The sequence below is a fragment of the Pseudomonas sp. L7 genome, from assembly GCF_046605565.1.
Taxonomy (GTDB): domain Bacteria; phylum Pseudomonadota; class Gammaproteobacteria; order Pseudomonadales; family Pseudomonadaceae; genus Aquipseudomonas; species Aquipseudomonas wayambapalatensis.
This window is the reverse complement of the sequence record NZ_CP176784.1, coordinates 2,318,661-2,376,331: the sequence shown is the minus strand read 5'-3', so window position 1 is coordinate 2,376,331 and position 57,671 is coordinate 2,318,661. Positions and strand designations below refer to the sequence as shown.

The 57,671-nt window shown below is 64.1% G+C and carries 47 protein-coding genes, 2 pseudogenes and 1 riboswitch (2 of these 50 cut by a window edge); of the genes and pseudogenes, 28 read left to right on the top strand and 21 right to left on the bottom strand.

From position 1 onward, the window contains the following. The 3 genes from ACK3BK_RS10735 to ACK3BK_RS10725 all read right to left on the bottom strand — a co-directional run. A protein-coding gene (locus ACK3BK_RS10735; RefSeq protein WP_411384271.1) for a hypothetical protein crosses the window boundary here: on the bottom strand, nt 1-970 show its 5' portion. It extends 338 nt beyond the left edge of the window; 970 of the gene's 1,308 nt are visible here — the first part of the coding sequence; the start codon lies at nt 968-970; its stop codon lies beyond the left edge, outside the window. Nucleotides 971-1,125: 155 nt separating this feature from the next. Next, nucleotides 1,126-2,019 carry an Ig-like domain-containing protein gene (locus ACK3BK_RS10730; RefSeq protein ID WP_411384270.1) on the bottom strand — a complete coding sequence of 298 codons (894 nt, stop codon included), beginning with the start codon at nt 2,017-2,019 and terminating at the stop codon, nt 1,126-1,128. Continuing rightward, complete coding sequence (locus tag ACK3BK_RS10725; protein ID WP_411384269.1) at nt 2,016-6,101, bottom strand: RCC1 domain-containing protein; 4,086 nt, start codon at nt 6,099-6,101, stop codon at nt 2,016-2,018. The genes ACK3BK_RS10730 and ACK3BK_RS10725 overlap by 4 nt, the downstream gene beginning before the upstream one ends. Nucleotides 6,102-6,397: 296 nt before the next feature. Here ACK3BK_RS10725 and ACK3BK_RS10720 point away from each other — a divergent pair, with 296 nt between their 5' ends. The 5 genes from ACK3BK_RS10720 to ACK3BK_RS10700 all read left to right on the top strand — a co-directional run bounded on the left by ACK3BK_RS10720 (nt 6,398) and on the right by ACK3BK_RS10700 (nt 15,111). Then, on the top strand, nt 6,398-10,282 hold the full coding sequence (locus ACK3BK_RS10720; RefSeq protein ID WP_411384268.1) for a dermonecrotic toxin domain-containing protein: 3,885 nt from the start codon (nt 6,398-6,400) through the stop codon (nt 10,280-10,282). Between the two features lie 152 nt (nt 10,283-10,434). Continuing rightward, nucleotides 10,435-12,054: an NADP-dependent glyceraldehyde-3-phosphate dehydrogenase gene (locus tag ACK3BK_RS10715; protein ID WP_411384267.1), complete on the top strand. Its 1,620-nt coding sequence runs from the start codon at nt 10,435-10,437 to the stop codon at nt 12,052-12,054. Nucleotides 12,055-12,154: 100 nt separating this feature from the next. After that, nucleotides 12,155-12,622: a VOC family protein gene (locus ACK3BK_RS10710; RefSeq protein WP_186665343.1), complete on the top strand. Its 468-nt coding sequence runs from the start codon at nt 12,155-12,157 to the stop codon at nt 12,620-12,622. A gap of 91 nt (nt 12,623-12,713) precedes the next feature. After that, the gene (locus ACK3BK_RS10705; protein WP_411384266.1) at nt 12,714-13,901 is read left to right on the top strand and encodes a hypothetical protein; all 1,188 of its coding nucleotides are present in this window, start codon (nt 12,714-12,716) and stop codon (nt 13,899-13,901) included. Between the two features lie 283 nt (nt 13,902-14,184). Next, nucleotides 14,185-15,111, top strand: a complete 927-nt coding sequence (locus tag ACK3BK_RS10700) for a hypothetical protein (protein WP_411384265.1) — start codon at nt 14,185-14,187, stop codon at nt 15,109-15,111. Nucleotides 15,112-15,171: 60 nt separating this feature from the next. Here ACK3BK_RS10700 and yiaY read toward each other — a convergent pair whose 3' ends face one another. The 3 genes from yiaY to ACK3BK_RS10685 all read right to left on the bottom strand — a co-directional run bounded on the left by yiaY (nt 15,172) and on the right by ACK3BK_RS10685 (nt 18,649). Next, nucleotides 15,172-16,320 (bottom strand): L-threonine dehydrogenase, encoded by a 1,149-nt coding sequence (gene yiaY, locus ACK3BK_RS10695; RefSeq protein WP_186711831.1) that lies wholly within the window; start codon nt 16,318-16,320, stop codon nt 15,172-15,174. Nucleotides 16,321-16,455: 135 nt separating this feature from the next. Continuing rightward, nucleotides 16,456-18,018, bottom strand: coding sequence for a threonine ammonia-lyase, biosynthetic (gene ilvA / locus ACK3BK_RS10690; RefSeq protein WP_411384264.1), 1,563 nt, complete (start codon nt 18,016-18,018; stop codon nt 16,456-16,458). A gap of 196 nt (nt 18,019-18,214) precedes the next feature. Then, nucleotides 18,215-18,649, bottom strand: a complete 435-nt coding sequence (locus ACK3BK_RS10685; RefSeq protein WP_288376889.1) for a PACE efflux transporter — start codon at nt 18,647-18,649, stop codon at nt 18,215-18,217. Nucleotides 18,650-18,798: 149 nt separating this feature from the next. On the opposite strand from ACK3BK_RS10685, the gene ACK3BK_RS10680 reads away from it, so the two are divergent. Next, the gene (locus ACK3BK_RS10680; protein WP_411384263.1) at nt 18,799-19,989 is read left to right on the top strand and encodes an MFS transporter; all 1,191 of its coding nucleotides are present in this window, start codon (nt 18,799-18,801) and stop codon (nt 19,987-19,989) included. Here the strand turns inward: ACK3BK_RS10680 and ACK3BK_RS10675 are convergent. Then, a complete protein-coding gene (locus ACK3BK_RS10675; protein WP_411384262.1) occupies nt 19,939-20,994 on the bottom strand; it encodes an alpha/beta hydrolase family protein in 1,056 nt (351 codons plus the stop codon). The two genes, ACK3BK_RS10680 and ACK3BK_RS10675, sit on opposite strands and share 51 nt — an antisense overlap. Before the next feature lie 130 nt (nt 20,995-21,124). Next, on the bottom strand, nt 21,125-21,736 hold the full coding sequence (locus tag ACK3BK_RS10670; RefSeq protein WP_186665352.1) for an FMN-dependent NADH-azoreductase: 612 nt from the start codon (nt 21,734-21,736) through the stop codon (nt 21,125-21,127). Nucleotides 21,737-21,869: 133 nt separating this feature from the next. Between ACK3BK_RS10670 and ACK3BK_RS10665 the strand changes: the two genes are divergently transcribed. Together ACK3BK_RS10665 and ACK3BK_RS10660 are read left to right on the top strand one after the other, a co-directional pair. Then, complete coding sequence (locus ACK3BK_RS10665) at nt 21,870-22,772, top strand: LysR substrate-binding domain-containing protein (RefSeq protein WP_411384261.1); 903 nt, start codon at nt 21,870-21,872, stop codon at nt 22,770-22,772. Next, on the top strand, nt 22,765-23,127 hold the full coding sequence (locus ACK3BK_RS10660; protein ID WP_411384260.1) for an MmcQ/YjbR family DNA-binding protein: 363 nt from the start codon (nt 22,765-22,767) through the stop codon (nt 23,125-23,127). The genes ACK3BK_RS10665 and ACK3BK_RS10660 overlap by 8 nt, the downstream gene beginning before the upstream one ends. An 18-nt stretch (nt 23,128-23,145) precedes the next feature. Here the strand turns inward: ACK3BK_RS10660 and ACK3BK_RS10655 are convergent, their stop codons facing one another. Together ACK3BK_RS10655 and ACK3BK_RS10650 are read right to left on the bottom strand one after the other, a co-directional pair. Beyond that, a complete protein-coding gene (locus ACK3BK_RS10655; RefSeq protein ID WP_186665356.1) occupies nt 23,146-23,580 on the bottom strand; it encodes a DUF1294 domain-containing protein in 435 nt (144 codons plus the stop codon). Next, a complete protein-coding gene (locus tag ACK3BK_RS10650) occupies nt 23,580-24,410 on the bottom strand; it encodes an undecaprenyl-diphosphate phosphatase (protein ID WP_186665357.1) in 831 nt (276 codons plus the stop codon). The genes ACK3BK_RS10655 and ACK3BK_RS10650 overlap by 1 nt, the downstream gene beginning before the upstream one ends. A gap of 201 nt (nt 24,411-24,611) precedes the next feature. Here ACK3BK_RS10650 and ACK3BK_RS10645 point away from each other — a divergent pair. The 11 genes and pseudogenes from ACK3BK_RS10645 to ACK3BK_RS10595 form a co-directional block, all read left to right on the top strand. Continuing rightward, nucleotides 24,612-25,433: pseudogene (locus ACK3BK_RS10645) on the top strand (cache domain-containing protein); the annotation flags it as partial. Between the two features lie 186 nt (nt 25,434-25,619). Then, entirely contained in the window at nt 25,620-26,354 is a 735-nt protein-coding gene (locus ACK3BK_RS10640; RefSeq protein ID WP_411384465.1) for a methyl-accepting chemotaxis protein, read from the top strand. Between the two features lie 97 nt (nt 26,355-26,451). Then, complete coding sequence (gene pnuC, locus ACK3BK_RS10635) at nt 26,452-27,018, top strand: nicotinamide riboside transporter PnuC (protein ID WP_186665359.1); 567 nt, start codon at nt 26,452-26,454, stop codon at nt 27,016-27,018. Next, nucleotides 27,015-27,536, top strand: a complete 522-nt coding sequence (locus ACK3BK_RS10630) for an AAA family ATPase (protein WP_186665360.1) — start codon at nt 27,015-27,017, stop codon at nt 27,534-27,536. The genes pnuC and ACK3BK_RS10630 overlap by 4 nt, the downstream gene beginning before the upstream one ends. Nucleotides 27,537-27,866: 330 nt before the next feature. Next, on the top strand, nt 27,867-28,319 hold the full coding sequence (locus tag ACK3BK_RS10625; protein WP_411384259.1) for a hypothetical protein: 453 nt from the start codon (nt 27,867-27,869) through the stop codon (nt 28,317-28,319). A 2-nt stretch (nt 28,320-28,321) separates the two neighbouring features. Continuing rightward, entirely contained in the window at nt 28,322-28,903 is a 582-nt protein-coding gene (locus ACK3BK_RS10620; RefSeq protein WP_186710431.1) for an adhesin, read from the top strand. A 51-nt stretch (nt 28,904-28,954) separates the two neighbouring features. Beyond that, nucleotides 28,955-29,920, top strand: coding sequence for a heme utilization protein (locus ACK3BK_RS10615; protein WP_186665364.1), 966 nt, complete (start codon nt 28,955-28,957; stop codon nt 29,918-29,920). A 60-nt stretch (nt 29,921-29,980) separates the two neighbouring features. Beyond that, a complete protein-coding gene (locus ACK3BK_RS10610) occupies nt 29,981-30,661 on the top strand; it encodes a C39 family peptidase (RefSeq protein ID WP_411384258.1) in 681 nt (226 codons plus the stop codon). Between the two features lie 35 nt (nt 30,662-30,696). Further along, a complete protein-coding gene (locus ACK3BK_RS10605; protein WP_186665366.1) occupies nt 30,697-31,443 on the top strand; it encodes a hypothetical protein in 747 nt (248 codons plus the stop codon). A gap of 46 nt (nt 31,444-31,489) precedes the next feature. After that, nucleotides 31,490-32,767, top strand: coding sequence for an autotransporter domain-containing protein (locus ACK3BK_RS10600; RefSeq protein ID WP_186665368.1), 1,278 nt, complete (start codon nt 31,490-31,492; stop codon nt 32,765-32,767). Between the two features lie 145 nt (nt 32,768-32,912). Beyond that, a complete protein-coding gene (locus ACK3BK_RS10595; protein WP_189665189.1) occupies nt 32,913-35,108 on the top strand; it encodes an LTA synthase family protein in 2,196 nt (731 codons plus the stop codon). An 86-nt stretch (nt 35,109-35,194) separates the two neighbouring features. Here ACK3BK_RS10595 and ACK3BK_RS10590 read toward each other — a convergent pair whose 3' ends face one another. Continuing rightward, complete coding sequence (locus ACK3BK_RS10590) at nt 35,195-36,520, bottom strand: sigma-54 dependent transcriptional regulator (protein ID WP_186665370.1); 1,326 nt, start codon at nt 36,518-36,520, stop codon at nt 35,195-35,197. A gap of 333 nt (nt 36,521-36,853) precedes the next feature. On the opposite strand from ACK3BK_RS10590, the gene ACK3BK_RS10585 reads away from it, so the two are divergent. Continuing rightward, a complete protein-coding gene (locus ACK3BK_RS10585; protein ID WP_054893924.1) occupies nt 36,854-37,123 on the top strand; it encodes a hypothetical protein in 270 nt (89 codons plus the stop codon). Nucleotides 37,124-37,482: 359 nt separating this feature from the next. Here ACK3BK_RS10585 and ACK3BK_RS10580 read toward each other — a convergent pair whose 3' ends face one another. Further along, entirely contained in the window at nt 37,483-38,481 is a 999-nt protein-coding gene (locus ACK3BK_RS10580) for an alpha/beta hydrolase (protein WP_186665372.1), read from the bottom strand. A 367-nt stretch (nt 38,482-38,848) separates the two neighbouring features. Here ACK3BK_RS10580 and ACK3BK_RS10575 point away from each other — a divergent pair. Then, nucleotides 38,849-39,192, top strand: a pseudogene (locus ACK3BK_RS10575) (transposase); the annotation flags it as partial. Between the two features lie 27 nt (nt 39,193-39,219). Here ACK3BK_RS10575 and ACK3BK_RS10570 read toward each other — a convergent pair. The 5 genes from ACK3BK_RS10570 to ACK3BK_RS10550 all read right to left on the bottom strand — a co-directional run bounded on the left by ACK3BK_RS10570 (nt 39,220) and on the right by ACK3BK_RS10550 (nt 47,007). Next, the gene (locus tag ACK3BK_RS10570) at nt 39,220-39,909 is read right to left on the bottom strand and encodes a vWA domain-containing protein (RefSeq protein WP_238348371.1); all 690 of its coding nucleotides are present in this window, start codon (nt 39,907-39,909) and stop codon (nt 39,220-39,222) included. A gap of 53 nt (nt 39,910-39,962) precedes the next feature. Beyond that, nucleotides 39,963-40,961: an ATP-binding protein gene (locus ACK3BK_RS10565; protein ID WP_288376906.1), complete on the bottom strand. Its 999-nt coding sequence runs from the start codon at nt 40,959-40,961 to the stop codon at nt 39,963-39,965. Nucleotide 40,962: 1 nt separating this feature from the next. Beyond that, on the bottom strand, nt 40,963-44,712 hold the full coding sequence (gene cobN / locus ACK3BK_RS10560) for a cobaltochelatase subunit CobN (protein WP_411384257.1): 3,750 nt from the start codon (nt 44,710-44,712) through the stop codon (nt 40,963-40,965). A gap of 3 nt (nt 44,713-44,715) precedes the next feature. Beyond that, nucleotides 44,716-45,783: a cobalamin biosynthesis protein CobW gene (cobW, locus tag ACK3BK_RS10555; protein WP_054893920.1), complete on the bottom strand. Its 1,068-nt coding sequence runs from the start codon at nt 45,781-45,783 to the stop codon at nt 44,716-44,718. A 98-nt stretch (nt 45,784-45,881) separates the two neighbouring features. Beyond that, nucleotides 45,882-46,080: riboswitch (cobalamin riboswitch) on the bottom strand. 45 nt (nt 46,081-46,125) lie between these two features. Continuing rightward, a complete protein-coding gene (locus ACK3BK_RS10550; RefSeq protein ID WP_186710419.1) occupies nt 46,126-47,007 on the bottom strand; it encodes a LysR substrate-binding domain-containing protein in 882 nt (293 codons plus the stop codon). 163 nt (nt 47,008-47,170) lie between these two features. On the opposite strand from ACK3BK_RS10550, the gene ACK3BK_RS10545 reads away from it, so the two are divergent. Further along, on the top strand, nt 47,171-47,818 hold the full coding sequence (locus ACK3BK_RS10545) for an ankyrin repeat domain-containing protein (protein ID WP_186665380.1): 648 nt from the start codon (nt 47,171-47,173) through the stop codon (nt 47,816-47,818). A gap of 208 nt (nt 47,819-48,026) precedes the next feature. Here the strand turns inward: ACK3BK_RS10545 and pobA are convergent, their stop codons facing one another. Beyond that, nucleotides 48,027-49,211: a 4-hydroxybenzoate 3-monooxygenase gene (pobA, locus tag ACK3BK_RS10540; protein WP_411384256.1), complete on the bottom strand. Its 1,185-nt coding sequence runs from the start codon at nt 49,209-49,211 to the stop codon at nt 48,027-48,029. Nucleotides 49,212-49,376: 165 nt separating this feature from the next. Between pobA and ACK3BK_RS10535 the strand changes: the two genes are divergently transcribed. From ACK3BK_RS10535 to ACK3BK_RS10515, 5 genes are all read left to right on the top strand, one after another. Beyond that, nucleotides 49,377-50,261 (top strand): helix-turn-helix domain-containing protein, encoded by an 885-nt coding sequence (locus ACK3BK_RS10535; RefSeq protein WP_411384255.1) that lies wholly within the window; start codon nt 49,377-49,379, stop codon nt 50,259-50,261. A 53-nt stretch (nt 50,262-50,314) separates the two neighbouring features. Beyond that, nucleotides 50,315-50,707: a MerR family transcriptional regulator gene (locus ACK3BK_RS10530; RefSeq protein ID WP_054893249.1), complete on the top strand. Its 393-nt coding sequence runs from the start codon at nt 50,315-50,317 to the stop codon at nt 50,705-50,707. Between the two features lie 20 nt (nt 50,708-50,727). Then, nucleotides 50,728-51,627, top strand: coding sequence for a hydroxymethylglutaryl-CoA lyase (locus ACK3BK_RS10525; protein ID WP_411384254.1), 900 nt, complete (start codon nt 50,728-50,730; stop codon nt 51,625-51,627). Between the two features lie 121 nt (nt 51,628-51,748). Further along, on the top strand, nt 51,749-52,648 hold the full coding sequence (locus ACK3BK_RS10520) for a LysR family transcriptional regulator (protein ID WP_186665387.1): 900 nt from the start codon (nt 51,749-51,751) through the stop codon (nt 52,646-52,648). 145 nt (nt 52,649-52,793) lie between these two features. Then, nucleotides 52,794-53,588: a class II aldolase/adducin family protein gene (locus ACK3BK_RS10515; RefSeq protein WP_411384253.1), complete on the top strand. Its 795-nt coding sequence runs from the start codon at nt 52,794-52,796 to the stop codon at nt 53,586-53,588. Nucleotides 53,589-53,631: 43 nt separating this feature from the next. Here ACK3BK_RS10515 and ACK3BK_RS10510 read toward each other — a convergent pair whose 3' ends face one another. Continuing rightward, nucleotides 53,632-55,089 carry an aspartate/glutamate racemase family protein gene (locus ACK3BK_RS10510; protein ID WP_411384252.1) on the bottom strand — a complete coding sequence of 486 codons (1,458 nt, stop codon included), beginning with the start codon at nt 55,087-55,089 and terminating at the stop codon, nt 53,632-53,634. 13 nt (nt 55,090-55,102) lie between these two features. Continuing rightward, nucleotides 55,103-56,386 (bottom strand): dicarboxylate/amino acid:cation symporter, encoded by a 1,284-nt coding sequence (locus tag ACK3BK_RS10505; protein WP_411384251.1) that lies wholly within the window; start codon nt 56,384-56,386, stop codon nt 55,103-55,105. A 312-nt stretch (nt 56,387-56,698) separates the two neighbouring features. On the opposite strand from ACK3BK_RS10505, the gene ACK3BK_RS10500 reads away from it, so the two are divergent. Then, nucleotides 56,699-57,601 (top strand): LysR substrate-binding domain-containing protein, encoded by a 903-nt coding sequence (locus ACK3BK_RS10500; protein ID WP_411384250.1) that lies wholly within the window; start codon nt 56,699-56,701, stop codon nt 57,599-57,601. 50 nt (nt 57,602-57,651) lie between these two features. Here the strand turns inward: ACK3BK_RS10500 and ACK3BK_RS10495 are convergent, their stop codons facing one another. Beyond that, nucleotides 57,652-57,671, bottom strand: the end of a protein-coding gene (locus ACK3BK_RS10495) for an autotransporter domain-containing protein (protein ID WP_411384249.1). 2,959 nt of this gene lie beyond the right edge of the window; 20 of the gene's 2,979 nt are visible here — the last part of the coding sequence; its start codon lies off the right edge, out of view; the stop codon is at nt 57,652-57,654.

Sequence of the window (57,671 nt, the reverse complement as noted above, 5' to 3'; positions counted from 1 at the left end):
CCGCGACCGTGGTAATACCTTGCGACAGGCAACTGGCTCGACAGCTGTTCGGGATGCCGCTGGTGCCGGCATTGGCCGGGTAGGCGCAGCGCAACCTGACCGGATGCGTGACAGGTTGATCCAGACGATCGAAGATCAAACCCGGCTCATTGCTGGCCAAGCGCTGGACACCGGTATCGGCGCGTAGATAGGTGAACGAAACACCATCTCGTGAAATGGAGTTCTGCGTGGGGTTCCAGGAACGAAAGCCGGCGGAGGCACCGGTAGCGCGGATCAGCACACCATTGCAGTTGTAACTGGGGCTCGCATCGTAGCAACTGGCGGCGGTGTCGGCGTAGCGCAAGTTCAGCCGGTCGGCGACCTGGTAACCGCGGTACAGTTGCTCGCGCGAGTCGAAACCGAACACCGCGCTCTGTGGCAGGGCGGGGTCGAGTCGCAGTACCGGCAACCACACGCCAACGGCCTCGTGGTAGGCGCGCTGGTCCCGCTGGGCCGCCAGTAGGCCGTTGATGTCGCCACGGTTGTAGTACACCGCCACTACGGCCAGGCGCTCGGGCAACGACGTGTCCCAGTTGACCACCCGCAGTTCGCCAGGCCGGGTGCCGCCGTCATCGCCTTGCACGCTGTAGTCCTTGCCCTGCGCCATGGCCTCGAAACGGTTACTGATGATGTAGCCACTGGGCTCGCTGACACTCATTCCCCCCACGTCATGTCGCAACCAACTGAAGCGCTCGGCACCCTGACCGATGGCTTCGGGGCCATGGGTCCAGAACGGCAGCGGCGCATTGGCAGGCTGCTGTCGCACCAGCACACCGCTGCAAAAATACGCTGGCCGATTACCTGCACAGCGCAGCGCACCGCTCTGGTAAGACTGGTTGAGAGCGACCGCCAGCTCTGGGCCGGTCAGCGCCCAGGCAACGGGGGCCAGCAGGCAGCCCAACAGCACACAACAACGTGACAGCCACGGCATTCTCACAAGAAAACCTCAGACATGCTCAGCGAGTGATCAACTGACCACTTGCTCTTCCAGGCGATAGGTCACCACCCCAGGGATCGCATGATGGAACGCCTGACAGAAGTGGGGAGTGGGGTTCGCCGCCCCTCAGCGGAGCAGCACACCGCAGGTCAACCGACCCCGGCGACCTGACGCAGGGTGTTGGCGTCAGTGCTCTCGGAGGTCAGGACCTGGGTGTAGGGGTGGTAGGTCCAGGCCGTGCCGCCATCCAGTGCCGCCCCCCAGATGGGGTAGTTCGGCAGCCCCAGGTCGGCCATCTGCACGCCGTATGCACCCTGGACCTTGGTGAAGTCCGCCTGGGTCGGCAGCTGCATGCCCGCGCTCTTGCACAGGGTGTCCGCGCTTTGCCAGGTAGAGCCTTGACGCGCGAGGAACTCCAGGCCACGAATGCCCGTGACCGTCAGCACATAGCTCTGCGGTCCGCCAGGTGATTGCGCGGTGATGGTGGTCTGGCCGTTGCGCAATGCCGTGACCTGCCCTTGGTTATCCACCGTGGCCACACTCTCGTCGCTGCTGGCGTAGCTGGTCGCCCCCGGAGCGATCCGGGTGAAACGCAAAAATACCGGCAACTGGCCAGGCAGCTTGAGTTCACCGTCGAGGTACACCGGCGTGAACCGCTGTGCCGTCAGGTCCAACTCATGAGCGCCCGCGAACCCCTGGTCGATCTGGAACGTCAGCACGGGGCTATCCCCTACCGTACTGACCCGGTAGAACACCTTCACCTGAGCAGCTAGGTTATTGGTGAAGTGCTCCTTGGGAATACGCAGCGTGATGGAGCGCCCCGTAGAGCCGATGGGCAGGTTCTGGGTGAAAAGCTCAGTCCCCTGGGCCAATGCCAGCACCAGCGTGAGGGTCTTGCCGGCATGCTCCGCCCCCACTGCCATGACCACCGGGGCACCGTTACTCGGCACCTGGGCTGGATCGAGCTTGCCATTGATCACATTCGCCATGGTGGGTACGGCAAGACTATTCTGCGCTGCTTGTGCTTCTGTCATATCGTTCATCGTGTGCTCTCCGACAAACTGGCGCTGTCGAGCGCCAAGCGGCTCATCCCGTTCCGCTCGTTGACTGCGGCGTTGACCGCACTCGGGTCAGGGCGGCCCGCCAGCAGTCGCCCAGCAATGACCGGTTGCGCTGCCGAGCTGTCACCACCACCTGGGCCATTGCCCCAGGTGACCACACGCCCGTCAGTGGTCAGTGCGGTGAAACCGTGAGTGTTGGCATACACCGCCTGCACATGGGTCAACTGCGCAACCACGGCACTTGTATCGCCACCAGAGCCTGCACTGCCCCAGGCCACCACCGTGCCGTTGCGGCGCAAGGCGGCGAAACTCCAGGCGCTGCCCGTCACTTGAACGATATCTGACAGTTGCGCGATGGGCGCAGGCACCGTACCGCCATAGGCGGTATTGCCCCACGCCACCACATGGCCGTTGCGACGCCGTGCGCAGAACGCATGAAGGGTGCTGGTGACCTCGACGATATCGCTGAGCGCGGCGATTTCTGCAGGGACTGTTCCGCCATGGCTGGTCGCCCCCCAGGCCACTACTTGCCCAGCGGTGGTCAGGGCGCTGAAGGCTTGACCCGTGGCGCCTTCCAGGGTTTCGATGTCGTTACGTGCCGCAATAGGCGCCGGTATCGTTCCGCCATAGGTGACGTTACCCCAGGCCACCAGGCGCTTGTTGGCCCGCCGGGCGCCAAAGGCCCCCCAGTTGCCCTTGACAATCTGGATGTCGCTCAGCGCAGCGATATCTGCAGGTAGGGTACCCCCATACTGTGCATAGCCCCAGGCGACCAATCGCCCATTCGCCCGTTGTGCAGCGAAGGCAGAGCCAGCGCCGAACACCGCCGTGATATCAGTTAGCGCGAGGATGTCCGGCGGCACCGTTGCGCCATTGGCGGCAATGCCCCACGCAGTCAGTCGGCCGTTGTTGCTTCCCGGCGTTACCTGGAGGCGGCCAACGAACACCGTGCTGTTGCTGCGAACCTCGAGGAATGGCTGTCCTATGTCTTCAGGTCGCAGGGTCCCGCCTTCGGCGGTATCGCCCCAGCAGGCCACGGAGCCGCTCTGCAGACGTGCTGCGTAAGCGCTACGGGTACCACTGACCTCGACCACATCATCATAGGTGATAAGTGTCGGAGGCAAATTGGCGCCATAGGCCGCGCTCCCCCAGCCATAGAGGCTGAACAGGCCAGGGGTGGGGTTGTCGAGCATCACCGCAAAGGCTGCCTGATCATTGCCCAGTGCCTCTTTACCGTTGCCGACGACATTGGCCGGGTTGAGCCACACCGCATCGGTGGTGCTGCGCACCCGCAGGGGCCGCTGGGGTTGGCGGTCGAGCCAGGTGTAACCTGCCGTCCAGGCCACATCGCCAGCGTATTGCCATTCCACGAGAATGGGCTGGTCGGTGGTCGAGTTGTAGGCACTGATAATCCGTGGCGAGCCCGAGGCGAGGGAGGAACTGGCGCCATAACGGGCACCGAAGATACGGATGGGCCCCGCACCGATCACCCGGCTCACGGAGTAGGTATTGGACGGTGAACTCTCCGGCGGGCCGCCAGCGGCGCGATCGATTCTGTATTCAAGGGCGATAGTCGCTCCACTGCTGGCGTTGATCACGGCATAGGGCACCGGTACGCGCAATGCCTGATTGTTACCACCGGTCGGCACAGGGACCGGAATCGTCGTGCTGCCGCCTGGCGCCGGGCTGACGATCTCGACCGTCACCACATCACGCTCACGCAATTGCGCCACCGCCTCGACGACCACCGTCGCACCACTGACCACGTCGTCCGGGTTGATATTACCCTCTATGGACTCGAGAACGGTCGGCAGTGGCAAGGCGGCGCTTTGCACGCGGATCGACAGAACCAGCGACTTGTCCTTTGCGCCACTCAATCGATAGACCGCATAGCGGACATTGACGTTTCCATCGGCATTGGCGATGACGAAGGCATAGTCGATGGGCAGGTCCAGGAAACCACCATCCGCCAGCACGAAGTCGGACACCGAGGTCACCCCACCCGGCTTGTCGCCGTCCCAGAAGACCTCTACCTCATCGCCCGCCTTGAGATCGGCGCTGGCCGGCACCCGCACCGTCGCACCGCCGGTGACAACGCCAGGGTTGAGAATGCCGTCCTGGGCCTCCACGACCTCCGGCGCGAGCAAATCAACCTTCTCGCCGGCACCTACCTGCAACTCCAGGTACTCGGAATAGCGGTCCGGTTGTCCAGCCTCGGTGATCCGATACCCCACCAGCACCGCGCCGCCATCATTCGCCCGCAGTTGGGCGGGGCTGACCTCGAAGATGGTCTCCTGCCCCGGGGTGACCGGCACATCGTCGTAGTACGGCTGCCCCACGGTGGACGTCCACTCCAGGTACATGTCCTGGTCCTGCGTCATGTTCGTGTAGGGCTGTACGATGACCTCGATACCCCGTGGGTAAGCGTCTGGGTCCAGTTTGCCGCCGGGAACAAGTGGGCGCGTCGAGGGCGCGGGCAATGCCGCACGCGCGTCACCCACCTGCAGCACTTCATGCGCGGAATCCAGCGGCGTGTCCAGATCACGCCGCTTGAGCTGGTAGCTCAGGGCGAGGCTGCCGCCGTCCAGCGGGGCCAGGTTGGCAGCGCCTTGTACATGGAACGCCAAGGCCTTGCCCGCCTGGGAGGTACTGACAGTCTTGATTTCCGTGTGCAGCAGCGGCGTACCGTTGGCACGCGTCCCCAGCCACGTCAACGTCACTCTGTCCCCCCGCACGAGGTTCACCTGCGCAGGCACCTGGACGGTGGCCTCCACCAGGGTGGGGTCCAAACTACCCCCGGTAGCCTCGAGCAGGTCAGGTTTGGCCGGGACGGGGATAACACCAGCAATACTGACGAACGAACGCTTGGAGGGGGTATTGTCAGTGCCACGAGTGTTGACGAATGATGCAACGCCACGCCCGCCGCCCAAGGCGAACAGCTTGTCATTGGGAATGCTGAACACCAGCGTGCGTCCAACCCGACTTACAGTCTGAGACGGTGGGGTGAATTCAAGGGTTTCGCCGTGCGTGGAGCTACCTAGCCAGGTGACGGTGATCACGTCGTCCACCTCGAAGTCCGTTCTCGGCGTGTCCACTTCGATTTCCAGGTCAGCATCACCCAACGCATCCAAGTCGATGACATCTTCAGGATCGGCGCCAGGGTCAGGGTTGAAGATGTAAGGTGCCGGCAGCAGCCCGACACCGACTTCCGTCTTCAACGTGCTGCGCTCAGACCAGTCGCTGGACGGGTTGTTCACCTCGTCGGTCACCCGGTAGGTCAGGACCAGAGCATCACTGTCGCCTGCGGCCCGAATGGTCGCTTCCGGCACAGTAATCACCACGGGTTTCCCCACCTCTGCCGGCTGCACATCGTGGAGTACGAACTCCCCGCCCCAACTCAGGCGGATCTGGTCGTACTCACGCATGTTCGGGTACACCTCGATCTCCACCTCGACACCGGCTTTCGCTTCGTCCTCACCGATGACGCCAGAGGGCGGGACTTTGGCTTTCGGCGGTACCAGTTGCTGATGGCCTGGCTTTTCCGGCTCGGGGTCGGTTCCGCCGGGGAAAATGAGGCGGCTCAGCACGCTCAGCGGCGTGGACTTATCTTCATTACCGCCCCCGGCACGGGTGACCTTGCACCACAGGTCGAACACCCCCTCCTTCACTTTCTCCGAGGGCACGTACATCGGAAAAAGCTGATCAACCTGCTCTTGGGTTTGAAGCCTGTCGGACGCTACAGGCAGAGTGTCATCCCCCCAGAACACCTCGATCCAGTCACCAATGCGCATGTTCGAGTAGCGCTGGATGATGATCAACAACCCACGGGCATTCGTGTGCGCCATGTTGTAGTTGACGCCGACCTGGACACCTGGGGTTTTCACCGAGGTGATCTGCCCCGGGATGTAGATCCGCTCCAGCGCCGCCAGGCCGGCACCGCCCACGGAGAACATGCTCATCTCCTGCGTCGCCAGTTGCTGGTTAAAGGCCTTGATCATCTCATCGAGGGTCAGCACGACGCCGCCCTCGTCGTCTGGCTCATTTAACTGCGCGTCATTCGGCATGGCTGTCTCCCAATCCCTTGGACCCGGCATGTTTGGTCCGCTGATTGAAAAGCAGTTGCCCACATCGCACAACTGACAGAAATACCAGGTGACAGCGCCCATCAAACCTGGCCAGAACGGCCAGCGTTCGCCTTGCGCCAGGCTCAGGTTTTACCCTCACCGAGCCACCGCACGCTCCTGAATCGCCTCTGGTTTCCTGGAAACCTTCAAACTTCATAATCAGGCCCCATCTATTTACCACCCCCCCCATCCATCGATGGCGCCTGCTGTTGCGTTCCACAACAGGAGCGACAGCCATGCCTTCAACTCTCCCCTCCACCCACCAGAACCTCATCACCCAGCGCTTGCCCACCTGGGCATCGAGACTTGCAGAAGAGCAATGGCAAACCTTGCGTGCCAGTGCACTGCCTCAGCAGGGCCTGCCAGGGCAGCACGCCGCCTGGTTCGAAAACGCCGTGCCCGACCTGCGCGAAGCCGTACTGGCCAGCCAGACACAGTTGGCCACGGCCCAGCAAAGCCTGGCCAGGGCGCTCAAGGGCCTGCAGCAGATCGACGCGTTCGCCGAGCCACTGCTCGCCGAGCGCCTGAAGGCCGAGCACGGGTTCGAGACCCCGCTGCGTACCTCGGAGCTGATCCAGGTCCATGATCTGTTCACCCATCAGGTCTACGTAAGCACCTACGAACGACGCAGCCTGCTCCAGGCAGCACTGCACAATTTTGCCGAAGATGTCAGTTTCAACATCAAGAGCGCGCTGGCCCTCGAGGGCGACAGCGAAATCACCGACATTACCGTGACCGGTAGCACGACCCTTGGCGACAGCGAAACCCAGGTGCCCTACTCCCTGGCCTCCAAAGCCTTCAAGATCAAACCGCTGCCGCTTACTCCCGAGGCCTTTGCCAGCACCTGCCGCGACCTCGACCTGGGCCAGCGCTACCAAGCGCACCTGGAAGCCAGGTTCAGCGCGCCCGATGTCCGCCCCGCCGCGATCAGGCTTTACCAAAGCAACCTGCAACTGGCAGCCGACCTGGCGCGACTGCAGCATCGGATCGGCGGCAACGCACGGGATTGCATCCAGCAGTTGCTCGACGACGGATCGGCCCTGCCTTGCCAGCAACTGCAAGTGTTCGGCGTGACGTTGCACGAGGCCCTGCTGGTCGATGCGGGTGAAGCCGGTCGACTGCTGTATCTCCCGGGGCAGGAAGCCGCCGTCCGCGCCTTCGGCAGTGAGCAGGCGTTGGTCGCGCAATTGCAGACCGATCTTTGCGACCCCACCTTTCGCAGACGGTGCCTGGCGCTCATCGCCAGCGAAGATCGGCTGCAGTTCCTCGATCGGGCACGGCAAAACCTCAGCAGCGATGCGCACGCAAGCTACGATCAAGCCTGGACACTGCCTGAGGGAGCCGATCTGCACCTGGAGCGGCACGACATCGAAGGGCCGCTGTTCGAGTTCCTGTACAGCGACCATCTCGCCTGGCTCAAGGCCGAGGCACTGCTGCTCGCCGTGCCCACGGCCCAGGCCGACGAGCGGGCGCGCAAGAAGCGCCTGCAGATGTGGGAGAGCCTTGGGTTGAATGCCCTGATGACCCTCGGCTTCTTCATACCGGCCATCGGCGTGCTGATGATCGCCGTGACCGCCTGCCAATTGTTGCATGAGGTCTACGAAGGCTACGAGGCCTGGGAGGTCGGTGATCGCGACGAGGCGTTCCAGCATCTGAAAGTGGTAGGCCTGAACCTGGCGGTAATCGCCGGGCTGCATGTCGGTGGCCAGGTGGTGCGCACGCTCACCCGCACACCGCTGCTCGAGAGCCTCGACCCGATCACCCGGGCCGATGGCAGCCAACGCCTCTGGCGCCCCGACCTGGCGCCCTACCGTATCCCGGCCTCCGACGCCACGCCGGACTCCTTGCAGATGGACGGCCACTGGTATCGACGACGCTTCGACGCACAGCTGCAGCGTTGGCGGCTGGTTCATCCTGACGACCCTGACGCCTACCAGCCCCTGCTGGAGCACAATGACGAAACGGCCTGGCGCGCCGAGCACGAACAACCCCGCGACTGGCCACTGGCGACGCTGGTGAGGCGGCTGGACAGCCGTCTTGAAACCTTCACCCCGGCACAGCTGGAGCTGGCTGCGCGCATCAGCGGTGTGGACGAAGCACAACTGCGCCAGGTACACCTGACCCATGCCAAGACCCCACCGCTGCTGGCCGACACCTTGGTACGCCTGCGCCTGCAACGGCAGATCGCGCAAACCTATCCGACAGCCAGCGGCGCCGAGCGTGACAGGCTGTTCGCCGAAGGCTACGAGGCCAGCGTGCCAGCCCATGCCGACGAAACACGGATGCAGCAGGACTACCCGGGACTGAGTGCGCCATTGTGCAGGCGCCTGCTCGGTTCGATGACCACGACCGAGCAGGCGGCCTGGAGCACCGGACAAGCCCTTCCCGCACGCCTGGCCAACCTTGCGCGGGGCCTCGAGGATGAGCTGCCGGTTGCCCGAGGCCTGGAAGGCCTGAACCTGCCCGAGCTGGCCAGCGCCCACAGCGAACGCCTTGCGCTCAAGGCCATGACGGCGCTGAAGGGCTGGCCACAGGATGTGCGCATCGAGCTGCGCGCGGAGGATCTCCAGGGGCGTACCCTGGCCGCGGCTGGCAGCCGCTACGCGACTCGCTTGCGGGTCATCATCAAGTCTGCGCAAGGTTACGCGCCCTATCTGGGCGAGCGTCCCGTTCTCGCCCCCGCCACTGCCGATCTGTGCCAGGCGGCGGCGAAGGTACTGTCGGCCAGTGAACGCGCAGCGATGGAGCTTGAGGCCGGAGCCAGCGACAGCCTGCGAGCGCGCCTGACAGCCCTGGTCGACACCGACCGCCAAGCCTGGGCCAGACAGTTGCGCCCATTCGGCGACTTCGCCTGGTTGCGCCAACAGGGCCTGCGTGGTGGAGCGCCAATGGATCCGAACCCTGCGCCAGGCGGCGAGCCTGAGCCGGCGGTCGTCCCCCCGCCACCTCCCGCACCGATCGACCGAGCGCTTTACCGCCAGGTGCAACAGGTCTACCCCACGATGAACAATGACGGCATCAATGCCTTCTTTGCCTCGAGTCGTGAGCAAGGAGCAAGCCCGGATCAGGCCGTGGCAGCCCTGAACGCACAGTATCAATCAGTAACGTCCAACTTCGCTGCCTGGGCCGCAGGCTCACCTGCACGGACCCGGGCCGTACCGCGACTGCTGAACAGCTGGCGCGGCATGAGTCGACAATCGCTGGGCGAAGACCGGCTGTTCTCGATGGAACTGGCCGACCTCGATCTCACCAACGACGACCTCGCCAGCCTAGAGCTGCCCCACCACTTCCCACATGTCGGGATCCTCGACCTGGCCCGCAACCCGCACATCGACACCCTGCCCGCTTCGTTGCTGGAACGCTTGCCCAACCTGCAGGGGCTGACCCTGGAAGCGTGCTCGCTGCAACACATTCCGCCACTGAGCAACCCGCAAACCCTACGCTTGCTGGACCTGGAGGAAAACAACCTGACCTGGAACGAGCAGGCACAGCAAAGGCTCAACGAGATGGTCAACCTCAGGACCCTGGACCTCACCAACAACCCGCTGCAGGCAAGCCCCAACCTGGAAGCCTTGCCCCACCTGGACTCACTGATGCTCGGGAATTGCGAACTGACCGAAATGCCCGCTGGGCTGGTGAACATGCGCAACCCGAACATCGTCAACCTGTCGGAAAACCGCTTCACCGAACTGCCACAGCCACAACCTCTGCCGCGTCCACTCGCTCAGGTGATGCGCCTGGAAAGCCAGCACATGGGCGACGGCATGATTGCGCAGATCAATGCCTACTATGTGCGTTTCGGCGTAGACCTGATGGTCGCCGACCATGAATACGAAGCCTTGCTGTCCATGGCCAGCGAAGAGGACACCGCCGTCTGGGAGCGCCTGCCCCTTCAGTACCGCAGGGACCTGAGGCCGCTGATCGAGGACGAGCAGTTCAATGCCGCCCCCGAGGCAAACCTCGCAGAAATCTGGCGGCGCCTTTACCTGATGGATCAAGACCCGGTCCTGGGCGAGCAAGCCGTTGCCGCAGGTGCCGAGCACCTGCTGGAACTGCCTTTCCCACCGGCGCCCGAAGCCGAGCTTGCCGAATCGCCGGAGCCGCCGTCACCGGAAGAGTAAACACCATGGCCACCCGTCGGCGCCTGCCGGGCGCCGGTGGGTCGTTGATGGCGAACCCTCGCGCTTGAACCAGACTGGAATATTTCCGACAGCAGGTGCATGCTCGGCTGAAGCGTTTCACCTGATCAGCTAAAAAGTGAGGTGCAGTACCCATGGACCGTCTGCTCGATTCGCTGTTTCCCACCCCAGAAGACATCCCCGAGGCCTGGCGCCTGGGCGAGCCGCTGGAGCAACGCGACTACCTGGTGGGCGGGCAGCTCAGGCGTTGGGACGGGCCGCTGGCCACCGTGCGCAGCCCGGTGTGGCTCAAGCAAGGCGATGAAGAACGCCAGGTCATCCTCGGCAGCGCACCGCTGCTCGATGCCGACACCGCCCTCACCGCCCTCGATGCCGCGGTGCAGGCCTACGACAAGGGTCGCGGCGCGTGGCCGAACATGCGTGTTGCCGAGCGTATCGAGCATGTCGAAGCCTTCCTGGCGCGCATGCGCGAACAGCGCACGGCGGTGGTCAAGCTGCTGATGTGGGAGATCGGCAAGAACCTCAAGGACTCGGAAAAGGAGTTCGACCGCACCTGCGACTACATCGTCGATACCATCAACGCCCTCAAGGACCTGGACCGCCGCTCCAGCCGCTTCGAGCTGGAACAGGGCACCCTCGGCCAGATCCGCCGCGCACCACTGGGGGTGGCGCTGTGCATGGGGCCATACAACTACCCGCTCAACGAAACCTTCACCACGCTGATCCCGGCGCTGATCATGGGCAACACGGTGGTGTTCAAGCCGGCCAAGTTCGGCGTACTGCTGATCCGCCCGCTGCTCGAAGCCTTCCGCGACAGCTTCCCGCCAGGGGTGATCAACGTCATCTATGGCCGTGGCCGCGATACGGTCAGCGCCCTGATGGCCAGCGGCAAGGTCGATGTGTTCGCCTTCATCGGCACGCACAAGGCCGCCAGCGACCTGAAAAAGCTCCACCCGCGCCCCCACCGCCTGCGTGCGGCGCTGGGCCTGGACGCCAAGAACCCAGGGATCGTGCTGCCAGAGGTGGACCTGGACAATGCCGTCGACGAAGCCTTGACCGGCGCCCTGTCGTTCAACGGCCAGCGTTGCACGGCATTGAAGATCCTGTTCGTGCACGAGGATGTGGTCGAGCCGTTCCTCGAGAAATTCCAGCGCAAGCTTGCTGCGCTCAAGCCTGGCATGCCCTGGGAACCCGGCGTTGCACTGACGCCGCTGCCGGAGCCGGGCAAGGTCGACTACCTCGACGGCCTGGTCGCCGATGCGCAGGCCCACGGCGCCAAGGTCATCAACCCGGGCGGCGGCCAGAGCCGGGGATCGTTCTTCTACCCCGCCCTACTGTACCCGGTGGCACCGTCGATGCGCGTCTATCACGAAGAGCAGTTCGGCCCGCTGGTGCCGGTGGTGCCCTACCGCGACCTGCAGACGGTGATCGACTATGTGCTCGACTCCGACTACGGCCAGCAGCTGAGCCTGTTCGGCAACGATCCGCAGACCGTCGGTGCGCTTGTCGATACCTTCGCCAACCAGGTCGGGCGCATCAACCTCAACGCCCAGTGCCAGCGCGGCCCGGACACCTACCCGTTCAACGGCCGCAAGAACAGCGCAGAAGGTACGTTATCGGTGCATGACGCGTTGCGGGTATTCTCGATCCGTACCCTGGTGGCCACCAAGTTCCAGGAGGCCAACAAGACGCTGATCAGCGAGATCATCCGCAATCGCCAGTCCAGCTTCCTGACCACCGACTACATCTTCTAGCCAGCAGGCGCTTAATCGGAAAACGGCATTTGCGCATTCGTCGAAACTGTACAAATATACAGTTTCGACGAATGACCACCTTCCAACGGAGGTATCCGCAATGCCAGCCAAACCCATCCCCGAAGGCCAGCACAGCATCACGCCCTACCTGGGTATCAAGGATGCCGCCAAGGCCATTGCCTTCTATAAACAAGCCTTCGGCGCCGTCGAGATGTTTCGCCTCGACGGTCCCGACGGCCGCGTCGGTCATGCCGAGCTGAAAATCGGCGACTCCTCGCTGATGCTCGCCGATCCCTGCGACATGGACGGTGGCCTCACCGCCAGCCAGTCGCTGCCAGGGGCAGCCATCGGCTTGCACCTGTATGTCGAGGACTGCGACAAGGTCTATGCCCAGGCCGTCGCTGCCGGCGCCACGCCACTGCGAGAGGTACAGGACCAGTTCTACGGCGATCGCAGCGGTACCTTGAAAGACCCGTTCGGCAACCTCTGGTTCGTGTCCACCCACAAGGAAGACCTGAGCCCCGAAGAGATCCGCGCCCGCGCGGCCAAGCTGTTCGGCGGCAACTGAACGGGCGACGAGTCGCAGGCCGTGTGCTTGGAGTTGAAAGCGCCGCGGCTTTGCTTGAAGCTTGAGGCTTGTAGCTCGGAGCTGCTATTGAATGCGAATCATCGAAAAGAACGGCGCGCAGGTGCGCACCCTCACACCGGCCGAAGAAGAACTACTGGCCGGTTTTGCCAGTGCCACGCTGGTTGGCCCGCGCTTGCTGCAAGCCAACCAGTGGCTGATGAAGGTACGCAGCGCCAACCAATGGCTGGCCTGCGACTGCCGCAAGGATGCCCTGCCGGTGCTCAATGTCAGCCTCAACGGCAACACCGGCACCTTGTTCCTGCGCAACAACCCCGACACCCCCGAGCATGCCCCCGGCTGCCCCTTCACCAAGGACGAGCGCGAAGCCATCGAGCGCAGCGAGGATGTGCCGCCGCCTGCAGCCTGGCTGCCACCCGACACGCCGCTGCGTCTGCTCGGCGACTTCCGTCGCGCCAGCGCAGGTAATGGAGCAGGCGGTGAAACCGCGGAGCGCCGCGAACAACAGCGGCTGCTGTCGCTGTTGCTGACCTGGATCGAGGCCAGCGGCCTGAACGTCTACGCCACGCACCTGAAAAAAGACCTCACCGCACAGTTCGCCGAACTGCGCGGTGTCGCTGGCCGCTATCCGCTGCTCGAGCGAGTTCCGGCCAGCAACTACCTGGAAACGCGCCTGGACATGAAGCACATGATGATGCTCAAGGCGCGCCTGCGTGAATCCACCGTATTCGGCAACCACCGTCGCCATGGCCTGTTGCTGGACTGCGTCGAGCAGATCAAGGGCCGCAAGCTGTTCAACGCCCGCAGCGAGGATGGCTTCGACTTCCAGGGCCATCACCTGCTCTGGGGCGGCAGCAAGACCGGCGGCCCGCTGTTGGCCCTGGCGCTGTACTCGCCCACCACTGCCGGTAGTCATTACTACGAACTGATCCATGTCGCCAGCGTACCGGTGCTGTCACGTGTGCACTTGTTCCCGGTATACCGCGACGAGGAACGCGAGCCGCTGAAAGCCTTGGTCTCGCTGATCGACTGGATAGCGAGCAAGGGGGTGAAAGTGCTGATGCGCCGCCCGGTGATCGGTGGCGAGGTGATGGACGAGCTGGTGCTGACCTCCGACCAGGACCGCGTGCTGTCGGTGTCACTGCTGGAAAAACCGCTCGGGCCGGAGCCCGATACGGATAATTTCAAGCGCTACGCAGACTTCAAGAGCCCGGAAACCTTTCGCAAGTATGTGGCGGGGTTCTTCATGCGTGAGCGTTAGGTTTTGTACAAGAAGTAGAGGCATCCTTCGTTGAGGGAGGCACCGCCACGCCTACAGAACTTTTCCTGCAGAGCCGAGGGTCTACAGGGCGATAAGGGACGAGCAAGGGCCGTGTATGAGCTTAACGCTTACAGAAACAGCCAATAACACCTATAAAAAACGCTCCCCTGCCGAACGCTTGAAACTACCCGAACCTTTCCAGCAACTGATAAAAATGCCAGTACCCTGGCTATTTTCATGGATCTATAGTGCCGTTTCGTCCAGCGCTTAGAGAAACGCCGCCATGAGAACTTTTCTTCCGTTTACCCTTGCCGTCATGATTGCTGCCTGCGCGAAAACTCCTGAGCTTTCCCCACCCATGCCCACACGCTCTTCCAGCCCGTCAATAACCCAAGAGACTTTGAAGGTGCTGGACACGAACGCGGAAAATGCACTGCAAAAAATTGATCGGTGGTTTCGAGATAGCCGAATCGATTGTGGGTCATCGCAACGCCCTGCCTTTCTTTGCAGTGGTGTATTGATACGCGTGACTCAGAGTTACCAGTCCTTCGATCCATGGGAGCCAAGTCCCCCCTCGATTTCCAGGCAAGGCGTTTCGGCATCCTGGCTTCGACAGGATTCCCCTATCTACAGCACGTTTAAGTTCCGCAACGGCTTCGTATTCTATCCGGTCATGGAACGACCTGCAGGGAAGGCGCAAATTCACGTGAAATGTACGTTCCCCCGTGATGCAGCGACCGATAACAGGATGCCAGCCTGCTCTGAGTACGCCGGTTATCCGGCAAGCAAACCCTGCAATGAGCAAGGCATCAACACTGCAGAAGATTGGAAGCGTCATTACGATCAGATGGGCAAGACCAACCGTATTTGTGGCTGGAATGTAAGCGCGGGTATTACTACCTCTGCCGATCGTTTCTACCAGAGTATTCGTGCACGTACATTGCTCGCCAGGGAAGGGCAATGGAATGAATGGAACGAGCTGATTCTGGAGCCGTGGCACAACATCAATTCAGCAACACTGCCCCTGCTGGCATTCTTTTACCAAGCGGGGGATATGGATGCGCTGAATAAAGCCAACCATGACCAACAGCGTTACTACCAAAAGTACGGCCAGTATTTACCTGTCGTCAGTCTTTCCTATTCGACAACCCGCGGGCTTGTGGCTCACTACAATCCTGATGAGCAAGGTCTTCGTCAACAAACTCAATAACCACAGATGGCAAAGCACTCCTGCCAGACCGCGCAACAGTGCTTTGCCAAAAGTCTCGCGTCAGAACGCCGCCTCGAAAATCGCCTCGATCTCGGCCTGGCTGGCACTACGCGGGTTGGTCAGCCCGCAGGCGTCCTTCAACGCATTGGCCGCCAATACCGGCACATCCTCACGCTTGGCCCCCAGCTCTGCCAGGCCCGCCGGGATCCCTACCGCCACGGCCAGATGCTCGATCGCCGAGATCGCCGCTCCCGCGCCCTGCTCTGCCGTCAGCCCGCACACCTTCACACCCATGGCCTTGGCCACATCGCGCAGGCGCGCGGCGCTGACCTGGGCATTGAAGCGCTGCACATGCGGCAACAACACCGCGTTGCAGACCCCATGCGGCAGGTCGTAGTAGCCACCGAGCTGATGCGCCATGGCATGCACATAACCCAGCGAGGCATTGTTGAAGGCCATGCCGGCGAGGAACTGGGCGTACGCCATGTTCTCCCGGGCTTGCAAGTCCTGGCCATTGGCGACCGCCTGGCGCAGGTTGTCGTTGATCAAGGTGATGGCCTTGAGTGCACAGGCGTCGGTGATCGGGTTGGCGGCCGTGGAGACATAGGCCTCGATGGCGTGGGTCAGCGCGTCCATGCCGGTGGCGGCGGTCAGGCCCTTTGGCATGCCGACCATCAGTGCCGGGTCGTTGACCGACAGGATCGGCGTGACATTACGGTCGACGATGGCCATTTTCACGTGGCGCGATTCGTCGGTGATGATGCAGAAACGGGTCATCTCGCTGGCCGTGCCGGCCGTGGTGTTGATGGCGATCAGCGGCAGTTGCGGCTTGGCCGAACGGTCCACGCCTTCATAGTCGCGAATATGCCCGCCGTTGGTGGCGCACAGGGCGATACCCTTGGCGCAGTCATGGGGCGAGCCACCACCGAGCGAGATCACGCAATCGCAGCGTTCGCGCTGCAACAGCGCCAGGCCCGCCTCGACGTTGGCAATGCTCGGGTTGGGCTTGGCACCGTCGAAGATCGTCGAGTCGATGTCGCGCTCGGCCAGCAACCCGGCGATGCGCTGGGCGACCCCGGCCCTGGACAGGCCTTCGTCAGTCACGATCAACGCCTTGCGCAAGCCGTAGCCGGCAATCGCCGCCATGGCTTCGTCCAGGCAATCGAGGCCCATGATGTTGACGGGTGGAATGAAGAAGGTGCTGCTCATGGCCGAGATCCTCTCAGGTTGTTGTCTGTCTACCTTCGAGGATCTGCCCGAACTGCCGCACGCATGTTGATCCAGGACAAGCCGCCGTGACTGAACGGTCGACATTGCAGGCAATCCGCGATGAGCGGCACTCGCTCAGCCCAGAAACAGCCGATACGCCGGATTGTCCGTCTCATCCCAGTAGCGATAGCCCATGGCCTGCAGCGTCTGTGGCATGAGGGCCTGTTCGTCGGCCGGCACCTCCAGCGCAGCGAACACCCGGGCCTCGGCAGCGCCATGGTTGCGGTAGTGGAACAGGCTGATGTTCCAGTTCTGGCCCAGACGCTCGAGAAAGCCCAGCAACGCGCCTGGGCGCTCAGGAAACTCGAAACGCAGCACCCGCTCGTCGGCGCCTGGCGCTGCATGGCCGCCGACGGTGTGGCGCACATGCAGCTTGGCCAGTTCGTTGTCGGTCAGGTCGAGTACCTCGTAGCCCTGTGCACGCAAGCTGTCCAGCAGGCCCTCGCGCGGGTCGTGCTGTGGATGGGTCTGCACGCCGACGAACAGCCGGGCTTCCTTGCCCCGGTGGTAGCGGTAGTTGAACTCGGTTACCTGGCGCTTGCCCAGGGCCTGGCAGAACGCGCGAAAACTCCCCGGCCGCTCGGGGATGGTGACCGCGATCACCGCCTCACGCTGCTCGCCGAGCTCGGCACGCTCGGCCACATGGCGCAGGCGGTCGAAATTGATGTTGGCCCCGGAGTCGATGGCGACCAGGGTCTGCCCACGAACGCCATCACGCGCCACGTACTTCTTGATCCCGGCCACGGCCAGCGCACCGGAAGGTTCGGTGATCGAGCGGGTATCGTCGTAGATATCCTTGATCGCTGCGCACAACTCATCGCTGCTGACGGTGATCACTTCATCGACGAAATGCCGGCACAACTCGAAGCAATGGGCACCGACCTGGGCCACCGCCACACCGTCGGCGAAGGTGCCGACCTGCGCCAGTACCACTCGCTCGCCAGCGGCCAGGGCGGCCTGCAGGCAGTTGGAATCCTCGGGCTCGACACCAATCACCTTGACCTGCGGACGCAGGTACTTCACGTAGGCCGCGATACCCGCGATCAGGCCACCGCCACCGACCGGGACGAAGATCGCATCCAGTGCGCCCGGGTGCTGGCGCAGGATCTCCATGGCCACGGTGCCCTGCCCGGCGATCACGTCCGGATCGTCGAATGGCGGGACGAAGGTCGCTCCCTGGCGGTCGGCCAGTTGCAGCGCATGGGCCAAGGCATGGGGGAAGCTTTCGCCATGCAGCACCACGTTGCCGCCGCGCGAGCGCACACCGGCGATCTTCAGTTCAGGGGTGGTGGTGGGCATGACGATGGTCGCCGTCATGCCCAGGTGCGAAGCAGCCAGCGCCACGCCCTGGGCATGGTTGCCGGCGGAAGCGGTGATCACGCCACGCTCGCGCTGGGTCTGGGACAGGCGCGACAGCCGGGTATAGGCACCGCGGATCTTGAACGAGAAGGTCGGCTGCAGGTCTTCGCGCTTGAGCAATACCTGGTTGCCGAGGCTGCTCGACAGCGCCGGGGCCGCCTGCAGCGGGGTTTCGATGGCCAGGTCGTACACGGGCGCTGCAAGAATGCGCCGCACCTGCTCCGACAGCAGTTGCTGGGGCGTGACGGGGGAACGGGGGCTGACGCTCAGATTGCTCATCGATGACTCCTGGGGGTTTGCAGATGCCCAGGAGTCGAGAAGAAAAAACCCGCCTCCAGGGCGGGTTTCGGTGCCAGTGCGCGCTAGCCCGCCAATCCGATAATGGCGGTAATAATAATCAGGCCGAAGGTGCGCACAGGCGAGTAGGTATTCATGGTGTAGGAACTTATCCCGCCAAACCGTAGGAAGTCAACATTCAGCAACGCGCCTGTTGCTGTGCCGACAGCGGCACGTCGAAGACCTTGTCAAAGCCCCACTGGAAGACGAAGGCATAGACGAAGAAGAACACGAACAGTGCCAGGTTGGTGAGCAACGCGCTCCACAGGCTGATATCCAGCCAGAACGCCACCAGCGGCAGCAGGATCAACACCAGGCCGCCCTCGAAACCCAGGGCGTGCAGCAGGCGTCGGAACCAGGTGCGGGTACGCTGCGCCTGGCGTGCTTCCCAGCGCTCGAACGCCCAGTTGTAGCCCATGTTCCAGCTCATGGCGATACCCGACATCAGGATCGAAAGTATCGTCGAATGGGCCATGCCGGCGTCGAACATCAGCGACAGCGCAGGCGCCACGCACGCCACGGCGATGACTTCGTAGAGGATGGCCTGGACGATCTTGCGGGCCTTGCCTTGCATGGGGCACTCCTTGGCGGAAACGGAAGGAGACGGTACGCCGGTTCAGGCACCGGTTCAAGCACAGGAATCGTGTGGAAAAATCGTTAGGCTGCTTTCTTTTACCCCTCGAGCCAGCCATGATTGCTGCACCGCCGCCCGCGAACACAGCCATGACCGCCCCAGCCCCTACGCCCGTCAGCTCCACCGCCCTGACCCTGCAGATCCTTTCGATCGTGTTCTACACCTTCATCGCCTTCCTGTGCATCGGCCTGCCCATCGCGGTGCTGCCCGGCCATGTACACGACCAGTTGGGCATGGGTGCGGTGATCGCCGGCCTGACCATCGGCTTGCAGTACCTCGCCACCTTGCTCAGCAGGCCCTTCGCCGGTCGCGTGGCCGACAGCCTGGGTGGCAAGCAGGCGATTCGCTATGGGCTGTATGGCATTGCCGGTTGCGGCGTGCTGACCCTGCTGTCGGCCTGGTCCCTCGCCCTGCCCTCGTTGAGCCTGGGATTACTGCTGGCCGGGCGTGTGCTGCTGGGGGTCGCCCAAGGCCTGATCGGTGTCGCCACGTTGAGCTGGGGTATCGGCCAGGTCGGTGCCGAGCACACCGCCCGGGTGATCTCATGGAACGGTATTGCATCCTATGGCGCCATCGCCATCGGTGCGCCCGCCGGGGTGGTGATGGTCGGCCAACTGAGCTTCACTGCCCTCGGCCCGGCCTTGCTGGTGATGGCGCTGCTGGCCCTGTGGGTGCTGCGCGGCCGCCCGGACGTGGTGGTGGTGCGCGGTGAACGCCTGCCTTTCTGGTCGGCCTTCGGCCGCGTTGCGCCCTGCGGCATGGGGCTGACACTGGCGTCGATCGGCTACGGCACCCTGACCACCTTCGTCACCCTCTACTACCTGGAGCAAGGCTGGGTCGGCGCGGCCTGGTGCCTGAGCGCCTTCGGCCTGTGCTTCATCGTCTCGCGGCTGCTGTTCGTCAACGCGGTCAACCGCTTCGGCGGCTACAACGTAGCGATCGCGTGCATGGCCACCGAAGTGCTGGGGCTGACCCTGCTCTGGCTGGCACCGGCACCGGGATGGGCGTTGGTTGGAGCGGGGCTCACCGGCTTTGGCCTGTCACTGGTGTACCCGGCGCTGGGCGTGGAGGCGATCAGGCAGGTCCCCAGCGCCAGTCGGGGCGCGGGGCTTGGGGCCTACGCGGTGTTCTTCGACCTGGCATTGGGCCTGGCCGGCCCGGTGATGGGCGCGGTAGCCGTGCACCTGGGTTATGCGTCGATCTTCTGCGTGGCGGCGCTGCTGGCGCTATCAGGGGTGGGCCTGATCCTGCTGCTGGCCCGCCGCGCCGACCGCCGCTGAGCGCTCGGCGGGCTCCGGGGCACCCAGGGCCTGGCTGAAGAACGCCGCCGTCTCGCTCTGCAGGCCCCGGTGCACCTGGCGCCGGTCGATGCCGTCGGCATCCTTGCACAGCACCGCCATGCGCTGGCGCTGTTCGTCGTCGCAGGGGGCCATGAACACGAAATGCCCAGCACCGGACAACAGCCGGTAGTCGGGCGTGACCGGCAACTTGCGCGCCAGGGCGCTGGCGTTGCGGTCGACAGCCAGCAGCTGGTCCTGGTCGCCGCTGTAGATCAGTGCGGGCACATGCACACCGGCCAGGGCATGGCGGCCAAACATCAGGCTCAACGGTGCCATCAGCATCACCGCGCCGACACGCGGGTCGGACTGCGGGGTCAACTCGCTGCGGTCGGCGATCAGCACGCCGTGGGTCTTGCAGGCATCGGCATCCATCGGCCGTTCCAGGCAATAGTTGCGCAGCCGTTCAAGGTCTGGCTGGGCGCCCGACAGGATCAACGCGGTCTCCCCGCCTGCCGAGTAGCCGATCACGCCCACCTTGCCCTGGTTGAGGTAAGGGCTGAGCACGTGATCTGCACGTGCAGCGGTGATCGCGGCGCTGACCTGCAAGGGCCGGCCATAGAGGTTGCTGAGCTTGCCCAGCCGACTGTGGTCACGAAGGTTGTCGCCCGGGTGGGTGACGGCCACTACCACGAAGCCCTGGCGGGCCAATGCGGTCGCCAGGTCGTGCAACGCCACCGGGGTGCCGGTATTGCCATGGGAGACCACCAGCAGCGGGAACTGGCCCATGGCGACCGGCGCCTCTTCGGCCACCCGCAGGGTGTAGCCTTCGATGCGCGTAGGCCGCGCCGGGCTGCTGCTGGGATAGAACACCAAGGCCTGCATGGGCTGTGCGTCCACCGGATCGGCAAGCGTGAGACGATGCAGGCCGGCCACCCAGGGTGAAGCCTCGGCACGGGCCAGCAGGCCGCCAAGCAGGAGCAACGTCAACAGGGCACGGGTTTTCATCGCGAGCGTCTCTCCCCACGAGGCGGACGAGTAGCATAAGCATAGAAGCTACGCGATGGACGGCAGATGAAACATCCATGAAAAAGCCGGCTGTCGCGCAAGGCGACAGCCGGCTTTTTCGGGGTTTGAATCAGGCTGCGGCGAACAGCTCGTTGGCAATCTGCGCCTGGGCAGCGTCGATGGCCTTGCTGCGGTGCTCCGGACCATACGCCAGGCCGTGGGCGCGGACGATTTCCAGGTCGGTGATGCCGATGAAGCCCAGGAACACCTTGAGGAAATCTTCATGACCGACACCGGTCGGCTGACCTTGGTGCAGGCCACCGGCAGTGGACACCAGCACCACCTTCTTGTCACCGCACAGGCCTTCCGGGCCAGCTTCAGTGTAGCGGAAGGTCTTGCCGGCGACGGCAACGCGATCGATCCAGGCCTTGAGCTGGGTCGGCACGGTGAAGTTGTACATCGGAGCACCGATGACCACCGCGTCGGCAGCGAGGAATTCGGCCAGGGTTTCGGCACTCAGCCGGGCTTCGTGGGCCAGGGCGGCGTCACGGGCTTCTTCGGCGGTGCCGGCGGCGACCAGGGTCGCGGCCGAGAAGTGGCTGATGGCATCGGCGGCCAGGTCACGGTAGATGACTTCGACGCTCGGATCGGCGGCCTTCCAGGCATCGACCACTTCGCGGCTAAGCTGGCGGGAGGCGGAATTGTCGCCCAGGATGCTCGAATCGATGTGCAACAGTTTCATGGGACTCTCCTGTGAATGAAGACCGCGGCTGTGGGCGATCACGATGGGGAGAATCCTACAGAGGCGACGAATAACTGATTAGTCGGCAAAAATGCATTAGTTTGTTCCACTGATGGAACAGTGAGATATCCGTATGCAAGACTTCAACGACCTCTTCTACTTCGCCCGAGTGGTCGAGGCCGGTGGCTTCGCTGCCGCCGGTCGTCAGTTGGGCATCCCCAAGTCGCGCCTGTCGCGGCGTATCGCAGAACTCGAGGAACGCTTGGGCACACGTCTGCTGCAGCGCACCACCCGGCAACTGAAGCTGACCGCCGTCGGCGAACGCTACCTGCACCACTGCCAGGCCATGCTGCTGGAGGCCGAGATGGCCGACGAAGCCGTCGCCAGCATGACCAGCGAGCCGCGTGGACGCCTGCGGGTGTCTGCCCCGGTGGCCCTGGCCCATGCCTTCCTGCCAGACATCATCAGCCGCTTTCTCGCCCAGTACCCGCTGGTGCAACTGGAGATGGTGCTGCTCAATCGCCGTGTCGACCTGATCTCCGAAGGTATCGATGTGGCGCTGCGGGTGCGCGACCTGGGCGACGAGGACCCGGCCCTGGCCACCCGCCGCCTGCGCCAGGCGCAGATGCACCTGGTGGCAGCCCCTGGATTCGCCGACGGGCTCGAGCACCCGTCGCAGCTGGTGGGGCTGCCCGTGCTGGGTGCTGCGGATGCCGATCGCCTGGTGCATTTTCGCCTCATCGGGCCCGGCGGCCAGGAGCAGGAGATCGCCCTGGAGCCACGCCTGACCATCGATGACTTCGTGGTGCGCAAGGCCTCGGCCTGCGCAGGGCTGGGCTTTACCGCCCTGCCAAGCAACTATTGCGAGGAAGAACTGGCGCGCGGCGAACTGGTGCACCTGCTGCCGGAGTGGTCGCTGCCTGGGGGTTATCTGCAAGCGGTGTATCCGCACCGGCGCGGCGTACTGCCTGCAGTGCGGGTTTGGATCGATCACCTGGCGGCCTCGTTCGAGGCCTGTGGAGAGCGCTATGTCTGAGCGACCCATGAGCCCCGAGCACGTGGCAGCGTTCTGCCTGAGCCTGCCCGGCGCGCGGGAGGATTACAAATGGGGCGGGATCCGGGTGTTCTCGGTGGCCGGCAACAAGATGTTCGCCGTGCTTGACCTGCCGGGAGCAGGGTTGATGTTCAAGGTCGCCGACGAGCTGTTTCTCGGTTATTGCGACCGTCCCGGCGTAAGGCCGGCGCCTTATCTGGCGAGGGCGCGCTGGATCAGCATGCTGCCTCCCTACCCCATGGGCCGGGAAGAGTTGACCGATCTGCTGCAGCGTTCGCACCAACTGGTGGTGCGACGCTTGCCCAAGCGCTTGCAGGTGGGCTTGTTGGCCGATTGAGGATTGCGCGGCGCTCGCTCAGCCCATCAATCCCAGCCAGCGCCCACCCAGCACCAGGCGATCCAGCCAGAACACCTGGTGCAACGCGACGATTGCCCAGAACACCATCTGGTAAGACAGCTTGCGGGTCTTGTGCCGGAACAATTGCTGTGCCAGCAAGGCCCCCGGCCAACCACCGAGCAACTCGCTGGCGTGGAGGATTTTCTCTGGCGTGCGCCAGGCCTGGGTGCGGGCCTGCCGCTTGTCCTGCCAGTACAACAACAGGCAGATCAGGCTGGCCGCCGGATACAGCGCCAGGGGCAGCCAGGACTGGCCGCTCCAGGCCATCTGCGCCACTCCCAGGCCCGGAAGCAGGCACAAGACCAGCAGCACCAGCAATTTCAGGCGCAGGTTGCGCACGCCCTCGCCTGCCTGGCCAGCGTCGCGCCGCCCGGCACTTTGCCCGCGTGCCATCAGCCGTGCGCCGTGGCCCAGTCAACCCAGCCGAACTGCCAGGTCGCCAGGATCAGCAGACCAAAGGCAATGCGGTACCAGGCAAAGACCGCGTAGCTGTGGTTGGCGATGAACTTGAGCAACGCACGCACGGCGATCATGGCGAAGATGAACGACACCACGAAGCCGATGGCGAACACCGGCAGGTCGGCCGGCTGGAACAGGTCGCGGTACTTGTAGCCCGAATACACCGCGGCGCCGACCATGGTCGGCATCGCCAGGAAGAACGAGAACTCGGTCGCGGCCTTGCGTGACAGGCCGAACAGCAAGCCGCCGATGATGGTCGAGCCCGAGCGCGAGGTCCCCGGGATCATCGCCAGGCACTGCACCAGGCCGACCTTCAGGGCGTGGGTCCAGCGCATATCGTCGACATGGTCGACCTCGATACGGTGATCGCGGCGCTCGGCCCAGAGCATGATGAAGCCGCCCACCACCAAGGCCACGGCCACGGTGATCGGATTGAACAGGTACTCATGGATCAGGTCGGCGAACAGTACGCCAAGCACGACCGCCGGCATGAAGGCGATCAGCAGGTTGGCGGTGAAACGCCGGGCCTTGGGCTGGCTCGACAGGCCGAACACCACTTCGAAGATCTTGCTGCGAAACTCCCACACCACCGCCAGGATCGCGCCCAGCTGAATGATGATGTTGAACGCCATTGCGCGCTCGCCACCAAAATCGATCAGGTCGGCCACGATGATCTGGTGGCCGGTGCTGGAAATCGGCAGGAACTCGGTCAAGCCCTCGACGATACCCAGGATGATTGCCTGGAAGGCACTCCAAAAATCCATCAACTCCCCCAATGGACACTGCTCCTGGCAGCACCCTAGTTCTTTTCGATTACAAGTATTCACCGCACGCGCAGCGACGCGTCTTTTACAGCGTTCGTTAGTCCCAACACCAGCGAAAAAGTGCGCCGCGGCTAAAGGTTTCATCTTACGCGGCCGAAATCCTATCAGAGGCCCTGCGCGAAGGCTTGCGCGGGATGCAACATGGATTGTCGAGCCCGGCACTTAGCCGTTGGTCGACTGGGTTGCAGGCATCCGGTCATGGTTGGATGCTGCTCATATAAAAAGAACAAGACATGGAGTGACCTTTTGATGAAGACCTTGAGATCGATGTCGATCAGCCGTCGTCTGTGGCTGATCCTGCTCGTGGCCGTCGCCATGCTGTTGGTCCTGGGGCTGCTGATGCTGCGCCAGATCCATGGTGACCTGTACCAGGCCAAGGCGCAGAAGACCCAGCATGTGGTCGAGACTGCCGTGGGCGTGCTCGCCTACTACCAGGGGCTGGAGGCCGCTGGCAGCCTCGACCGGCAAAGCGCCCAGCAGCAGGCGCTGCAGGTGGTGCGCAGTCTGCGCTACGACAAGGATGACTATTTCTGGATCAACGACCTGCAACCGAAGATGATCATGCACCCGGTCAACGCCAAGCTCGATGGCCAGGACCTGTCGGCGATCCGCGACCCTGACGGCTTTGCCGTGTTCAACGAGATGGTGACGCTGGCCAAGGCCCAGGGCGCGGGCCCGGTCAACTACCGCTGGCCCAAGCCCGGCGCCAGCGAGCCGGTGGCCAAGACCTCCTATATAGAGCTGTTCAAGCCCTGGGGCTGGATCATCGGCTCAGGGGTGTATGTCGACGACGTACAGGACGAATTCGCTCGCCAGGTCCGCGAGGCCTCGCTGGTCGGGCTGTTCATTGCCCTGGTGATGGGGCTAGTGGTGTGGCTGATCGCCCGCAGCATCGCCCGTCCACTGCACGAGGCGGTACAGGCCATGGGCAACATCGCCAGTGGCGAGAGCGACCTGACCCGTCGCCTGGACACCCAGGGACGCGACGAAATCACCCATTTGGGTGAGTACTTCAACCGTTTCAACGGCAAGCTGCAGGGCGTGGTCGGCCAATTGCAGGGCACAGCCCATGCGCTGGCCCAGTCCGCCGGGCACGTCGGCGACAACGCGGGCAGCGCCCAGCAGCACAGTGCCCAGCAATCACTGCAGATGGACCAGGTGGCCACGGCGGTCAACGAGGTCACCTACGCGGTGCAGGATGTGGCGAAGAACGCCGAGCAGGCGGCCGTGGAAATGCGCGCAGCGCAGCAGCAGGTCGGTCAGGGCCAGCAGGCTATCCACGGCAGCCTGCAGCAGATCGACCGGCTGTCGGCGACCATCGACCAGGCCCAGGGGGTGATCCGCGACCTGGCCGGGCACAGCACCAAGATTGGTGGCGTACTGGAAGTGATTCGCTCGATCGCCGAGCAGACCAACCTGCTGGCCCTCAACGCCGCCATCGAGGCTGCGCGTGCGGGCGAACAGGGCCGCGGCTTTGCCGTGGTCGCCGATGAGGTCCGCCTGCTGGCCCAGCGCACGGCGCAGTCCACTGCCGAGATCCAGACCATGATCGAGCACCTGCAGGGCCAGTCGGATGCGGCGGTCCGGGCCATCGACACCAGCAGCGAAGCCTCGCGCCAGACCGTCGAACAGGCCCGCGAAGCCGGCACCAGCCTTGCGGCCATCGAACAGGCGCTGCACACCCTGGCGGCGCTGAACACCTCGATCGCCAGCGCCACCCTGCAGCAGTCCCATGTGGTCGAGGAAATCAACCGCAATGTGCTCGACACCGCCGGCTTGTCCCAGCAGACCGCCGAGGCGGCGCGCCAATCCAGCGATGCCGGAGTTTCCCTGGCACGCCTGAGCGAGGAGCTCGAGCAGCTGCTGCGTCAATTCAGAGTCTGAGCAAAAGAAGGGGCGCTACGGCGCCCCGTTTCACAGCGATTCACCTTCCTCGACCCTCAAGCTACAATCGCGCCCTTTCCCTTCCGAAGGATCGCCGATGTCCGGCCTCGAACTCTTCGCCGCCGCGCTCGGCGTCATCGCCGTCTGGCTCACGGTCAGGCAGAACATCTGGTGCTGGCCGATCGGCCTGGTGATGGTGCTGCTCTACAGCTGGATCTTCTACGACGTGAAGCTGTATTCGGACATGCTCCTGCAAGTGGTCTATGCCGTGCTCAACCTCTATGGCTGGTGGCAATGGACGCGCCCGGACCGGGTCGAGGACGCGCGCCAGGTATCGCGCCTGGACACCGCCACGACGCTGCGCGGCCTGGGCCTGGGGCTGCTGGCCAGTGTCGCCCTGGGTGCGGCCATGGCCCACTGGACCGACGCCGCCCAACCCTGGCTGGATGCAGCGTTGACCGGGTTCAGTCTGGTCGCGCAGGTGTGGATGGCACAAAAACGCCTGCAATGCTGGGCGTTGTGGTTCGTGGTCGATGTGATCTTCGTCGGACTGTTCCTGTACAAAGGCTTGTACCTGACCGCCGCGTTGTACGCCCTGTTCACCCTGATCGCCGTGCGCGGTTGGCTGGAGTGGCGGCGCGATCCGGCGCTGGCCGGCGCATGAAGGTCCTGGTCCTGTGCGGCCCTGAATCCAGTGGCAAGAGCTGGCTCAGTGGCGAAATCCAGCACCGTTTCGGTGGCATCACCGTCGGCGAATACGTACGCCATTTCATCGACACCGAACAGCGCGATACCTGCTATGCCGATATCCCGGCCATCGCCCGCGGGCAATTGGCCTGGGAAGACCAGGCGCGGGCAGCCTCGCCTTCGCTGCTGATCCTCGATACCCACCTGCTGAGCAACATGTTGTGGAGTCGCGTGCTGTTCGGCGACTGCCCCGCGTGGCTGGAACAGGCGCTGCTGGCCAGGCACTACGACCTCCACCTGCTGCTCAGTCCCGAGGGCGTGGAATGGATCGGCGATGGCCAGCGCTGCCAGCCGCGGCTTGAGGAGCGCCAGGCGTTCTTCGATGACAGCCTGCACTGGCTACAACAGCATCGCCAGCCACTGCGGGTCATTGACGGGGACTGGCAGCAGCGCCGGGATGACGCGCTGGCGGCGGTGGCCGAGCTCCTGGGGTAAGCCCAGCCCGGCCCCTCAGCATGGCCGGACTGTTAACTCACTGATACACCCCATCGCCATCAAACCCCTATTGCTGGGGCCTTCCCCACACTTTCGGAGGAACTGTCACAGCGCTGATACACCCCCTGCGCACCCCGCCAGATCGCCCGTGCTTCGGCCCTTGACGGGCGACGACCCGGCACCTTGTATCAGCGCTGATACAGCAGAAAACCGGCACTGCCACCGTCCTCGCACAACCCACTGATAAATCAGCAAAAAGCAAAACCGGCACGGCTTTCGCTCTCTGTTCTGCAACGCTCAAGGGCCAGCGCACAGAAAGGGAGCACCGCCGTGGGGAACAAGCACAACACACTGCCTGCACTGCTCGTTCTGGCTTGCCTTGCCGCCACATCGATTGCGCCGCCGGTCCTCGCTGGCGGCAACGGGGTGATCGTCCTCAATCGCGATGTCCAGCCGCGTCAGGCTGATCGCCGAACCGGCACGCCAGACCCCTACCCGACCACCGCCAACACCAATGAGTCGGCACGCATCCAGGCCCAGACCAACAACGAACTGACCGATGGCGACTTCGCCAGCGTCGCCAGCGGCTCGACCGTCAGCCGCATCTTCCAGCCCGACAACTCCGGCAACCTGCGCGGCATGGGCACCGCCCAGTCGCAATTGCCCGGCATGCCCGGCGGCTCCGGTGCCGGGGCGTCCGGCGCCAACAGCATCTCCAACACGGTCAACCAGAACGTTCAGCGCGGCATGGCGCCGCTGCAGATCCTGACCCGGGGCCAATGAACATGCATACCCTCAAACTCTCCCTGCTGTGCCTGGCCCTGGGCTGCACCGCAAGCGCCTTCGCCGGCTCGCCTGTGGTGGACAACGCCACCCTCGATGCCAGTGGCCGCGCCTACCAGGGCAACCTCAACATCAACCAGGCCGCAGGTGACGCGCTGCAACAGGCCAACGTGAAAGCCATCGCCATCGGCACCGAAGGCCAGGCCAGCACGCAGATCCGCCAACGCAGCGACTTTCGCGCCAACAGCGCGCTCGACGCCCACGCCAGCATCAATGGCAATGCCTTCAGCAACGGCAACGGCATGCTGGGCATCAACCAATCGGCGGGCGCCGCCACGCAACAGGCCAACGCGGTGCGCATCAGCATCAGCGCAATACCACAGAGCATCGACGACAGCATTCTCAGCCAGCAGAACGTCTCGCTGGCCAACAGCTCCGACGCAACTGATCACACACCCGGCAGTCGCCAGGTCACTACCAGTGACCAGGCCTTCACCGGCAGCCGTGGCGTGATCCAGTTGAATCAGAGCGCCGGGGTAGGCAACCGAATGGCCAACACCCTGAGCGTCCGGGTCGCGGATTGACCCGACCAGCAACACAACACTTAACAACGAAAATATAAGCGGAGAAACACCATGAAACCGAAAATGGCACTCAAGCCTCTGGTATTCGCCCTCGCTGCGGTCATGGCAGTTGCTGCACAAGCCGGCGGCCGTGGAAACGACAACCACGGCGGCCACAACAATGGCCACAACAACAACGAAAGCCTGCTGCTGTCCCTGCTGGTGAACGCCGGCTCTGCCGCCACCGTTCTGGACACCCAGAACAACTCCGGCAACCGTGTGCTGAACCAAGGCACCCGTAACGATGCCCGAATGGACAACTCGGCCAACGGCTCCCAAGGCAACCTGGGTGCCAACGTTGCCGCAGGCAGCGGCAACCAGCAGGACAACGTTGCGGCAATCGCCACCGCCGATGAGAACTTCATCTTCGGCAGTGCCGTGGCCATGGCCCAGGCCACCCAGACCAACGCCGGCAACACCGTCAAGAACTACTCCACCTCCAACAACGCCAACCTCACCGGTTCGGCCAACGGCAGCTCCGGCAACATCGGTATCAACGTGACCGCCGGGGACTTCAACCAACAGAAAAACAACATGGCCATCGCCGTGTCCGGCGGCCGTGTCGCTGCCGCCACCGGTGCAGCCAACCAGAACGTCGGCGGCCTGAACGTCACCAACAAGGCCGACCGTACCTACAGCAAGGAAACCCTCACCTCCACCTTCGCTGCCTACGGCCACTACCAAGGCAATGGCTACGGCTACGTCGAAGACGAAAGCAGCCGCGATCGCTATGGCAACACCCATGTCGACAAGGACCCGCTGAAGTTCCACGAAGAAGGCACCTTCGGCCTGGCCGGTGTTGCCTCCTATCAGGTCCTGACTCCCACCGGCTGGCGCAACCCTGTGACCAACAACGCCAACCTGAGCAACTCGCTCAATGGCGTGTCGGGCAACGTCGGCGCCAACGTCTCGGCCGGCAGCGGCAACCAGCAGACCAACTCGCTGTCCATCGCCGCAGGTTGCAAAGCCTGCATGTAACAGCAGCCGATCGGGGCCCTTCGGGGCCCCTTTCCCTGTCTCTACCCGGTGGAGAAGGTCATGCGCATTGTCCTGCTTGCCACACTCATGTTCCTTGCCGGTCTCGTAGAAGCGGCACAGATGCCGATCGCCGCCTTGCCAGGCGGTACTCTCGTCTACAAGCCAGTGCAGAGCCTGCGTGAGCGGCGCTTCGCCGACCTGGTGCAACAGAAGACCGATTTCAGCTGCGGCGCCGCCGCCCTGGCGACCGTCCTAAAGCAGGCCTACTGGCTCGACGTGGACGAACACCAGGTCATCGAAGGCATGCTCGCCCAATCCGACCAGGACACCGTCAAGGTCCAGGGCTTCTCCATGCTCGACATGAAGCGCTACGTCGAAAGCATCGGCATGCGCGCCAGGGGCTATCGGGTCGAACCCGACACCCTGGAAAAGGTGAGCATTCCGGTGATCGTGCTGATGGACATCCGTGGCTACAAGCACTTCGTGGTGCTCCAGCGCATCGACAAGGGCTGGGTCTACATCGGCGATCCTGTCCTGGGCCACAAACGCTACAAATTCGACGATTTCCTCAAAGGCTGGAACGGCATCATCTTCGCCGTCATCGGCCCCGGCTACGACAAGGCCAACGCCCTGCTCGATCCGCCGGCACCTCTGACCGCGAAGAACCGCGTCAACGGTTTCTACCCGGTGGAAGACGCGCAACTGATGGAGTTCGGTTTCATCCAGAGCGATTTCTTCTGACGATTACAAGGGGCACGAAGTCCCGGGGAGCAGCGATGAAGACTACCACCTGGCTGGTCGCAGCATGCCTGGCTGCCAGCCTCCCCGCCCACGCGCAGGTGTTCAAGCCCATCGAGGTCAAGGACCAGGAGCTTGCCCAACTGCGTGGGAAGTATGTGATGCCGGGGCGAATCATCAGTTTCGGCATCGTCATGAGCAGCACCTGGCAGAACGCCGCCGGTGATCGCATCGGCGCCACAACCACCCTGCAGGTGCAGCAGAACGTGATCAAACCGCAGTTCTACGTGTCGATGACCGGCGAGAACGGCTCGGGCAACGCCCCTGGCCGCGGCAATGGCCTGGTCAACGGCGGTGCAGGCCTGGTCAACACCACCCAGGGCGTGACCCAGTCGGTACGCGCGGCCGGCGACAACAACAGCGCCTATAACGATGTCGCCATCAATGTTCGCGAGGCGGGCCAGATCGGTGATGCCGGTGTGCCGCAAGGCCAGGTCCTGGCCGCAGGCAGCACACTCAGCACCAGCAACAACGCCGGTACGCTCAGCGTCTCGAACAGTGGCAACGGGATCCAGATGGCCATCCAGGCCAACAACAATCAAGGGCAAAGCATGCAGCGCCTGGCCGAAGGTGGCCTGCTACAAGCCACCACTTTGCTGGGCGGCAGCAACGCGGTCAGCAACCTGACACAGCTCAATGTGGTGCTGCGCGACAATTTGCCTTCTGCAGGCGCGCTGAACTGCAATCTTGATCAACTCAAGGGCCTACGTGTTTCAGGATATTGATCTACGCTTCGTCTCAATCATCGCAGTTGGAAGGGACGGCTAACTTATGCATCGATCGTTGTCATTGGGGGCAGTTGTCTGCCTGGGGACCTTGGTACCATCATCACTGCTCTACGCAGCCAGCGATCCCCAGGTAGACGCGCTGAAAGCCGAACTGGCTGCGCTCAAGCAGCGCTACGAAGCGCAGCAGCAGGCGCTGATGGTGCTCGAACAACGCGTTCGCCAGGTCGAGGAACAGCCTGCAGCCCCACCCCCCAAACGCCTGACCCGCTCGCCGGCTTCCGAGCCGCGCAACAATCAGGCCGTGGCCGCCGCCGGCGGCGGCTCATCCTATGGCGAGTCACTCAAGGATGATTCGGAACCGGCGCAGAGCGTGTCCAACCTCTACGATGAGGCCAGCGGCTTCTTCGGTGGCGGCAAGTTCAGTGTCGAGACCGGCATCACCTATGCCCGCTACGACACCCGCCAGCTCATCCTCAACGGCTTCCTGGCACTGGACTCGATCTTCCTGGGCAACATCAATCTGGACCGGATCAAGGCCGACAACTGGACGCTCGACCTTACTGCCCGCTACAACCTCGACAACCGTTGGCAGTTCGACGTCAACGTGCCGATCATCTACCGCGAGTCGACCTACCAGTCCGGGGGCGTCGGCGGCAACGCCCAGGGCATTTCCGAGCGCACCATCACCCGCGACCCGACCCTTGGCGACGTCAACTTCGGCGTGGCCTACAAGTTCCTCGACGAGTCGGAGAACACCCCGGATGCGGTGTTCAGCGTGCGGGTCAAGGCACCGACCGGCAAGGACCCGTTCGGCATCAAGCTGCTGCGCGACACCGAGAACGACAGCCTGAGCTACCCCGAAGACCTGCCTACCGGCAACGGTGTCTGGTCGATCACGCCCGGTATCTCGCTGGTCAAGACCTTCGACCCGGCAGTGCTGTTCGGCAGCCTGTCTTACACCCACACCTTCGAGGATTCGTTCAGCGACGTCAGCTCGACGATCAACCAGAAAGTACCGGGCAAGGTGAAGATCGGCGACAGCTTCCAGATCGGTGCGGGGGTGGCCTTCGCCCTCAACGAGAAGATGTCGATGTCGTTCTCGGTTTCGGACCTGATCGCCCGGCGCTCGCGGATCAAGTCTGCGGAAACCGGCGACAGCTGGGCCGACGTCAAGAGCAGCGATGCAAACGCCGCCTACTTCAACGTCGGCATGACCCTCGCGGCCACCGACAACCTGACCATCGTGCCGAACCTGTCGATCGGCCTGACCGACGATGCACCGGACTTCACCTTCAGCCTGAAATTCCCGTACTACTTCTGATCTGTCCACTCCAGGGGCGCCTTGCGCCCCTGCGCTTCAATTGGTAACCAACCTTGTCGCTTCCGGCCTTCCTGTGAGGGGCCTGTTATGATGCAGCACATTTTTGTGACTGTTTCATGGCAAGGAAGGACGTTTCGTGAAGAACATGCTTGGCCATCCCCGTGCTCGGCTCGCCACCCTGGCAGTGCTGGTCGTGGTGATCCCCCTGGCCGCCCGCGCACTGCTGGGCTGGTCCGATCCACTGGGGTACCTGTCGGACCTGGCGATCGGCATCCTGCTGGTACTGCTGTTGCAGCGCAGCCCCTGGTGGCTGGCACTGCCGGTGCTGCTGGCATGGGGCGGGCTGCTGGTGGCTTCGGCCGAGCTGGTCAGTGCGGTCGGGCGTCTGCCGAACAGCAGCGACCTGGGCTACCTGTTCGACCCACAGTTCATGGAAAACTCCACCGGCGGCGCCCTTGCCCACCCCTGGCTGCCCTGGACCCTCGGTGTCGGCCTGTCGGCCTGGCTGCTGGCCCGCTGGCTCCAGCGCGGCCAACCCGCCCCGGCGCTGCCACGCTCGGCCTGGGCCGCACCAGCGGTGCTGCTTGCCGCGCACTGGGGCAGCGAGCACCTGATACCCTCCGATGCCGATCAATGGCGCCAGTACAACCTATCCCATCAACTGCTCTCGGCGGGCACCAGCGACCTGCAACTCAAGGCGCAGGCCTGGCTGGGCCATGACCTGACGGTAGCACCGCTGCCCAGCACCGGCCTGACCCAGACCGACCTCGACGGACGCAAGCTGCTCGAAGCCCCGGGCAGTGCACGCAACCTGCTGGTCATCACCCTGGAGGGGATTCCCGGCGCCTATCTGCGCGCCAACCGGCAAGCCCTGCACAGTCGTTTCGATGACGACCTGATGCCCAACCTCAGCCGCTGGGCCGAACGCGGCATGAACACCCCCGATTACGTCCTGCACACCCACCAGACCATTCGCGGCCTGTACGCCATGCTCTGCGGTGACTACGACAAGCTCGCCAACGGCACGCCCAAGGGGGTCGAGCTGCTCACCCAGGACCTGCGCAACCAGGCCTGCCTGCCCGCACAACTGCGCCAGGCCGGCTTCAGCACCCACTACCTGCAAGGCGCCGGCCTGCGCTTCATGGCCAAGGACCGGATCATGCCGCACATCGGCTTCGACTCGGTGCACGGCCTGGAGTGGTTCCGCAACGACAACTACCTCGAGTTCCCCTGGGGCAAGGACGACAAGGCCTTCTTCGAAGGCGCGCTGGGCTATGTCGGTGAGCTGCGCAAACAGCGCCAGCCGTGGATGCTGACCCTGCTCACCGTCGGCACCCACCAGCCCTACTCCGCACCGGACGCTTACCTGCAACGCTACGACAGCGCCAAACAGGCGGCGGTCGCCTACCTGGACGACGCCCTGGGCGAGTTCCTCGATACCCTGGAGCGCCAGGGCGTACTCAAGGACACACTGGTGGTCATCACTTCGGACGAGTCCCACGGCATCGACGGTGTGCGCCTGGCCTCTTCCTGGGGCTTCAACCTCACCCTTGCGCCCGAACAGGCACAGTTGCCGAAGATCAAGCACGGCACCTACGGCCATGTCGACCTGGCCACTTCGCTGCTCGACTATTTCGCCCTGCCGATCCCCGCCGCCCTGGCCGGCCGCTCGCTGTATCGCGACTACGACAGCGGCCGGGAAATGATCTCCTTCACCAACGGCATGCTGCGTTACCACGATGGCCGAGGCACCTTCAGCGAATGCGATTTCCAGCAGCGCTGCCGACGCTATGCCAGCGAGGGATTCATCGCCGACCAGGCGCACTTCCTCGGCCGCGGCGAAGCGCCACTGGGGCGCCAGATCACCGCGCTCGCTGGCGTGCTCGACCAGTCGTTGCTGCAAACCCCGCTGAACCTGCGCTACCAGTTCGGTGGGCCATCGGCCATTCCTCTGCACAAGCGCATTCGTGACGACTGGGCCGACAACCTGATCGGCGCCCAGTACCTGGAGATGCCCGAAGGCTCGCACACCCGGGTGCGGGTCAAGGTACGCTCGCTCGACCCGGCCCACCGGGCGCACATCCAGCTCAAAGCCAAACAGCAGGAGCAGGATGTACCGCTGGGATTGCCCGAGGAGATACTGGTCACGGCCGACCAGCCGATGGAGCTGGAGTTCGGCTTCGACAACCCCATCGAGCGCAAGGCCTTCTCCTTCCACCTGCTCGGTTATGGTGGGGGTGAGGTGGAGGTCAGCGATTTCAGCGTGATCACCGCCCTGCCGGGTGAAGAGGATGTGATCGAGGAAATCCAGGACGACGGCCACATCGCCCAGTCGAGTTGAATCAAAAGCACGCGTGATCCGTGCCAGAGACCGCGGTGTCTTTTTCGCGGGCAAGTCGGAGCGCCGAACCGCCGCTCCTAAGGGATTCAGCGGATCTGATGCTTGTGCAGCAAGCGGTAGAAGGTGGGTCGGGAAACCCCCAGCACCTTCGCCGCGATGCTCATGTTGTCACTGTGGCGGTTGAGCACATCGCACAACGCCTGGCGTTCTGCGCGGTGCTTGTAGTCTTCCAGCGTCCCCAGCGGCGCCTCGGCCTCCTCCAGCACCTGTAACCCCAGATCCTGCGTCTCGATCTGTCGCCCCTCGGCCAGCACCAAGCCGCGACGTACGCGGTTGGCCAGTTCACGTACGTTGCCCGGCCAGTCGTGCCGCCCCATGGCCGCCAGGGCATTGTCGCTGAACGAGCGTGGCCGTCGCCCCGTTTCCAGGCTGTAGAAATGCGAGAAATGGTTGGCCAGCATCGACAGGTCACCGTGCCGGTCACGCAGAGGCGCGGTCACCACCTGCAGGACATTGAGCCGGTAATACAGGTCTTCACGGAACCTGCCACGCTCGATCGCCTGCTCCAGATCCACGTGCGTCGCGGCCAGCACCCGCGCATCCACCGGAATCGGCTGACTGCCGCCAACGCGCTCGATGTGCTTCTCCTGCAGAAAACGCAACAGATTGGCCTGCAACTCCAGAGGCAGGTCGCCAATCTCGTCGAGGAACAGCGTACCGCCGTGCGCCGCCTCGATACGCCCGACCTTGCGTTGATGCGCCCCGGTAAAGGCGCCTTTCTCGTGGCCGAACAGCTCGGACTGGATCAGATGCTCGGGAATGGCCCCGCAATTGATGGCGATGAACGGCTTGTCATGGCGCTGCGACTGACGATGCAGCGTGCGCGCCACCAACTCCTTGCCGGTGCCGCTCTCGCCACGGATCAGCACGGGCGACTCTGTAGGCGCCAGCTTACCGAGCAGCTTGCGCAACTCGCGGATGGGACGGCTCTCGCCCAGCAGTTCGTGCTCGGGCTCATCGACCCGCACCGCCCCCTTGCCACGCAAGCGCGCCATGCCGAACGCACGCCCGAGGGTGACCTGCACCCGGGAAACGTCGAATGGCAGGGTATGGAAGTCGAAGAACCACTCACAGACGAAATCGCCGACGTTCTGCATGCGCAACTCTTCGGCGCTGAGCACGGCGATCCATTCGGTATTGCTGCGCTTGATCAAGTCCTTGACGGCATCCTGGTGACGCAGGTGCGAGGCCTGCAATCGCAACAGGCCGACGTCACAAGGATGCTCGAGCGCAGCGCCCAGGGTACAACTGCGCACATCCCAACCGGCGCCCCGCAGGCCCGGCAGTAGACGGTGGCAATCATCGCAGGGATCGACAATCAGCAGACGGCGTTGGGATGCAGGTTCAAGCATGACCTATCCTTGGCGCCAATTTTCAGTTTTTTAATTAGAAACAGTAAGTTGCGGCGCCCGAATTAACAGTAGCAACGAACCTGACGGTGCCCACTACCGTTTGTCTGCCAAATGCCGTCACGCAAAGCGACTTCGGAATTTTTACCCATAACCGACGTCACAGGCGGCACATACAACGGATCACTTTTTCCGTTATAAAAAAAATTTCGACTGCCATGTGACTTCACCCACGACCCGGAGCATCAGTACCAATAACCCCGCGCTGCAATCGTTCATTTCTTTACCCGGCGCGGACACACATTTGCTGTTTGGGACCACAAGAGAGACCGAACCATGAATGCCCCGCTCCGTGTCAACGAAGCACTGCTGATTGCCGACCACGCCTTCGAACCCTTCCAGTGCGTTGCCTGGGATGCACCCAACGGTACTGGTGAGCTGAGCCTGGCAGTGATCGACCGGACCAGCACCCGCATCGGCAGCAAACAGGTATCCTCGCGCATCTATTCGGACCCAGCACAATGGGCGAGCCTGATCGAGGAAGTCCGCGCCGAGCTGTTCGAAAAAGGCTATGACCTGCAACCCTGGTCCATGCCCAAGGCATAACTTGCCGACGCACAGGTGCGCGTCTTGTCGCGCACTTGTGCAACTTTCCCCCTGCTGCTTCGGCAACTTTCAGTTTGTGCGAGTTATTGTCGCGCGCCCACTTTATCTAACGACGTTCAAGGATTCCCCGATCAAGTCAGTACAGGCCGCCTGACCTGTGCTGACTTGATCGGAGAGTCCTTAACGGCGCAGAACCCCTCCCGGGACTGTGTTGGACTCATGAACGGCCGTTGAACCACGAACAATACGTGCTACTTCAGCAGCCTATCAACGAGCACTCAGAATGTCGCGAGCGTCTGCGCGGAAAAGACCGAAACCAAGCGGCTGCAGAATCGATCGAGCAATGGTGTCCTTCCGGCTCAACTTGCGCTAGGCAAACAGGAGCGGACAAATCGGCCCACCTCCGAGCGCAGTTCCCAGTCCTCTGGTGCGCCCATGAAACCGCCGTGGGGCATGCCTTCAAAGATATGCAACTCGCAGGGAACGCCGACGCGGTGCAGCGCCCGATGCAGGCGTACGGCGTTCGACAGAAACAGATCGCGCGTGCCGCTCTGTATAAAGGTTCGCACGAAACCCCGGGAGAAATCACCGAACAGCGGCGACAACAAAGGATCGGCCAGGTCAGCTCCAGCGGCATACAGTAGGTTGTTGGACATTAGCGAACCGGGCAGTTGCACGTCGATGAGCTGATTCAGCGTGAAGCTGTCGCCCGACTCGGTCAGATCCGCTTGCGGCGATAGCAGTACCAGCGCTGCGGGCAGTGGCAGACCTTCGTCGCGCGCACGCAGCACCATTGCGGCTGCCAGATTGCCTCCTGCCGAACGCCCGCCGATGACGATACTTTGCGCAGGATACTGTTGAAGCAGCCGACGGTACACCGTCAGGCAGTCGTCCAATGCGGCCGGATAGGGGTGCTCCGGTGGCGTGCGGTAGTCGATACCCCAGCAGCGCAGACCTAACTGGTCGGCCTGCATTTGCGCGCCAACGCGGCATGCGGTGCCTCCGCCAAAGACTAGGCCTCCTCCATGCAGATCGACAAAGACCGCGTCGTCGGCAACCAAGTTTGTCGGCGTAGCGATGTGCACCGTGGCTCCGTCAATCTGTTCGGTTTCCACGCTGGCGAGCAACGGACCAGCAAGTAGCGTCATAGCGGAGCCGTACTGCGCATCAACGCTCGCTTTCAGGCGAATCCAGCCGTCGATATCGTCCAGATGTGGGGGGGATTGCAATGCATTCAGCGGTACGCCATCAGCATTAACCATGCGGCGCAGCGTAGCCTGGGCCTCAGTGCTGATGCTTTCAGGAAAGGGAATATCGCGAGCCGGAATCCGGACGCCGTTGGCTGGATTGTTGTTCATGGAAGCGGTTTCTCTAGGGGGACCTCATCGCGGATCGGCAGTGCTGGAATGGAATGCAACGCCTCCAAGCCACGCCGCCACGAACTTCCGGCATCCGGCGTGCTGTGGTCGAAAGTGACCGACAGCTCGACTATAACATAGCCCATTGCCCCCTCCCCCGAGAAAGCAGGTAGCGGGGATTTGCTCAGCATCAGGCAAGAAGTAGCCACGCAGCACAGCGCGACTCAACAGCGCCAGTTTCGGGCCGGACACCGTCAGGGATTCTCCGATCAAGTCAGCACAGGCCGCCTGACCTGTGCTGAAATGGCCCTCCGTCCAACTGCCCTCTACAAGCCCTCCATCCCATGAGTCAGATGAGCTTTTCCGAAACGTTGTCTGTGCCGATGCGGGTTATACCGGCGTAGATAATCGGCCTGAGCACGACAGACGGCAAGTGATCTGGCAGATCGCTGCGCGACGCAGCACCTACAAGCACTTGAGCGGACGCAGCCTGCTCTGCAAGGCCGAACGTCAGATCGAGAAAGTCAAAGCGCAGACGCGGGCGAAAGTCGAGCCCCCTTTCGCGTGATCTAGCGCCAGTTCGGTTATGTGAAAACCCGCTTCCGTGGGTTGGCCAAGAACACGGCGCAACTGACCACGCTGTTTGCTCTGTCGAATCGGTGGAGGGTGCGCCGGCAATTATTGTCTGCTGCGGGAGAGGTGCGCCCGTGAGGGCGGATAACCAAGGCTTTGCCTTGGTTATCCATTGATCAGCGGCTGAAAGTCAGGCTTTTCGGTATCCCTAAACCACCCATTTCCGGCTGATGAGCAGCTTGTTCGGAGTTTCCTTGACTGATCGATATGCTGGTAATCCGCCTGCAGTTGCGCAGCGAGTTGCCTTGCCCGCCCCAGGCGCACCGGCGCCGTCTCGATATCGACCAGCACGCAGGCACAGGGCATCGGCTGCACAGGCTTCCAGCGTTGCAGGCGCCCGTCGGTCAGCACCAGGCAGCGTTGGACCTCCCCGGGGTGCGCTTTGCCACGGCGCAGCAACCACTGGCGCGCCTCTTCCAGGGCCGCGAGCAACGGCGTGCCGCCCCCCGCCCCGAGCGCACGCAGCCAGGGCTGAAGCGCAGCCGAGGCCTTCAGGCCATGACGCTGCCACTGTGGCGTGCTGCCGCTGGCGGTCAGCAACGCCAGGCGCGCACGCTGGCGGTAGGCCTGGTCGAAGAAGGTCTCGAGCAGCCCCTTCGCTTGCGCAAGGGATTGGTGGCGGCGGGTTGACGCCGACGCATCGACGATCACCAACCACAGTTCCGGCGGCTGTCCACGGCGTTGCTGCCAGCACAGGTCCTCGACACGGCGCGGCCGCCCCTTGAGCAGGGTCGGCAGCCAGGCGACCCGACCTCCAGCGGCTGCACGGGGGCGTCCACGGCTGGCACCTGTCAGTTTTCCGGCACGGGGCCTGGCATCCGCCGCTGAACCACTTCGTGCGCGGATGCTCAGGGCTTTTTTGCCCAGTTCGGCACCTCACGCCGGGCACCTGCGCTCACCGGTTGTGCCTCCATTGCCCCCCAGTCACCTTGCCCACTCGGGTCTTGCGACTGCTGGCCGCCCTGAGGTGGCGTGTTCGAGCCAGCGGGCGGCTCTGCGCTACGGCGGCGATGGCGCAAAGCAAATTCGGCCACAGCCTCTACATCTTCCTCGCCGATGGCCGCAGCACCGCGCCAGGCGGCATGGGCGCGTGCCGCACGCAGCCAGACCAGGTCGGCACGCAGGCCATCGACACCCGCAGCGAAGCAACGCTCGGTGATCCAGGCCAGCGCCTGGTCGTCCAGGGCAATGGCGGGCAGGCGCTCACGCGCTTGCTGGCAGCGTTCGCGCAACTGCGCCTGGGCCACTGCCCATTGCGCGCAGAACGCCTCGGGGTCGCTGTCGAATGCCAGACGGCGACGGATGATCTGCTGACGGTCGTCCGGCTCAGGCGTGCCTTCGAGGGCGATGTTCAAGCCGAAACGGTCGAGCAACTGCGGACGCAGTTCGCCCTCTTCCGGATTCATGGTGCCGATCAGCACGAAACGCGCGGGGTGACGGTGCGAGATGCCGTCGCGCTCGACACGGTTGGTGCCGCTGGCCGCCACATCCAGCAGCAGGTCCACCAGCGGGTCGGGCAGCAGGTTGACCTCATCCACATAGAGCACCCCGCCATCCGCCTGGGCCAGCACGCCCGCCGAGAAGCGTGCCTTGCCCTGCCCCAGCGCAGCGTCCAGATCCAGAGTACCGACCAGCCGCTCTTCGGTCGCGCCCAGCGGCAAGGTCACGAAAGGGCCCGCGCCGAGCAGGTCGGCCAGGCCCCGGGCCAAGGTGCTCTTGGCCATGCCACGCGGCCCCTCGATCAGCACACCGCCGATCTTCGGGTCGATGGCGGTCAGGCACAGGGCCAGCTTGAGGTCTTGCGCACCGACCACGGCGGCCAGGGGAAACTGCAGGGGTTCGGTCATTTCAGGCCTCTTCCTCGCCGTCGAGCAACTGCTGCTCGAGGGCCTCGCGGTAATCGCCCGGCGCCTGCCACAGACCGCGCTGCTGGGCTTCCAGCAAGCGCTCGGTCAGATCGTGCAAGGCGTGCGGGTTATGCTCGCGCATGAATGCTCGAGTCGCCGGGTCGAGCACGTAGGCATCGGCCAGCGACTGGTAATGGTGATCGTCGATCAGGTGAGTGGTGGCATCGAAGGCGAACAGGTTGTCGACCGTCGCCGCCAGCTCGAAGGCACCTTTATAGCCGTGACGCTTGACCCCGTCGATCCATTTCGGGTTCAGCGCACGCGCACGGATCACCCGGTTCAGCTCTTCCTTGAGGGTGCGAATACGCGGGCGGTCGACCTGGCTGTGGTCGCCGTGGTAGCTGGCGACCGTGGCGCCTGCCAGGGTTTCGGCAGCCGCGAGCATGCCGCCCTGGAACTGGTAGTAGTCGTTGGAGTCGAGCAGGTCGTGCTCGTGGTTGTCCTGGTTCTGCAACACCGCCTGGACCTGCCCCAGGCGCTGGGCGAACTGGGCCCGTGCCGGCGTGCCTTCATCGGCGGCACCGTAGGCGTAGCCGCCATGGTTGAGGTAGACCTCGGCCAAGTCGGCGCGCCCCTGCCAGAGGCGTCCGTCGATGGCGTTCTGCACACCCGCGCCATAGGCACCCGGCTTGGCGCCGAATACCCGCCAGCCAGCCTGGCGCCCGGCCTGCTCGGCATCGACACCCTGCGCCAGCAGCGCCTGGCGCTCGGCACGCACGCGGGCCGCCAGCGGGTTGAGGTCGTCCGGCTCGTCCAGCGCCGCCACGGCCTGAACCGCCGCATCGAACAGGCGAATCAGGTTGCCGAAGGCATCGCGGAAGAAACCCGACACGCGCAAGGTGACATCTACCCGCGGGCGATCGAGCAGGCTCAGGGGCAGGATTTCGAAGTCATCGACCCGCTGGCTGCCGGTGGCCCATACCGGCCTGACCCCCATCAGCGCCATGGCCTGGGCGATATCGTCACCGCCAGTGCGCATGGTCGCCGTGCCCCAGACCGACAGCCCGAGCTGGCGCAGGTGATCGCCATGCTCCTGCAGGTGACGCTCGAGGATCAGGCTGGCAGAGGCAAAGCCCAGGCGCCAGGCGGTGGTGGTGGGCAGGTTGCGCACATCCACGGTATAGAAGTTGCGCCCGGTAGGCAGTACGTCCAGGCGTCCGCGGCTGGGTGCCCCGCTGGGGCCCGCCGGCACGAAGCGCCCGGCCAGCGCGGCCAGCAGCCCCTCGATCTCGGCGGCCCCGCAGGCATCCAGGTGCGGCGCGACCTCCTCCCTCAACGCCTGCAGCACGGCGTGCACGCCCTGCCACTGCGCGCTGTCCGGTGCCGTTTCACGGCCTTCGATCAAGGCCAGGGCAAGCGCTTCCAGGCGCTCGCGCGTGTCGCCGCAGGTGCGCCACGCCGCCTGGTCGAGTGCCTGCAGCAGCACAGGTCGCGGCCCTTCCCAGGCTTGCCCGAGGTCGCAATCCAGCGGATCGAACCCCAACGCCAGCGCCCGCGCCAGTGCGCGCAGCAGGCTGGCATTGCCGCCACGGCCGTCACCACGATCGACCCGCAGCAGCGCCAGCAGCGTATCACTGCGCAGGCGCCCTTGCGGCGACTGGCCAAAGACATGCAAGCCATCGCGAATCTGCGACTCTTTCAAGTCGCACAAGTAGGTGTCCAGGCGTGGCAGCCAGACAGCGGCATCGTCCAGTTGCCCTTCGAGCTGCAGGTCACGGTCGATATGGTTGGCCTTGACCAGTTCGAGAATGTCGCGCTGCAGCTCGCGGGCACGGCGCGGGTCGAGCAGTTGCGCCTCGTAGTATTCGTCGGCCAGCTGCTCCAGATGCCGCAGCGGCCCGTAGGTTTCGGCGCGGGTCAGTGGCGGCATCAGGTGGTCGATGATCACCGCCTGGGTGCGGCGCTTGGCCTGGGCGCCCTCACCGGGGTCGTTGACGATGAACGGGTAGATGTTCGGCAGCGGGCCGAGCAGCGCATCCGGCCAGCACTCGGCGGACAGCCCGACGCCCTTGCCGGGCAGCCACTCCAGATTGCCGTGCTTGCCGACATGGATCAGCGCATCGGCGGCAAAGCCGTTGCGCAACCAGAAATGGAACGCCAGGTAGCCGTGCGGCGGCACCAGGTCCGGGTCGTGATACACCGCGCTCGGGTCTACCTGGTAGCCCCGGGCCGGCTGGATACCGACAAAGGTCAGGCCGTAGCGCAGACCGGCGATCATCATCCGGCCACTGCGGAACATCGGGTCTTGCTCAGGCGCGCCCCAGCGTTCGCGCACCGCACGCTGGTTGGCCTCGGGCAGGCAGGCGAAGGCCGCGAGGTAGTCGTCCAGAGACAGGCTCTGGGCACAGGGGCGCTGGTCGAGGTGATCCAGGTCGTTGGTCACGCCGCCGAGCAGTTCGTGAATCAGCGCCGTGCCCGTCTGCGGCAAGCCAGCAACCGGATAACCCTCGGCCTGCAGGGCATGCAGGATGTTCAGCGCGGCGCCAGGCGTGTCGAGCCCCACGCCATTGCCGATACGCCCGTCGCGGGTCGGATAGTTGGCCAGCACCAGCGCCACGCGCTTCTGGGCATTGGGTAGTCGCGCCAGCTCGACCCAGCGCCGTGCCAGCTCGGCGACGAAATCCATGCGTTCGGGGTGGGCCTTGTAGCAGACCACATCGGACTGGCTGCGCTCGCTGCGCCAGGCCAGGTCCTTGAAGCTGACCGGCCGGGTGATGATGCGCCCGTCCAGCTCCGGCAAGGCGATGTGCATGGCCAGGTCGCGCGCACCCAAGCCCTGCTCGCTGGCTTCCCAGCCGGGCTGGTTGTCCTGGGCGCAGATCGCCTGCAACACCGGCACGTCGCGGCGCAGCGGACGCAGGTTGGGCCGCTCGGGGCTGGACAAGGCAAAGCCTGTGGTGTTGATGACCACTTCGGCGCCGACCTCGTCGAGCCAGGCCTCTACCTGTTCGAGACAGGCCGCCTCCTTGAGACTGGCGACTGCGATCGGCAACGGGTTCAGCCCGGCGGCCTGCAAGCGCTGGCAAAACACATCGATGAACCCGGTGTTGGCGGCCTGCAGGTGCGAGCGGTAGAACAGGATCGGCGCCACCGGATGCTCCGGGTGCCACTCGGGGAACCAGTCTTCAAGCCCTGCACTGGGCTTGCCGGGGTGGTAGACCGTGGTGCGCGGCAGCGGCTGGGGTTCGTCCCAGGCATAGTCGCGCCCCAGCCACTGGCTGGCCAGGCAATTGAACAGGTTGGCCGCATTGGCCTTGCCGCCCTGGCGCAGGTAGTGCCAGAGCCGCTCGGCCTGTTCGGCCGGCACCGTGCCCAACTGTGTCAGCTCCGGGTCGGGGCGGTCATCGCCGGGCACCAGGATCAAGTGCACGCCACGCGCGGCGAGTTCGACCAACTGCTCGACGCCATAGCGCCAGTAGCCGACACCGCCGTGCAGCGATACCAGGATCACCTTGGCATGGCGCAACACCTCATCGATGTACAGGTCGACGGAGGCGTGGTTCTGCACCTGCATGGGGTTGGCCAGGCGCAGGCTGGGGAAATCGTCCGGCAACTGCTCGGCGGTTTCGGCGAGCAGTGCCAGGTGAGAGTCACCGCTGCAGAGAATCACCAGCTCGGCGGGTGTCTGGCCGAGGTCGGCAATGCTGTCGTCCGGCACGAAGCCGCCGGGCTGGGTCCGCAGCAGGTGCATGGATCAGGCGCCCAGGGCCTGGCGCAGGCGCGCTTCCAACTGTGCCGCGTCAAGGTCCTGGCCGATCAGCACCAGGCGGGTGATGCGCGGCTCGTCGCTGCGCCAGGCGCGGTCGAAGTGCTTGTCGAAGCGCGTGCCCACACCTTGGATCAACAGGCGCATCGGCTTGCCGGGGATCGCGGCAAAGCCTTTGGCGCGCAGGATGCCGAACTCGGTGACCAGTTGCGTCAGGGCATCGAGCAGCAGGCTTTCGTCCGCTTCAGGCAGGTCGATGGAGATGGAGTCGAAGGCGTCATGATCGTGATCGTCATGATCGTCGCCGTCGTGGTGCGAATCGTGGTGGGTGCGACGACCATCGATGTGCACTTCGGACTCGGCACCCACGCCCAGCAACACATCCAGCGGCAGGCGACCGCTGCTGGCCTCGATCACCTTGACGGCAGGCGGCAGCTCCTCGGCGACTTCGGCGCGGACTTTGGCCAGGCCCTCGGCGTCGATCAGGTCAGCCTTGTTCAGCACCACCAGGTCGGCACTGGCCAGTTGGTCGGCGAACAGCTCATGCAGCGGGGATTCGTGGTCCAGGTTGGGGTCGAGCTTGCGCTGCGCGTCGACCTGGTCCGGGTAGGCGGCGAAGGTGCCGGCGGCCACGGCCGGGCTGTCGACGACGGTGATCACCGCATCGACGGTGCAGGCATTGCGGATTTCCGGCCACTGGAAGGCTTGCACCAGCGGTTTGGGCAGGGCCAGGCCGCTGGTCTCGATGAGAATGTGGTCCAGGTCGCCACGGCGAGCGACCAGCTCGCGCATCACCGGGAAGAACTCTTCCTGCACGGTGCAGCACAGGCAGCCGTTGGCCAGTTCATAGACGCGGCCGTTGGCCTCTTCCTCGGTGCAGCCGATGCTGCACTGCTTGAGGATTTCGCCGTCGATACCCAGCTCGCCAAACTCGTTGACGATGACCGCGATGCGTCGCCCCTGGGCGTTGTCGAGCATGTGGCGCAGCAAGGTGGTCTTGCCCGAGCCGAGGAAGCCGGTGACGATGGTGACGGGAAGTTTGGCCAGTGTTTTCATGTGGCGATGCCCTTGGCAGCAATGGTGCGGGCATGCGGGACGAAAGCCACGACCGACCGGCCGGGCTCGCTCGCCACCGGATCACCCCGCCCGGTTGAAAGTCGAATACGTTGCGAGGCAGGTCTCCTGGCTTGCACTGCACGACCTCCAGCCGTCAGGACGACGCCTTCCCGCGCGCGGGCGCAGTGGCTGTGTCGACCCTGTTCAGTGCTTACAGTTGCGGGGGCAGCCGCGGCTTGTACCGCGTTCCCGTCTTAGCTCCGGCAGCGCCGGAGAACCTCGAAGCGGCAAGGCTACGCAGTGGTGCGCAGGTGGTCAACCGTCTGACGCTGATCGGAGCCTTCAGATGCCACCCCCGGCCAGCAGCTCGGTCAGCACCTGCGCCAGGGCCTTGACCATCACATCGGCCGTTGGCCGGTGGACGATGACGATCTCGTAGCTGTCCACCTCCGGCAAACCTTGCGCCGCCCCAAGTACTCGGTGCTCGGCGGTGGCCGCGCGCGGCGGCAGCAAGCTCACGCCCATGCCGTCGGCCACCGCGGCCTGGATACCGGACAAGCTGGAGCTGGTGAAGCTGATGCGCCAGCGCCGGCCCATGCCTTCGATGGCATGGATCATGTCTTCGCGGTACAGCCCGCGCGGTGGAAAGGTGACCAAGGGCACCGGGTCAAGCTCGAAGGCCGGCATGCGCACGCTGTCGATCCATTGCAGGCGCTCGGGCCAGCAGGACACCCCCTCGCGGCTGTTGCGCCGCTGCTTGAGCAGCACCAGATCGAGTTCACCATTGTCGTAGGCCTGGCTCAGGTCGCGGCACAGGCCGCTGGTGACTTCCAGCTTGACCTGCGGGTGCAGGCGGCTGAACGCCGACAACGCATTGGTGGTTCGCCCGCCGACGAAATCTTCGGGCACGCCAAGACGCACGGTGACGCCAACCATGGCCCCGGCCAGGGCTTCGAGCATCTGGTCGTTCAGCGCCAGCATGTGCCTGGCATAGCCAAGCAGCGTCTGCCCGGCGTCGGTGGGCAGCACGTCGCGGTTGCCACGCACCAGCAGGCGATGGCCGACCATCTCCTCGAGGCGCCGTACCTTCTGGCTGATGGTCGACTGGGTCGAATGCAGACGGGCCGCAGCCGTGGTGAAGCTGCCGCAATCGGCGACCACGACGATGGCGCGCAACAGGTCGAGATCGAACAGAGCCCTATTCGGTTTTACGCTGATGGACATGAGGGTATTCGGTTTTCAAATGATGACGCTGACTTCTAGCATGGCCCTTCGAGGCGGGCAACGTTGATGTATTCGGAAATCCACTACAGCTCATCCAGATAATTCGTTTCAGTTGCCTGCAACTTTTTCCCTAGGATGAGGCTTTGCCTCAGGAGCCCTACGCATGCGCCACACCCTCGCTGCCTGCCTGCTGGCCTTCACCTGCCTTGCCGCCCACGCCGAGACCACGTCAATGGATACCCGCCTGCTTTATGCCGCCCAGCGCGGCGATGCACCTGCCATCCGTCGCCTGCTCAAGGAACCGGTGGCGCTCGACAGCCGCGATGGCCAAGGGCGCACACCTCTGCTGGCCGCGACCCACGGCAACCACATCGACGCGGCCAAGGTGCTGATCGAGGCCGGCGCCGATGTGAACGCCAAGGACAACATCCACGACAGCCCCTACCTGTATGCCGGCGCTCGCGGCCTGAACGAGATCCTGCGCCTGACCCTGGCGCACGGCGCCGACCTCGCCAGCACCAACCGCTACGGCGGCACGGCGCTGATTCCGGCGGCGGAGCGTGGCCATGTGGAAACGGTGCAGATGCTGATCGATGCTGGCGTGGACGTGAACCACCTCAACCGGCTGCACTGGACCGCCTTGCTCGAGGCGGTGATCCTTGGCGACGGCGGTCCGCGCCATGTGGACATTGTGCGACGGCTGCTGGCGGCCGGCGCGGACCCGGCGATTGCCGACAAGGATGGCGTGACGGCGCTGGAGCATGCGCGCACGCGCGGGTATGCAGAGATGGTGGCGTTGCTGGAGCGGTGATGAACCGCTGGTCGGCGGTAGTTGAAAGACAGTTGGCTCCCACGGGTAACACCGCCGTATTCAGAAGCTATGGGTCCTGTTGTGGGAGCGGGCTTGCCCGCGAAAAAGACACCGCGCTGCCTGGCACGGGCTACGCCCGTGTTCGCGGGCAAGCCCGCTCCTACAAGGGGATTGGGCTGGCCTTTAGATTTGAAGAAGACAGTTGCGCCTACACTTCCTCGTACGGCAAGCCCACATAATTCTCGGCAATATTCACCAGGCCGGCATCGGACGACAGGAAGTACTCCCGGTCCGCCTCCTGCATCTTCTGGTCCCAGGCATCCTTGTGCTCGCCAAAATCATGCAGCAGTTGGGTCATGAACCAGCTGAAACGCTCGCCCTTCCACACCCGCCGCAGCGCCAGCGGTGAGTAGCGCTCCAGCAGGTCGGTGCGGCCTTCGCCATAGACCTTGACCAGGATGCGATACAGATAGTTGACGTCCGAGGCTGCCAGGTTCAGGCCCTTGGCCCCGGTCGGCGGCACGATGTGCGCCGCATCCCCCACCAGGAACAGGTGCCCGTACTGCATCGGCTCGACCACCAGGCTGCGCAACGGCGCGATGCTCTTTTCCAGTGCAGGGCCTGTGACCAGGCGCGCCGCGACGTCCTCGGGCAGACGAGCCTTGAGTTCGTCCCAGAAACGCGCATCGGGCCAGTTCTCCACCCGCTCGTCCAGCGGCACCTGCAGGTAATATCGGCTGCGGGTGGTGGAGCGCTGGCTGCACAACACGAAACCACGGTCATGATGCGCATAGATCAGCTCGTGGTTGACCGGTGGCGTATCGGCCAGCAATCCCAGCCAACCAAACGGATAGACCCGCTCGTACTGCTTGAGCACACCCTGCGGAATGCTCTGGCGCGAAACGCCATGAAAACCATCGCAGCCAGCGATGTAATCGCACTCGACGCGGTGCAACTGGCCGTCCTTCTCATAGGTCACGTAGGGCCGCTCATCCTTGAGCCCGTGCGGCTGCACGTTGCTCACGCCATACATGATCGGCGCCCCGCTCTGCTCGCGGGCCTGCATGAGGTCGCGGGTAACTTCGGTCTGGCCGTACACCATCACCGTCTTGCCACAGGTCAGGGCCTTGAGATCCAGGCGCTGGCGACGCCCTGCCACCAGCAGTTCGACGCCTTCGTGCACCAGCCCTTCACGGTCCATGCGCGCCGACACCCCGGCCTCGCGCAGCAGGTCGACGGTGCCCTGCTCCAGTACGCCGGCGCGGATACGGCCAAGCACGTACTCAGGGGTCTGGCGTTCGAGAATGAGCGTGTCGATGCCTGCCTTGTGCAGCAGTTGACCGAGCAGCAGGCCAGAGGGGCCGGCGCCAATGATTGCAACCTGGGTTTTCATTGTTGTTGTCTCGCCTTGTCGATGCCGTACTGGCGGCAGCCGGCATACGTTATTCGGGTTAGCCCCTGCATTTTTACTGGCGAAAAAAGCTGAAAAGGTGTCATATCCGATGGAAAATCTGCACTTTTCAAAATTCCGTGCGATCAGCGGACAGGTGTCCCGACCATGAAATCCTCCCTTCCCGGCATACCGCTGTTCCAGCTCTATGGTGAGAACCACGCCTGGCCCGGCAGCGATCTGCTGCACTGCGAATCGATCCCGGCACGCAGCCGCCTGCACCATTGGGAGATCAAGCCGCACCAGCACGCCGAACTGTTTCAGTTGCTCTATGTGCAGCGCGGACACGCACTGGTGGAAATCGAAGGTCGACGCAGCGAGATCCACGAGGCGGCGATCCAGGTGGTGCCACCGCTGACGGTGCATGGCTTTCGCTTCAGTGCCGATATCCAGGGCCATGTGCTGACCTTCGGTACGGCGCTGGTGGCCGACCTCGAGCAGCGCCTGGGTGCACCCCTGGCGGTGCTGGCATCGGCGGCATGCTACCCGCTGGGCCGCGACCGCACGCGCCTGCGCGGGCTGATCGACACCTTGCAGCAGGAGTACCAGGGCAGCGCACCCGCTCGCGCCGCCATGCTGCAGGCGCTGGTGACCGCCCTGATGGTGTGGATCAGCCGCCGCCAACAACTGGGCCAGGCACCGCGCAACCGCGACGAGCGCGACCGCCACTTGCTCGGGCACTACCTGCGCCTGGTCGAAGCGCATTACCGCCAGCACCTGTCGGTCGATGAGTTTGCTGCTCGCCTGGGCATCACTAGCCTGCAGCTCAACCAGCTGTGCCGCGCGCTGAGCGGGCAGACCGCGCTGCAGGTGATCCACCAGCGCCTGCTGCTTGAGGCACGGCGCAACCTGACCTACACGCGCATGAGCATCGGCCAGTTGTCCGACAGCCTGGGTTTCAGCGATCCCACCTACTTCGCACGCTTCTTCAAACGCCTCAGCGGTCAAACCCCCAACGCCTATCGACGCAGCGGCACGACGCAATCACCTTGACGTATACGTCAACCTGCCTTTAGCTTACTCACATTCCACCCTCGAGCCCGAGCATGAGCAGCCAGACCTACAGCATCTCCGACCTGTCCCGCGAGCTGGACATCACCACCCGCGCCATCCGCTTCTACGAGGAGCAGGGTCTGCTGAGCCCCGAGCGTCGTGGCCTGGAGCGCATCTATTCGGCGCGTGACAAGGTGACCCTCAAGCTGATCCTGCGCGGCAAGCGCATCGGCTTCTCGCTGGCCGAATGCCGCGAGCTGATCGAGCTGTACGACCCTAGCGGCGGCAACCTCAAGCAGCTCACCAGCATGCTGGCCAAGATCGCCGAACGCCGCGCGCAACTGGAGCAGCAGATGCTCGACATCCAGCAGATGCACTTGGAGCTGGACACCGCCCAGGAGCGCTGCGAGCAGGCCCTGGCCGCCACCCTGAACAATAACCGTTGATTCGCCACAGGAACCCCGCCATGTCATTGCCCGCACACGTGCGCCTGGTCGAAGTCGGCCCGCGCGACGGCCTGCAGAACGAAGCCCAACCCATCAGCGTCGCCGACAAGGTGCGGCTGGTGGACGACCTCACCGACGCCGGGCTCTCCTATATCGAGGTGGGCAGTTTCGTCTCGCCCAAGTGGGTGCCGCAAATGGCTGGATCGGCCGAGGTGTTCGCCGGTATCCGTCAGCGTGCCGGGGTGACCTACACGGCCCTGGCGCCGAACCTGCGCGGTTTCGAGGATGCACTGGCAGCCGGGGTCAAGGAGGTGGCGGTGTTCGCCGCAGCGTCCGAGGCGTTCTCCCAGCGCAACATCAACTGCTCGATCAGCGAGAGCCTGCAGCGCTTCGAACCGATCATGGACGCCGCCCGCGAGCACGGTATCCAGGTGCGCGGCTATGTATCCTGCGTGCTCGGCTGCCCCTATGAAGGCAAGGTCAGCGCCGAGCAGGTCGCCCCGGTCGCCCGCGCCCTGCACGACATGGGCTGCTACGAAGTGTCGCTGGGCGACACCATCGGCACCGGCACCGCCGGCGATACCCGACGCCTGTTCGAGGTGGTCTCGGCGCAGGTGCCGCGCGAGCAGCTTGCCGGCCACTTCCACGACACCTACGGCCAGGCCCTGGCCAATGTCTATGCCAGCCTGCTCGAAGGCATCAGCGTGTTCGACAGCTCGGTGGCCGGTCTCGGCGGCTGCCCCTACGCCAAGGGCGCCACCGGCAACATCGCCACCGAAGATGTGCTGTACCTGCTGCAGGGGCTGGGCATCGAGACCGGTATCGACCTGGACAAGCTGGTCGCCGCCGGCCAACGCATCAGCGACGTGCTGGGGCGTGCCAACGGCTCGCGGGTAGCACGGGCACGCAGCGCCCGCTGACGCACGCCCAGGGGCGGCGAGCGCCGCCCTGTTTCCCTCGCTCATCGAACTGTGACATTCCCGGCCAGCGGGATTATGCTCTGCGGGTATGTCCTCCAGTCGCAATATGTGAGCGCCGAATATGAAAATCGATGACATGGACGCCTTCGTGGCCGTCATCCGTTGCCAGTCGACCAACCTTGCCGCCGAAGCGCTGCAACTGACCCAGCCGGCAATCACCCGGCGCGTGCAGAACTTCGAGGAAGACCTCGGCGCCACCTTGCTCGACCGCAACACCAAGCCACTCAAGCCCACCCCCATGGGCCTGCGCGTGTACGAGCAGTGCAAGGCCATCCTGCGTGAAATCGACGCCCTGCGCGAACTGGTGGCCAACGATGGCGCACCGTCCGGCACTCTGCGCCTGGGCGTGCCGCAGACACTGGGCGATGTGGTGCTGCTCGAGGCCCTGGCGCAGATCCGCCAGGCCTACCCCGAGCTGCGCACCCAGGTCACCAGCGGCTGGGGCAGCAGCCTGATCGCGCGCATGGAAAACGGCGAGCTGGACGCCGCTGCGGCGCTATTCCCACCGGGCAAGATCTTCCCCGAAGGCATCGCCAGCCACTCCATCACGCGCATGCCGCTGCGCGTGGTCGCGGCCAAGGGCAGTGCCGGCAAGCGCAGCTACAAGTTGCGCGACTGCTATACCCGTGGCTGGGTGCTCAACCCCGATGGTTGCGGCTTTCGCGCCGGGCTGCAGCGCGCATTGAGCGAACAGGGGTTGTCACTGTCGATCAACCTCGAAACCTTCGGCACCGAGTTGCAACTGGGGCTGGTCGCCAACGGCCAGGGCCTGGGCCTGGTGCCCGAACCGCTGTTGCTTGCCAGTCGCCATCGAGACCTGCTGGATATCGTCAACGTCAGCGATTTCAAGCCGCAGGTCGACCTGTGGCTGTTCCACCCACGCTACCTGGGCAACCTGCAGGAGCCGGTGGAGCTGTTCGGCGCTGTGGCGGGCACCCGGCTGAACAACGCAGCGAGTTGACCTGGTTAAATGATCACCTTGCATAAAAACAAAAAAGATAATTCTTAAAACGAATAATTAGCATAGAACCAAAAAGACTTTTACAGCGTTGCGCCAGACGCCTACGGTCCTGTTCACACCGTACTGCCTTGCACTGGAGCACCGCATGAGTTCACTGTCCGTCGTACCTCCCAGCCAGGAGGCCGTGCGCCTACGAGTCAGCGCCGAGGAATGGGAGGTGCGGGTCAAGCTCGCCGCCGCCTATCGCCTGGCAGCCCTGTTCCGCTGGACCGACCACATCTACACGCACTTCTCGGCACGGGTTCCCGGCCCGGACGAGCACTTCCTGATCAACGCCTTCGGCCTGCTGTTCGACGAAATCACCGCGTCCAACCTGGTCAAGGTGGATGTCGACGGCACGATCATCGACGACCCGCTGGGCCTGGGCATCAACCAGGCCGGCTACGTCATACACAGCGCCATCCACCGCGCCCGCCCCGACCTCAAGGCCGTACTGCACACCCACACCCACGATGGTGCGGCGGTGTCTGCCCAGCGTGACGGCCTGCTGCCGGTCTCCCAGCATGCGTTGGCCTATTACAGCCGCGTGGTGTATCACGACTACGAGGGCGTCGCGCTGGACCTGGATGAACAGCAGCGCCTGGTGGCCAACCTGGGGCAAAGCAATATCCTGATCCTGCGCAATCACGGCTTGCTCACCGGCGGCATCAGTGTCGAACATGCCTTTCGCGAGCTGCACGGCCTGGAGCGCGCCTGCAACATCCAGATCGCCGCCCAGGCCGGTGGCAATGACCAATTGCAGTACGCCTCCCCAGCGGCGATTGCCAAGGTGCATGAACAGTCGAAGCGCTTTTCCGACGGGCTTGGCGAGGGGATCCAGCGGCACTGGGATGCGTTGATCCGGCAACTGGATCGCGAGGGGCGCGATTACCAGGGCTGAAGCCCGCACCTGCTGAGGGAGCGGGTATGTCCGTTGCGCTCCCTCAGCGCTCCCGCGCCAACCCCACACAGCGGCGCGCCAGCACATCGGTCGGATCGACCAGTGCCACCTGCACGCCGTCGATGGGGAAACCATCGGCCTGGGCCAGGATCAGCGGCAATTCGGTACAGCCCAGAATCAACACCCGAGCGCCCTGCGCGACCAGTTGCCCGGCGCCCGCCAGCAGGTCATCCCGACACTGCCCCTCGGTAAACCCCGCCTTGACGCCCTCCTCACCATAGATCGCACGCATCACCCGTGCCTGCGCCGCGTCGTCCGGCACCAGCAACGACAGGCCGACGCGTTCGGCCGCCGCGTGATAGACACCACTTTGCAGCGTGCCCGAGGTCGCCAGCAGCCCCACCCGCACCTCGCGACCATAGCGGTGCAGAATGAAATCGATGGTCTCGCTCAGCATGTTGACGATCGGCACCGCCAGATGCTCCTGGATCCGCCCGACATAGGCATGCGCGGTATTGCAGGGAATCGCGATGGCATCGGCGCCCTCCTCTTCCAGGCGGCGGCAGGTCGAGTACATCGCCACGGTCGGGTCGGCCTCCTGGCGCAGCAGGTTGGCGGTGCGATCGGGAATCTGCGGGTTCTGCTCGACCACCATCCTGATATGGTCCTGGTCACGCCCGGCCGGGGTGTTCTTCACCACCTTGCCCATGAAGTCCACGGTCGCCGCCGGCCCCACGCCACCGACGATCCCCAGCTTGAACGGCGCACGGCTCGGCACCGAGTCGGTGGCGCTGGCGAAGTCGGCATACACCTGGTTGGCATCGACGCAGTGAATGCCACGGCGCATCAGCTCCGGCGCCAGCAACGACAGCTCGGTCATGCCCGGCAGCAACAGCGTCGCGCCCTGGCCTTCGAGTTCCAGGCAAACCTGATGCAACAACTCCAGCGCCACCCCATCCAGATGTCCGGCCTTGATGCCTGCAGGCCCGTATACCGCCTCCATCAACGCCGCCTGCTGCACCGGCGAGGGATGGATCAGCTCGTAGTCGTCGGCAAAGTGCCGCTCGAACAACCTCGAAGCGCGCACATAGTCCGAGGCCAGCACGCCCAGGCGCGCACCCGGCGGGGCGATCTGCGCCACATGGGCCTTGAGCGCTGCCATCAGGTCGACGATGGCGATCTGCAGCTCGGCGCGCAGTTCGTCGATGAAAGTATGGCTGGCGAAGCACGGCACCAGCACGGCGTCGGCACCGCTGTCGGCATAGCCCTGGCAGACCTGGAACACATAGAGCTTGCGCGAGGTCATGCTCGCGCCCGCACTGAGCGGCAGCGCCAGGTCCTTGAACGGGTGCTGCTCGAACAGCAGGTGGTAGCGCCCCTGCTCGGCCAGCAGGGGCTGGCTCTTGAGCAGCTTCAGGAACAGGTCGCCACCGGCCAGCGAGCCGAGGCCGCCGATGATGCCGAGGGTACGCGCGTTGGCGGTCTTGCGTGGGCTTTTCATGGGACGGTCCGGATCAGGCGTGGGTGGCAGGTTTCAGCGCAGGTTCAACGGGCGCCGGGGCCTCGTCATGACGCCGCTCGAGGTCGGCGATCACCGCCGTGGCGATGCTGTTGCCCACCACGTTGGTGGCGGTACGGCCCATGTCGAGGAACTGGTCGATCGCCAGGATCAGCAACAGCCCGGCCTCGGGCAGGTGGAACATCGGCAGCGTGGCCGCGACCACCACCACCGAGGCCCGCGCCACGCCGGCCATGCCCTTGCTGGTGACCATCAGGGTCAACAGGATCAGCACTTGCTGGGTGAAGCTCAGCTCGATGTTGTAGGCCTGGGCGATGAACATGATCGCGAAGGCCTGGTACATCATCGAGCCGTCGAGGTTGAACGAGTAGCCCAGCGGCAGGACGAAGCTCGACACGCGCTTGGGTGCACCGAATTTCTCCAGCGCATCGATGGTCTTGGGGTAGGCCGATTCGCTGCTCGCGGTGGAGAACGCCAGCAGCACCGGCTCGCGGATCAGCTTGCCCAGGGTGAACACCGGGCGCCCGAGGAAGCCGTAGCCCACCGCGAACAGCACCAGCCACAGCAGCAGGATGCCCAGGTAGAACTGGCCGATCAGCTTGCCGTAGTCGAACAGCAGGCCAATGCCCTGGGTGGTGACGGCGGCGGCCAGCGCGGCGAAGACACCGACCGGGGCGAACATCATCACGTAGTCGGTGATGCGGAACATCACCTTGGCAAGCTCGTCCACCAGCTCGCCGATGCGGGTGTTGCCGCGTTGCTTGACGAACGCCAGCGCCAGCCCGAAGAACAGCGAGAACACCACGATCTGCAGGATCTCGTTGTTGGCCATGGCTTCGGCGATGCTGCGCGGAAACACATGGCTGATGAAGGTCTTGAGGCTGAAGTCCCCGGCGTTGACCGCCACCGCGCTTGCCGCCTGGCCTGATTCCACGCTCAGGTTCAGGTGGGCGCCAGGCTGGAACAGATTCACCAGCAGCATGCCCAGGGCCAGGGAGAACACCGAGGCACTGACGAACCAGATCATCGAGCGCAGGCCGATGCGCCCCACCGAACCGGAATTGCCCAGGCTGCTGATCCCTGCGACCAGGGTGGCGAACACCAGCGGGGCGATGATCATCTTGATCATGCGCAGAAAGATATCGGTGACCAGGCTGAAGTAACCTGCAATCTGCTTGGCGGCGTCCGCGGAGCCTGCGTAGGTGTTGCACAGCCAGCCGACGACGATGCCGAGCAGGATCGCCACGGCGATGTAACGGGGTAGTTTCTTGTTATTCATCTCGACCTCTGTCTGTCGAATGCGGGAGGGACAGCAACAGGCTACGACGCACTGCCGGGGCAGTTGATGAGGATGCGCGATGGGTTCATGCGTAATTCGCATAGTTGTCGAATGGCGGTGAAATCCAGGGAAACTGGGGATAAGCTGCGGTGTCTGTGGGAGCGGGCTTGCCCGCGAAAAAGACACCGCGCAGCCTGGCACGGGCTACGCCCGTGTTCGCGGGCAAGCCCGCTCCCACAGGGAGATTGGGCTGGCGTTTAGATTTTGAACAAGACAGTTGCTCCTGCAGGGATCAGGTCGAGGCCCACCACCATGCAAACCAAATGGATCGATGACCTGCTGGCCATCGCCGAAACCAAGAGCTTCTCCCGCGCGGCCGAGATCCGCTGCATCACTCAGTCCGCGCTGTCGCGACGCATCCGCTCGCTGGAGGAATGGGTCGGCGTCGAGTTGGTCGACCGCAGCACCTATCCCGTGCAACTGACCGCCGCCGGCAAGACCTTCTGCGACGAAGGCCGTGACGCGCTGTCGATCTTCCATGACCTGCGCTCGGCGCTGCGCCGCGGCGAGCGCATGCCCGGTCGCTCGATTCAGGTGGTGGCCGGGCACACCCTGTCGATGACCTTCCTGCCCACCTGGTTCGCCGGTTTCCAGCGCCGCTACGGCTACTTCAATGCGCGAGTGCTGGCCGCCAACGTGCAGGAGGCGGTCATCGCCCTGGCCGAAGGCAGCTGCGACCTGATGATCGGCTACAGCCACCCGCGTGCACCGATCATCCTCGACCCTGACAAGTTCGTCGGCCTGCGCCTGGGCAGCGATGCCTTCTTTCCGGTGTCGGCGCCCGACGCCGAAGGCCGCCCGCTGTTCGCCCTGCCGGGGGCGGCGGGCAAACCCACCCCCTACCTCGCCTACACCACCACCTCGTTTCTCGGGCGGGTGGTGGATGTGTTGCTGCAGGGCAACGCGCAGCCTCACCTCAAGCGCTTCTACGAAGCCGACATGGCCATGCACCTGATGCGCATGGCCCGCGAAGGTTATGGCATCGCCTGGCTGCCGGAGTCGGCGGTCGAGGAGGAACTGGCCAGCGGTCGGCTGGTGCGCGCAGGCGGGGATGAGTTGAGCGCGGAACTGGAAATCTGGTCGTTCCGCTCGATCGGCAACAGCAACCCGACCATGCTCGAGCTGTGGAAGTCGCTGGAACGCGACCTGCGCTGAAACGCCGCCGGGGCCCTTGCGGCCCCGGCTTCAGGTGGATTGACGGTCGATCAGAACTTGAACTGCCACT

Coding starts and splice junctions, on each gene's coding strand:
- ACK3BK_RS10520 (WP_186665387.1), top strand. CDS start 51,749: ATGAAAATCGATGACATGGACGCCTTCGTGGCCGTCATCCGTTGCCAG.
- ACK3BK_RS10600 (WP_186665368.1), top strand. CDS start 31,490: ATGCATCGATCGTTGTCATTGGGGGCAGTTGTCTGCCTGGGGACCTTG.
- ACK3BK_RS10725 (WP_411384269.1), bottom strand. CDS start 6,101: ATGCCGAATGACGCGCAGTTAAATGAGCCAGACGACGAGGGCGGCGTC.
- pnuC (WP_186665359.1), top strand. CDS start 26,452: ATGTCCGGCCTCGAACTCTTCGCCGCCGCGCTCGGCGTCATCGCCGTC.
- ACK3BK_RS10650 (WP_186665357.1), bottom strand. CDS start 24,410: ATGGATTTTTGGAGTGCCTTCCAGGCAATCATCCTGGGTATCGTCGAG.
- ACK3BK_RS10525 (WP_411384254.1), top strand. CDS start 50,728: ATGTCATTGCCCGCACACGTGCGCCTGGTCGAAGTCGGCCCGCGCGAC.
- ACK3BK_RS10685 (WP_288376889.1), bottom strand. CDS start 18,649: ATGCAAGGCAAGGCCCGCAAGATCGTCCAGGCCATCCTCTACGAAGTC.
- ACK3BK_RS10615 (WP_186665364.1), top strand. CDS start 28,955: ATGAAACCGAAAATGGCACTCAAGCCTCTGGTATTCGCCCTCGCTGCG.
- ACK3BK_RS10530 (WP_054893249.1), top strand. CDS start 50,315: ATGAGCAGCCAGACCTACAGCATCTCCGACCTGTCCCGCGAGCTGGAC.
- ACK3BK_RS10720 (WP_411384268.1), top strand. CDS start 6,398: ATGCCTTCAACTCTCCCCTCCACCCACCAGAACCTCATCACCCAGCGC.
- ACK3BK_RS10640 (WP_411384465.1), top strand. CDS start 25,620: ATGGACCAGGTGGCCACGGCGGTCAACGAGGTCACCTACGCGGTGCAG.
- ACK3BK_RS10680 (WP_411384263.1), top strand. CDS start 18,799: ATGACCGCCCCAGCCCCTACGCCCGTCAGCTCCACCGCCCTGACCCTG.
- ACK3BK_RS10630 (WP_186665360.1), top strand. CDS start 27,015: ATGAAGGTCCTGGTCCTGTGCGGCCCTGAATCCAGTGGCAAGAGCTGG.
- ACK3BK_RS10705 (WP_411384266.1), top strand. CDS start 12,714: ATGCGAATCATCGAAAAGAACGGCGCGCAGGTGCGCACCCTCACACCG.
- ACK3BK_RS10660 (WP_411384260.1), top strand. CDS start 22,765: ATGTCTGAGCGACCCATGAGCCCCGAGCACGTGGCAGCGTTCTGCCTG.
- ACK3BK_RS10550 (WP_186710419.1), bottom strand. CDS start 47,007: ATGTCCATCAGCGTAAAACCGAATAGGGCTCTGTTCGATCTCGACCTG.
- ACK3BK_RS10605 (WP_186665366.1), top strand. CDS start 30,697: ATGAAGACTACCACCTGGCTGGTCGCAGCATGCCTGGCTGCCAGCCTC.
- cobW (WP_054893920.1), bottom strand. CDS start 45,783: ATGAAAACACTGGCCAAACTTCCCGTCACCATCGTCACCGGCTTCCTC.
- ACK3BK_RS10665 (WP_411384261.1), top strand. CDS start 21,870: ATGCAAGACTTCAACGACCTCTTCTACTTCGCCCGAGTGGTCGAGGCC.
- ACK3BK_RS10585 (WP_054893924.1), top strand. CDS start 36,854: ATGAATGCCCCGCTCCGTGTCAACGAAGCACTGCTGATTGCCGACCAC.
- ACK3BK_RS10580 (WP_186665372.1), bottom strand. CDS start 38,481: ATGAACAACAATCCAGCCAACGGCGTCCGGATTCCGGCTCGCGATATT.
- ACK3BK_RS10655 (WP_186665356.1), bottom strand. CDS start 23,580: ATGGCACGCGGGCAAAGTGCCGGGCGGCGCGACGCTGGCCAGGCAGGC.
- ACK3BK_RS10595 (WP_189665189.1), top strand. CDS start 32,913: ATGCTTGGCCATCCCCGTGCTCGGCTCGCCACCCTGGCAGTGCTGGTC.
- ACK3BK_RS10620 (WP_186710431.1), top strand. CDS start 28,322: ATGCATACCCTCAAACTCTCCCTGCTGTGCCTGGCCCTGGGCTGCACC.
- ACK3BK_RS10715 (WP_411384267.1), top strand. CDS start 10,435: ATGGACCGTCTGCTCGATTCGCTGTTTCCCACCCCAGAAGACATCCCC.
- ACK3BK_RS10610 (WP_411384258.1), top strand. CDS start 29,981: ATGCGCATTGTCCTGCTTGCCACACTCATGTTCCTTGCCGGTCTCGTA.
- ACK3BK_RS10545 (WP_186665380.1), top strand. CDS start 47,171: ATGCGCCACACCCTCGCTGCCTGCCTGCTGGCCTTCACCTGCCTTGCC.
- pobA (WP_411384256.1), bottom strand. CDS start 49,211: ATGAAAACCCAGGTTGCAATCATTGGCGCCGGCCCCTCTGGCCTGCTG.
- ACK3BK_RS10710 (WP_186665343.1), top strand. CDS start 12,155: ATGCCAGCCAAACCCATCCCCGAAGGCCAGCACAGCATCACGCCCTAC.
- ACK3BK_RS10510 (WP_411384252.1), bottom strand. CDS start 55,089: ATGAAAAGCCCACGCAAGACCGCCAACGCGCGTACCCTCGGCATCATC.
- ACK3BK_RS10730 (WP_411384270.1), bottom strand. CDS start 2,019: ATGAACGATATGACAGAAGCACAAGCAGCGCAGAATAGTCTTGCCGTA.
- yiaY (WP_186711831.1), bottom strand. CDS start 16,320: ATGAGCAGCACCTTCTTCATTCCACCCGTCAACATCATGGGCCTCGAT.
- ACK3BK_RS10675 (WP_411384262.1), bottom strand. CDS start 20,994: ATGAAAACCCGTGCCCTGTTGACGTTGCTCCTGCTTGGCGGCCTGCTG.
- ilvA (WP_411384264.1), bottom strand. CDS start 18,018: ATGAGCAATCTGAGCGTCAGCCCCCGTTCCCCCGTCACGCCCCAGCAA.
- ACK3BK_RS10565 (WP_288376906.1), bottom strand. CDS start 40,961: ATGACCGAACCCCTGCAGTTTCCCCTGGCCGCCGTGGTCGGTGCGCAA.
- ACK3BK_RS10505 (WP_411384251.1), bottom strand. CDS start 56,386: ATGAATAACAAGAAACTACCCCGTTACATCGCCGTGGCGATCCTGCTC.
- ACK3BK_RS10700 (WP_411384265.1), top strand. CDS start 14,185: ATGAGAACTTTTCTTCCGTTTACCCTTGCCGTCATGATTGCTGCCTGC.
- cobN (WP_411384257.1), bottom strand. CDS start 44,712: ATGCACCTGCTGCGGACCCAGCCCGGCGGCTTCGTGCCGGACGACAGC.
- ACK3BK_RS10670 (WP_186665352.1), bottom strand. CDS start 21,736: ATGAAACTGTTGCACATCGATTCGAGCATCCTGGGCGACAATTCCGCC.
- ACK3BK_RS10535 (WP_411384255.1), top strand. CDS start 49,377: ATGAAATCCTCCCTTCCCGGCATACCGCTGTTCCAGCTCTATGGTGAG.
- ACK3BK_RS10500 (WP_411384250.1), top strand. CDS start 56,699: ATGCAAACCAAATGGATCGATGACCTGCTGGCCATCGCCGAAACCAAG.
- ACK3BK_RS10515 (WP_411384253.1), top strand. CDS start 52,794: ATGAGTTCACTGTCCGTCGTACCTCCCAGCCAGGAGGCCGTGCGCCTA.
- ACK3BK_RS10590 (WP_186665370.1), bottom strand. CDS start 36,520: ATGCTTGAACCTGCATCCCAACGCCGTCTGCTGATTGTCGATCCCTGC.